56 protein-coding genes and 2 pseudogenes (2 of these 58 cut by a window edge) are annotated in these 56,235 nt (G+C 70.7%); 22 read left to right on the top strand and 36 right to left on the bottom strand.

The annotated features are described in order from the left end of the window. From GKE56_RS05965 to GKE56_RS05950, 4 genes are all read right to left on the bottom strand, one after another. On the bottom strand, positions 1-62 hold the 5' portion of the coding sequence (locus GKE56_RS05965) for a hypothetical protein (RefSeq protein ID WP_154683757.1). Its footprint begins 526 nt before the window's first position; only the first 62 of its 588 coding nucleotides appear in the window; the start codon lies at positions 60-62; its stop codon lies off the left edge, out of view. A 101-nt stretch (positions 63-163) separates the two neighbouring features. Continuing rightward, the gene (locus GKE56_RS05960; protein WP_195908258.1) at positions 164-925 is read right to left on the bottom strand and encodes a class I SAM-dependent methyltransferase; all 762 of its coding nucleotides are present in this window, start codon (positions 923-925) and stop codon (positions 164-166) included. A 259-nt stretch (positions 926-1,184) separates the two neighbouring features. Beyond that, positions 1,185-2,279: an MBL fold metallo-hydrolase gene (locus tag GKE56_RS05955; protein ID WP_154683755.1), complete on the bottom strand. Its 1,095-nt coding sequence runs from the start codon at positions 2,277-2,279 to the stop codon at positions 1,185-1,187. Positions 2,280-2,315: 36 nt separating this feature from the next. Continuing rightward, positions 2,316-2,915, bottom strand: a complete 600-nt coding sequence (locus tag GKE56_RS05950) for a MarR family winged helix-turn-helix transcriptional regulator (protein WP_195908257.1) — start codon at positions 2,913-2,915, stop codon at positions 2,316-2,318. Positions 2,916-3,267: 352 nt separating this feature from the next. On the opposite strand from GKE56_RS05950, the gene GKE56_RS05945 reads away from it, so the two are divergent. The 3 genes from GKE56_RS05945 to GKE56_RS05935 all read left to right on the top strand — a co-directional run bounded on the left by GKE56_RS05945 (position 3,268) and on the right by GKE56_RS05935 (position 6,186). Then, on the top strand, positions 3,268-4,614 hold the full coding sequence (locus GKE56_RS05945) for an NAD(P)/FAD-dependent oxidoreductase (RefSeq protein ID WP_154683753.1): 1,347 nt from the start codon (positions 3,268-3,270) through the stop codon (positions 4,612-4,614). Between the two features lie 112 nt (positions 4,615-4,726). After that, positions 4,727-5,311: a carboxymuconolactone decarboxylase family protein gene (locus tag GKE56_RS05940; protein WP_154683752.1), complete on the top strand. Its 585-nt coding sequence runs from the start codon at positions 4,727-4,729 to the stop codon at positions 5,309-5,311. Beyond that, entirely contained in the window at positions 5,308-6,186 is an 879-nt protein-coding gene (locus GKE56_RS05935) for an RNA polymerase sigma-70 factor (RefSeq protein WP_154683751.1), read from the top strand. The genes GKE56_RS05940 and GKE56_RS05935 overlap by 4 nt, the downstream gene beginning before the upstream one ends. Positions 6,187-6,217: 31 nt before the next feature. Here GKE56_RS05935 and GKE56_RS05930 read toward each other — a convergent pair whose 3' ends face one another. The 3 genes from GKE56_RS05930 to GKE56_RS05920 form a co-directional block, all read right to left on the bottom strand. Next, complete coding sequence (locus GKE56_RS05930; RefSeq protein WP_230209225.1) at positions 6,218-6,982, bottom strand: MerR family transcriptional regulator; 765 nt, start codon at positions 6,980-6,982, stop codon at positions 6,218-6,220. Positions 6,983-7,049: 67 nt separating this feature from the next. Further along, positions 7,050-7,811, bottom strand: coding sequence for an ABC transporter permease (locus GKE56_RS05925; protein ID WP_154683749.1), 762 nt, complete (start codon positions 7,809-7,811; stop codon positions 7,050-7,052). Continuing rightward, the gene (locus GKE56_RS05920) at positions 7,808-8,632 is read right to left on the bottom strand and encodes an ABC transporter ATP-binding protein (protein ID WP_154683748.1); all 825 of its coding nucleotides are present in this window, start codon (positions 8,630-8,632) and stop codon (positions 7,808-7,810) included. Before GKE56_RS05920 ends, GKE56_RS05925 begins: the two co-directional genes overlap by 4 nt. Before the next feature lie 129 nt (positions 8,633-8,761). Here GKE56_RS05920 and GKE56_RS05915 point away from each other — a divergent pair, with 129 nt between their 5' ends. From GKE56_RS05915 to GKE56_RS05890, 6 genes are all read left to right on the top strand, one after another. After that, on the top strand, positions 8,762-9,250 hold the full coding sequence (locus GKE56_RS05915; RefSeq protein WP_230209224.1) for a thioesterase family protein: 489 nt from the start codon (positions 8,762-8,764) through the stop codon (positions 9,248-9,250). A gap of 2 nt (positions 9,251-9,252) precedes the next feature. Next, positions 9,253-10,383: a zinc-binding dehydrogenase gene (locus tag GKE56_RS05910; protein WP_154683747.1), complete on the top strand. Its 1,131-nt coding sequence runs from the start codon at positions 9,253-9,255 to the stop codon at positions 10,381-10,383. Positions 10,384-10,511: 128 nt separating this feature from the next. Next, complete coding sequence (locus tag GKE56_RS05905; protein ID WP_154683746.1) at positions 10,512-10,748, top strand: hypothetical protein; 237 nt, start codon at positions 10,512-10,514, stop codon at positions 10,746-10,748. A 143-nt stretch (positions 10,749-10,891) separates the two neighbouring features. After that, complete coding sequence (locus GKE56_RS05900; protein WP_154683745.1) at positions 10,892-11,887, top strand: DUF1353 domain-containing protein; 996 nt, start codon at positions 10,892-10,894, stop codon at positions 11,885-11,887. A gap of 44 nt (positions 11,888-11,931) precedes the next feature. Then, positions 11,932-13,164 (top strand): RNA polymerase sigma factor, encoded by a 1,233-nt coding sequence (locus GKE56_RS05895; protein WP_370518464.1) that lies wholly within the window; start codon positions 11,932-11,934, stop codon positions 13,162-13,164. Between the two features lie 244 nt (positions 13,165-13,408). Beyond that, a complete protein-coding gene (locus GKE56_RS05890; RefSeq protein WP_154683744.1) occupies positions 13,409-15,571 on the top strand; it encodes a DEAD/DEAH box helicase in 2,163 nt (720 codons plus the stop codon). A gap of 9 nt (positions 15,572-15,580) precedes the next feature. On the opposite strand, the gene GKE56_RS05885 is transcribed toward GKE56_RS05890, so the two are convergent. Beyond that, complete coding sequence (locus GKE56_RS05885) at positions 15,581-16,018, bottom strand: SRPBCC family protein (RefSeq protein ID WP_154683743.1); 438 nt, start codon at positions 16,016-16,018, stop codon at positions 15,581-15,583. A gap of 63 nt (positions 16,019-16,081) precedes the next feature. Continuing rightward, positions 16,082-17,026: a S1C family serine protease gene (locus GKE56_RS05880; protein ID WP_154683742.1), complete on the bottom strand. Its 945-nt coding sequence runs from the start codon at positions 17,024-17,026 to the stop codon at positions 16,082-16,084. Between the two features lie 150 nt (positions 17,027-17,176). Here GKE56_RS05880 and GKE56_RS05875 point away from each other — a divergent pair, with 150 nt between their 5' ends. After that, positions 17,177-18,442, top strand: coding sequence for a low temperature requirement protein A (locus tag GKE56_RS05875; protein ID WP_154683741.1), 1,266 nt, complete (start codon positions 17,177-17,179; stop codon positions 18,440-18,442). 41 nt (positions 18,443-18,483) lie between these two features. On the opposite strand, the gene GKE56_RS05870 is transcribed toward GKE56_RS05875, so the two are convergent. The 4 genes from GKE56_RS05870 to GKE56_RS05855 all read right to left on the bottom strand — a co-directional run bounded on the left by GKE56_RS05870 (position 18,484) and on the right by GKE56_RS05855 (position 20,759). Beyond that, positions 18,484-18,663, bottom strand: coding sequence for a hypothetical protein (locus tag GKE56_RS05870; RefSeq protein ID WP_154683740.1), 180 nt, complete (start codon positions 18,661-18,663; stop codon positions 18,484-18,486). Between the two features lie 164 nt (positions 18,664-18,827). Continuing rightward, positions 18,828-19,001: a Flp family type IVb pilin gene (locus GKE56_RS05865; protein ID WP_154683739.1), complete on the bottom strand. Its 174-nt coding sequence runs from the start codon at positions 18,999-19,001 to the stop codon at positions 18,828-18,830. A 301-nt stretch (positions 19,002-19,302) separates the two neighbouring features. Further along, positions 19,303-19,980 (bottom strand): mechanosensitive ion channel family protein, encoded by a 678-nt coding sequence (locus GKE56_RS05860; protein ID WP_154683738.1) that lies wholly within the window; start codon positions 19,978-19,980, stop codon positions 19,303-19,305. After that, positions 19,977-20,759, bottom strand: a complete 783-nt coding sequence (locus GKE56_RS05855) for a hypothetical protein (protein ID WP_230209223.1) — start codon at positions 20,757-20,759, stop codon at positions 19,977-19,979. Before GKE56_RS05855 ends, GKE56_RS05860 begins: the two co-directional genes overlap by 4 nt. Before the next feature lie 153 nt (positions 20,760-20,912). On the opposite strand from GKE56_RS05855, the gene GKE56_RS05850 reads away from it, so the two are divergent. The 3 genes from GKE56_RS05850 (at position 20,913) to GKE56_RS05840 (ending at position 23,181) form a co-directional block, all read left to right on the top strand. Continuing rightward, positions 20,913-21,842, top strand: a complete 930-nt coding sequence (locus GKE56_RS05850) for an oxidoreductase (protein WP_230209222.1) — start codon at positions 20,913-20,915, stop codon at positions 21,840-21,842. 245 nt (positions 21,843-22,087) lie between these two features. Next, positions 22,088-22,477 carry a VOC family protein gene (locus GKE56_RS05845; RefSeq protein WP_154683737.1) on the top strand — a complete coding sequence of 130 codons (390 nt, stop codon included), beginning with the start codon at positions 22,088-22,090 and terminating at the stop codon, positions 22,475-22,477. Between the two features lie 56 nt (positions 22,478-22,533). Further along, positions 22,534-23,181, top strand: a complete 648-nt coding sequence (locus tag GKE56_RS05840; RefSeq protein WP_154683736.1) for a hypothetical protein — start codon at positions 22,534-22,536, stop codon at positions 23,179-23,181. A gap of 13 nt (positions 23,182-23,194) precedes the next feature. On the opposite strand, the gene GKE56_RS05835 is transcribed toward GKE56_RS05840, so the two are convergent. After that, positions 23,195-23,755, bottom strand: coding sequence for an isochorismatase family protein (locus GKE56_RS05835; protein ID WP_154683735.1), 561 nt, complete (start codon positions 23,753-23,755; stop codon positions 23,195-23,197). 76 nt (positions 23,756-23,831) lie between these two features. After that, positions 23,832-25,244, bottom strand: a complete 1,413-nt coding sequence (locus GKE56_RS05830) for a sialidase family protein (RefSeq protein ID WP_154683734.1) — start codon at positions 25,242-25,244, stop codon at positions 23,832-23,834. A gap of 199 nt (positions 25,245-25,443) precedes the next feature. Here GKE56_RS05830 and GKE56_RS05825 point away from each other — a divergent pair, with 199 nt between their 5' ends. Then, positions 25,444-26,325 (top strand): ZIP family metal transporter, encoded by an 882-nt coding sequence (locus GKE56_RS05825; RefSeq protein ID WP_230209221.1) that lies wholly within the window; start codon positions 25,444-25,446, stop codon positions 26,323-26,325. Positions 26,326-26,362: 37 nt separating this feature from the next. On the opposite strand, the gene GKE56_RS05820 is transcribed toward GKE56_RS05825, so the two are convergent. Together GKE56_RS05820 and GKE56_RS05815 are read right to left on the bottom strand one after the other, a co-directional pair. Continuing rightward, positions 26,363-26,767: a DUF1003 domain-containing protein gene (locus tag GKE56_RS05820; protein ID WP_154683732.1), complete on the bottom strand. Its 405-nt coding sequence runs from the start codon at positions 26,765-26,767 to the stop codon at positions 26,363-26,365. 35 nt (positions 26,768-26,802) lie between these two features. Continuing rightward, positions 26,803-27,024: a hypothetical protein gene (locus tag GKE56_RS05815; RefSeq protein WP_154683731.1), complete on the bottom strand. Its 222-nt coding sequence runs from the start codon at positions 27,022-27,024 to the stop codon at positions 26,803-26,805. A 257-nt stretch (positions 27,025-27,281) separates the two neighbouring features. Here GKE56_RS05815 and GKE56_RS05810 point away from each other — a divergent pair. The 5 genes and pseudogenes from GKE56_RS05810 to GKE56_RS05795 form a co-directional block, all read left to right on the top strand. Next, positions 27,282-28,499: pseudogene (locus tag GKE56_RS05810) on the top strand (HD domain-containing phosphohydrolase); the annotation flags it as partial. 94 nt (positions 28,500-28,593) lie between these two features. After that, a complete protein-coding gene (locus tag GKE56_RS18165) occupies positions 28,594-28,839 on the top strand; it encodes a response regulator transcription factor (protein WP_370518487.1) in 246 nt (81 codons plus the stop codon). 382 nt (positions 28,840-29,221) lie between these two features. Next, the gene (locus GKE56_RS05805) at positions 29,222-30,907 is read left to right on the top strand and encodes an APC family permease (RefSeq protein ID WP_230209219.1); all 1,686 of its coding nucleotides are present in this window, start codon (positions 29,222-29,224) and stop codon (positions 30,905-30,907) included. Continuing rightward, on the top strand, positions 30,904-31,722 hold the full coding sequence (locus GKE56_RS05800; RefSeq protein WP_154683730.1) for an MBL fold metallo-hydrolase: 819 nt from the start codon (positions 30,904-30,906) through the stop codon (positions 31,720-31,722). Before GKE56_RS05805 ends, GKE56_RS05800 begins: the two co-directional genes overlap by 4 nt. 69 nt (positions 31,723-31,791) lie before the next feature. Next, positions 31,792-32,832, top strand: a complete 1,041-nt coding sequence (locus GKE56_RS05795) for a magnesium transporter CorA family protein (protein ID WP_154683729.1) — start codon at positions 31,792-31,794, stop codon at positions 32,830-32,832. Here the strand turns inward: GKE56_RS05795 and bioD are convergent. The 10 genes and pseudogenes from bioD to GKE56_RS05745 form a co-directional block, all read right to left on the bottom strand. Then, a complete protein-coding gene (gene bioD, locus GKE56_RS05790) occupies positions 32,829-33,587 on the bottom strand; it encodes a dethiobiotin synthase (protein ID WP_230209218.1) in 759 nt (252 codons plus the stop codon). The genes GKE56_RS05795 and bioD overlap by 4 nt on opposite strands. Before the next feature lie 28 nt (positions 33,588-33,615). Continuing rightward, on the bottom strand, positions 33,616-34,740 hold the full coding sequence (locus GKE56_RS05785) for an 8-amino-7-oxononanoate synthase (RefSeq protein ID WP_154683728.1): 1,125 nt from the start codon (positions 34,738-34,740) through the stop codon (positions 33,616-33,618). Positions 34,741-34,752: 12 nt separating this feature from the next. Then, positions 34,753-36,066, bottom strand: coding sequence for an adenosylmethionine--8-amino-7-oxononanoate transaminase (locus GKE56_RS05780; protein WP_154683727.1), 1,314 nt, complete (start codon positions 36,064-36,066; stop codon positions 34,753-34,755). Positions 36,067-36,263: 197 nt separating this feature from the next. Further along, positions 36,264-37,280 (bottom strand): biotin synthase BioB, encoded by a 1,017-nt coding sequence (bioB, locus tag GKE56_RS05770; protein WP_154683725.1) that lies wholly within the window; start codon positions 37,278-37,280, stop codon positions 36,264-36,266. Between the two features lie 149 nt (positions 37,281-37,429). After that, on the bottom strand, positions 37,430-38,671 hold the full coding sequence (locus GKE56_RS05765) for a family 1 glycosylhydrolase (protein ID WP_154683724.1): 1,242 nt from the start codon (positions 38,669-38,671) through the stop codon (positions 37,430-37,432). Next, positions 38,664-39,584, bottom strand: a complete 921-nt coding sequence (locus GKE56_RS05760) for a hypothetical protein (protein ID WP_230209217.1) — start codon at positions 39,582-39,584, stop codon at positions 38,664-38,666. The genes GKE56_RS05765 and GKE56_RS05760 overlap by 8 nt, the downstream gene beginning before the upstream one ends. 43 nt (positions 39,585-39,627) lie before the next feature. After that, positions 39,628-40,047: pseudogene (locus GKE56_RS18160) on the bottom strand (FAD-dependent oxidoreductase); the annotation flags it as partial. Next, on the bottom strand, positions 40,044-40,814 hold the full coding sequence (locus GKE56_RS05755) for an SDR family NAD(P)-dependent oxidoreductase (RefSeq protein ID WP_154683723.1): 771 nt from the start codon (positions 40,812-40,814) through the stop codon (positions 40,044-40,046). The gene GKE56_RS05755 and the pseudogene GKE56_RS18160, both read right to left, overlap by 4 nt. Positions 40,815-40,929: 115 nt before the next feature. Then, positions 40,930-41,838 carry a flavodoxin family protein gene (locus GKE56_RS05750; protein ID WP_154683722.1) on the bottom strand — a complete coding sequence of 303 codons (909 nt, stop codon included), beginning with the start codon at positions 41,836-41,838 and terminating at the stop codon, positions 40,930-40,932. Next, complete coding sequence (locus tag GKE56_RS05745) at positions 41,835-42,035, bottom strand: hypothetical protein (RefSeq protein ID WP_154683721.1); 201 nt, start codon at positions 42,033-42,035, stop codon at positions 41,835-41,837. The genes GKE56_RS05750 and GKE56_RS05745 overlap by 4 nt, the downstream gene beginning before the upstream one ends. A gap of 128 nt (positions 42,036-42,163) precedes the next feature. On the opposite strand from GKE56_RS05745, the gene GKE56_RS05740 reads away from it, so the two are divergent. After that, a complete protein-coding gene (locus tag GKE56_RS05740; RefSeq protein WP_154683720.1) occupies positions 42,164-42,790 on the top strand; it encodes an MBL fold metallo-hydrolase in 627 nt (208 codons plus the stop codon). Here the strand turns inward: GKE56_RS05740 and GKE56_RS05735 are convergent. The 9 genes from GKE56_RS05735 to GKE56_RS05690 form a co-directional block, all read right to left on the bottom strand. Then, positions 42,787-44,139, bottom strand: coding sequence for an ammonium transporter (locus GKE56_RS05735; protein WP_230209216.1), 1,353 nt, complete (start codon positions 44,137-44,139; stop codon positions 42,787-42,789). The two genes, GKE56_RS05740 and GKE56_RS05735, sit on opposite strands and share 4 nt — an antisense overlap. Positions 44,140-44,220: 81 nt before the next feature. Further along, positions 44,221-45,354 (bottom strand): hypothetical protein, encoded by a 1,134-nt coding sequence (locus GKE56_RS05730; protein WP_154683719.1) that lies wholly within the window; start codon positions 45,352-45,354, stop codon positions 44,221-44,223. Positions 45,355-45,440: 86 nt separating this feature from the next. Further along, complete coding sequence (locus tag GKE56_RS05725; protein WP_230209215.1) at positions 45,441-48,125, bottom strand: family 78 glycoside hydrolase catalytic domain; 2,685 nt, start codon at positions 48,123-48,125, stop codon at positions 45,441-45,443. A 16-nt stretch (positions 48,126-48,141) separates the two neighbouring features. Continuing rightward, on the bottom strand, positions 48,142-48,957 hold the full coding sequence (locus tag GKE56_RS05720) for an ATP-binding cassette domain-containing protein (protein WP_154683718.1): 816 nt from the start codon (positions 48,955-48,957) through the stop codon (positions 48,142-48,144). Positions 48,958-48,960: 3 nt separating this feature from the next. Continuing rightward, positions 48,961-50,076, bottom strand: a complete 1,116-nt coding sequence (locus GKE56_RS05715; RefSeq protein ID WP_154683717.1) for an ABC transporter permease — start codon at positions 50,074-50,076, stop codon at positions 48,961-48,963. A 10-nt stretch (positions 50,077-50,086) separates the two neighbouring features. Then, positions 50,087-51,109, bottom strand: a complete 1,023-nt coding sequence (locus GKE56_RS05710; protein ID WP_195908256.1) for a sugar ABC transporter substrate-binding protein — start codon at positions 51,107-51,109, stop codon at positions 50,087-50,089. A gap of 140 nt (positions 51,110-51,249) precedes the next feature. Further along, positions 51,250-52,215, bottom strand: coding sequence for a ketopantoate reductase family protein (locus tag GKE56_RS05705; RefSeq protein WP_195908255.1), 966 nt, complete (start codon positions 52,213-52,215; stop codon positions 51,250-51,252). After that, positions 52,212-53,990 carry an SDR family NAD(P)-dependent oxidoreductase gene (locus GKE56_RS17255; protein ID WP_230209214.1) on the bottom strand — a complete coding sequence of 593 codons (1,779 nt, stop codon included), beginning with the start codon at positions 53,988-53,990 and terminating at the stop codon, positions 52,212-52,214. Before GKE56_RS17255 ends, GKE56_RS05705 begins: the two co-directional genes overlap by 4 nt. Positions 53,991-54,057: 67 nt before the next feature. Next, entirely contained in the window at positions 54,058-54,714 is a 657-nt protein-coding gene (locus GKE56_RS05690) for an SDR family NAD(P)-dependent oxidoreductase (protein ID WP_230209213.1), read from the bottom strand. Positions 54,715-54,975: 261 nt separating this feature from the next. Between GKE56_RS05690 and GKE56_RS05685 the strand changes: the two genes are divergently transcribed. Together GKE56_RS05685 and GKE56_RS05680 are read left to right on the top strand one after the other, a co-directional pair. Then, positions 54,976-55,839 carry an IclR family transcriptional regulator gene (locus tag GKE56_RS05685; RefSeq protein ID WP_154683713.1) on the top strand — a complete coding sequence of 288 codons (864 nt, stop codon included), beginning with the start codon at positions 54,976-54,978 and terminating at the stop codon, positions 55,837-55,839. A gap of 37 nt (positions 55,840-55,876) precedes the next feature. Further along, on the top strand, positions 55,877-56,235 hold the 5' portion of the coding sequence (locus GKE56_RS05680) for a carboxymuconolactone decarboxylase family protein (RefSeq protein ID WP_154683712.1). It continues 202 nt past the right edge of the window; only the first 359 of its 561 coding nucleotides appear in the window; it begins with the start codon at positions 55,877-55,879; its stop codon lies beyond the right edge, outside the window.

Genomic DNA, 56,235 nt, shown 5'->3' with positions numbered 1-56,235 from the left:
AGATAGTCCCGCAGCGCCCATTGGTCGGACTCGGTGGCGAAGTAGTGAACGGCGGCAACCACGCGTGCAGTGTGTCAGCCGAGCCGCCGTGACGCTGGCGGTTCGTCAGGGTGAGCGCTCATCGGCAGGATCGAGCGCGGAACGCGGCATGTGCGGATATCGGTCAGGTGGCGACGACGTAGACGGCCGTGGTGGAGAGTCTCAATATCCCCTCAGGGGCTAGGGCCGTGGCCGCCTCACGAAACTCGCGCTCGGCTGACGCTTGCACCTCGGGCATCTGCGCGAGAAACGTTTGACCGACCGTCGCTACTCCTCCGGCGATTCCACCCCAAAGTGCGTCGACGCTGATGTCCCAATCCCATTTCAGTTCTGTGGCCGTGATTGCTTCCAGCCCGGCTGCCTCGGCAAGCCCACGCAGCCCGGCCACCGAGCGTTCGAAGTCCAGATCAGCGCTCAGACGCTGGCCGGGGATCGGAATGACGCCAGCGGCGCTGAAGGCCCCTGCGACCAGCACCGCCCACTCGGCGGGCTGGCTGGGCCAGATCGTCGCGGCAACACGCCCTCCGGGGCGAACGACCCGGGCGAGCTCGCGCATACCTGCTCGCGGGTCGGGAACGTGGTTGATCACGAAGTTCGCCGTCACGGCATCGAAGGCGTTGTCATCGAACGGTAGGTCCGGCAGCGAGCCCTCAACCACGCGTCCGCCAGCGACGGCCGTCGACACTGCGACCATCTCCGGGTCAGCATCGATCGCGATGACCTTCCGGCCGAGGGCGTCGGCGCGGGCAGCAAGAGCCCCCGTGCCCGACCCGACATCGAGATGCCTCTCGCCTGACGTATCAGCGAGCAGCCGCTCTATGGCGCCCGCGCACAGCGTGGCGAACGACTCCCGGTATGCGTCGGCGACGCCGCTCCAAGTGCCCACGGCACCATCCAATCTGATGCGCCCATAACGCGTCACGCGACATCCGCCCACCGGCATGAGAGTGCGTTTGGACACACCCGGTCAGATGCTCAGCTTTACGTTCTTCGATGCGACGAGGGCTCGGCGTCCGAGCCATCTGGATTCGGGGGGCCTTTCCGGTTCCGCCGGACGCCTACGACCCGAGGCGGACATTCCAGGAGACGTCCACCCCGACCGCTGGCACTGACCGGGGCCTCGGCCCGCGGCGCGACCCCTCGATCTAAGGCCTGATCCCGAACGGTCCGAGTGTGCCGGTGTCAACGCGCAGCGACTCGAAGAGCGCGAAGGCGTTGTCGATGGTGAAGACGTCAGCCCCGCCCAGCTTGCCGAGGTACTTGTCGACCACCGGTGCGGCGGCTTGTCCCGCTGCCGCGTCGAGGTAGGTCTTGAAGATCGCCCAGGCGTTGCCCGACGGGCCGTACTTCTGGAAGAACGGGGTCGGGTCGAGGCTGGCCATGGTCTGCTGCACGCTGGTCTGCAGATCGCGCAGGTACTGGCGCTGCAGCTCGCCGTCAGCGCGAACGCCGAGGCGACCGAGGTGGCCGCCCACCAAGGATGTCCACGGGTAGCTCATGGCGATGTCGTGCGCCTCGATCCAACCGGGGACGTTCTGCGAGATGGCGACGTTCTTGAACGGCACCCAGCCGGGGAAGAGCACGTCGACGACCATCAGGGTGTGATGCCTCGGCGCGAAGATGAAGATGTTGTCGGGCGTGTGGTTCGGCCCGTGGAATGCGAGCTCGAGCCGATCCGCGCCGAGCTCGAGCACGTGCCGCTTGGTGAACGTCACGGTCGGCGGTGGCCGGTGCGGGTCGCCGGCCGCACGAAGGAGCGAGCGGGTCTCGACGTGTCCGACGCGGATCACGTCGTCGCCGAAGATCGAGGACGCACCGATGTGGTCGGCATGGAAGTGCGAGTACACCAGGTGAGTCACCGTGGACGGCGTGCCTGCTTTGGCGGTGGCGGCTGTGATCGCCCGGAGCAGGTTGTGACCGATGGTCGGAGGGGCGTCGACCACGACGACCCCCTCGGCCGTGGCCAGGAACATCGACTGGTAGAACCCGTCGGTCACCCAGTACAGGTTGTCGTTGATCTGACCGACGAAGTAGCCGTCAGCATTCAGTCCCGGGCCGAATGCGCTTGCCGGAACCGGCGCGAAGGTCGGCAGGCCTCCGCCCGTGTCCGCTGCCGCGGCGGCCTGCGGGACCAGCGTCGGGAGGATGGCTGCTGCGGGGGCTGCTGCCGCGACCAGGGCGGCGCGCCCAAGGAACCCACGCCTGCTGGGAAACCCCACGCATTGCTGGATGTCTGTCATGGAACTCTCCTTTGCTGTTGACGGATGGCTTGACCGTCAAGACGTGCGTGCCCCCCGCGTGGCCTTGCGGGGCGCCTTGCGTGGCTTGGCTGCGGCGGTGATCGCGTCCACGTCGAGTGTGGTGATGTGCGCGGCAAGCCGGGCGAGCAGAGTGCTCAGCTGCTCCCTCTCCTCGGAGCTGAAGATCGCGAACTCGGCCGCGTGCAGAGCGGTCACCTCGGCGAGGTAGGCATCGATCACGGGTCTGGCGGCGTCGGTCAGCTCGATCAGGACCACGCGGCGGTCGCTGACGGACCGCACCCGCCGGACCAGGCCGCGGCGCTCCAGGGTGTCGACCAACGAGGTGATGCTCGCGCCTGTGACGAGCAGTCGTTCGGCGAGCACCGTCGCAGGAAGTGGCTCACCGGCACCTTCGAGCGTGGCCAGCGTGATGCGCGCGGCGATCGACAGGCCGTGCCGGCGCAGACCGCGGCTGTCGGCTTCGGTGAACCTGCTCGAGGCGAGGATCAAGTTCTGGGCGCACTCGGTGGCCGACGGGTCGCCGGACGGAAACTCGCGGGCAAAGGCGAGATGGTCCACCCGGCGTGCGGCTGCGTCGCGCCCGTCGTCCACGGCTGGCGCAGTGCGATCGTCCACCCGGACGGTGTGTCGCGCGGTCACTGATGCCTCCCGAGGGAAACTCCTTAGATCACTGATAGTTAGAGATCTAAGTAACACTTAGATGGATACTCCTCGCGCTCGGCATTCGTCAAGGGGGCGTCGGGTTGCCTCGCCTACGCACCGATGGACGCTGTCGCCGGCTGTTGGGCACCGCTCTGAGGGAGGAAGGCGCCTCCATTCGGATGGAGGCTAGACCGGGTGGGCCAGGACGGAGGACGGTTGGCGGTGTATGGGAACGATCCTTTGCGGGTCAACCTCTATGGGAAGACCATCGGTGGGAGGCAGAGATGAGTGATCGACAGGGGCGACGCCGCGAGGAGCTGCCGACATGAACGAGCAGTACGACGTGATCGTCGTGGGCGGGGGATCTCCGGGCGAGCACTGTGCCGGGGCGTTGGCCGAGGGCGGTCTGAAAGTGGCTGTGGTCGAGCGGGAGCTCGTGGGCGGCGAGTGCTCATATTGGGCGTGCATCCCCTCCAAGACCTTGCTTCGTCCCGGTGAGGCTGTGCATGCCGCCCGCGATGCTGCTGGCACGGCCGAGGTCGACGTGTCCGCCGCCCTGGCGTGGCGGGACTTCATGGTCTCCGACCACAGTGATGCCGGGCAGGAGGCCTGGTTGGCCGATCACGGCATCGACCTGCTGCGCGGCACCGGAAGGCTTGCGGGCACCGGGGTCGTCGAGGTCGACGGTCGACCTCACGCAGCCCAGGACGTCGTCATCGCCACCGGCTCCGAGCCCTCGATACCGCCCATCCCCGGTCTGCGCGAGCTCGACGGCATATGGACCAACCGCGAGGTGACCGCCATGACCTCAGTGCCGGAGCGCCTCCTGGTCCTGGGTGGAGGCGCCGTCGGTTCCGAGATGGCCCAGGCCGTGCGCCGGTTGGGCGGCGAGGTCGTCCTGGTCAGCGATCGCATCTTGAGCCGCGAGCCAGCACCCTTGGGGGACGCGGTCGCCGAGGTGCTGCGGCGCGACGGCATCGACGTGGTCCTCGACACCACGGCCACCGCGGCACGACGTGACGGTTCGGAGTTCGTTCTGACCTTGGAGGGCGGGCGAGAGCTGCGCGGGGACCGCCTGCTCGTCGCGACGGGCCGTCGGCCCCGTACCGAGGGCATCGGCCTGGAAACCGTTGGTATCGTGTCTGATCCGCGCGGCATACCGGTCGACGCCTCGATGCGGGCAGGCGAGCGGCTGTGGGCCATCGGCGACGTCACCGGCCAGTTCCTGTTCACCCATGCCGGGAAGTACCAGGCCCGCGTAGTCGCAGCCAACCTCCTCGGCGAGCCACGCGAAGCCAACTATGACGCCATGCCGCGGGTCGTCTACACCGATCCGCCGGCCGCCGCCGTCGGCGCGAGCGACGGGCCATTTAGCGCGACGGCAGCAGTCTCCGACGTGGCCCGGACTGCGACCTACACCCGGGCGTATGCCGAGTCGAACGGCTTCCTGACGCTGGTCTCCGACGGCGACCGGCTCACGGGCGCCTACGCCTTGGGGCCGGAGGCGGGTGAGTGGCTCCAACAGGCCACTCTTGCGATCCGAGCCCGGGTGCCACTCGAGATCCTCATCGACACGATCCAGCCGTTCCCCTCGTTCTCGGAGATCTACCTCACGGCGCTGAAGACGCTGCGGTCCGAGATCGCAGGCTCGCAAGCCACGGCGGGAGCCTGACCACCCCCGGGCCTCCCGGATCCCATACGACCGTCTTGCGCGGTGGTGTCACACCGAAGACACGGACGGTGTCTTCATGTCGACACAACCCCGAACTCCCCGAGGAGGAGAGATGGCCACAAGGATCCCGCCGAAGGAGATCACCGGTCTGTACGGCGCGATGGTGAAAACGCTCAGCGTCAGGATGTTCGGGCAGGTGCCCGAGTCGCTCGGGGTGATGTGGCACCACCTCCCCGCCCTGAAGGCGAGCATGCGCTTTGGCCAGAGGCTGCAGAAGTGGGACCGGTGCGACGAGGGACTCAAGTCGTTCGCCCACCTGGCGGTGGCGTCGCTCATCGGCTGCTCGTGGTGCCTGGACTTCACCTACTTCATGGCCAGGAACCAAGGGCTCGACCTGGACAAGGCGCGCGACATCCCGCGATGGCGCGCGTCGCACCTGTTCACGCCGCTGGAGCGGGAGGTGCTCGAGTATGCCGAGGCGATGAGCCAGACCCCACCCACGGTCACCGAGGAGCTGGTCGCGAGCTTGCTCTCGCAGCTCGGTGAGGCTGGGCTCCTTGAGCTGACGAGCGTGATCGGCTTCGCCAACCTGACCACCCGCTCCAACGTCGCGTTGGGCATCGAGTCGGAGGGCTTTGCCGCCGCGTGTGGGCTGAAGCCGATGGCCGAGCGCGCGGCCGTACCCTCGACGGCATGAGCCGGGACCCGTTTCTCACTCATCGCAGCCTGCTGTTCACCGTCGCCTACGAGATGCTCGGCTCCGCCGCGGACGCCGAGGACGTCGTGCAGGAGACGTGGCTGCGATGGGCGAACCTCGCCGATGACGGGCAGGCGGAGGTGCGCAACCCGCGTGCGTACCTGGTGCGCATGGTCACCCGGCAGGCGCTCAACCGGTTGCGCACCCTGGCTCGCCGTCGGGAGGACTACGTCGGTGAGTGGCTGCCCGAGCCGCTGCTCACCAGCCCGGATGTCGCCGAGGACGTGGAGTTCGCCGAGAGCGTCTCAATCGCCATGCTGACCGTGCTCGAGACCCTGACCCCGACCGAGCGGGCGGTGTTCGTGCTGCGCGAGGTCTTCGACGTGCCGTACGAGGAGATCGCCCAGGCTGTGGGCAAGGGGACGGCGAACGTTCGCCAGGTGGCTCACCGCGCGCGTGAGCACGTGGCGGCTCGGCGCCCTCGCATGCAGGTCGGCCGGGTGGAGCAGGATCAGGTGTTCGAGCGGTTCATGACCGCGGTGACGACCGGCGATGTGCAGGGCCTGATGGACGTGCTTGCCCCCGACGTGGTGCTCGTCGCGGACGGCGGTGGGGTGGCGCAGGCCGTCCGGCATCCGGTCGAGGGTGCTGGCCGCGTGACGGCTTTCCTGTCGGTCTTCCCCCGCGTCGTCACCGAGGCACAGATAGGCACCATCTGGCTCAACGGCGCGCTGGCAGTCCGCATCGACACCCCGAAGTTCGGGACCACCGTGGTGAGTGTGGTCGTCGAGAACGGCCTGATCACCCGCGTCTACGCGATGCGGAACCCCACCAAGCTGACCCGGCTGGACGAGGCAGCAGAGCTCACCCATTGATCCGACTAGCCGCTCACAGTGGGCGACCTCGTCAGTGGCGTGGTGGTTCGCGGTCGACGTCGGACGGTTTTCGCTTCTCGATCCGAGTCCATCCGGTCCAGCCACGCTCTTCGATCAGCTCCCGCAGCCGGCCGACGGCGGGGTGGGAACCATCGGCGAACGAGTCCATCAGGCGGATGAATGCCGCGTCTTGTGTGTACTCGTCCTGGCGGTCCAGCTCCCCGCTGGCTGCCGCCTGCTCGAGGAGCTCGCTCATCAGGTCGGCGGTCTCATGGAGCAACTTCTCGTCCTGCCAGTCTTGCGCGATCCGGCCGATGAGCTGGTAGAGGCGGATGACCTTCGGGTTGGCCAGCTGCGCGACCTTCTCGGCCATGAGCGCCGGGAGCGCCTCCGGGAGTCGGGCCGCCATCAGGATCCAGGCATCCCGCTCGGGCGCGATGATCGCCTCCGGGACTCCGGTGGCGCGCAGGCGGTCCAGGTAGTCGACCACCTCCTGTGGGAGCGCCAACGAATCGCCCGAGCCCAGCTGCGCGATTCGTCTGCGGTGCTCCTGCAACGCGCGGATCTGCTGGCGTAGCTGTCGGTCGATCTCGGCGGTCGCCGTGACGAAGGTCTCCGGGTCAGCGTCGAGCAGCTCGCGGACCCGCGCCAGCGGGACGCCGGCTTCGGCCAGAGTCCGGATCCGGATCAGTCGCACCACCGCGTCAGCGTCGTATGTGCGGTAGCCGGAGGCGTCGCGGTCCGGCTCGGGCAGCAGGCCGATCTGGTGGTAGTGCCGCACGGCGCGGATGGTCACTCCGGCGTAGGACGCCAGGGGGTCCGATCGTCAGCATGCCCTCATGCTGCCTGATGCAGACACCGCGTCAGGTGCTCTTGCGCCGGTAGATGGCCATCGCACAGGTGTACGCGACGACCAGGATGGCGACGCACCAGGCAAGGGCCATCCAGATGTCACTGCCCACCGGCTGCTGCGTGAACAGGTCGCGGATGGCGTTGACGATGGACGTCACCGGTTGGTGTTCGGCGAACGCGCGTACCGGACCCGGCATGGTGGCGGTGGGTACGAAGGCCGAGCTCACGAAGGGCAGGAAGATCAGCGGGTAGGAGAACGCGCTCGCGCCGTCGGCAGACTTCGCTGACAAACCGGGGATGACGGCCAGCCAGGTCAGCGCCAGGGTGAACAGGACCAGGATGCCGGTGACTGCGAGCCAGGCCAGCATGCCCGCCCCAGACCGGAAACCCATGATGAGGGCGACGAGGACGACGACGACGAGCGAAACCAGGTTGGCGACCAGCGAGGTCAACACATGCGCCCAGAGCACGGACGATCGAGCGATGGGCAGGGACTGGAAGCGCTCGACGATGCCGGTGGTCATGTCCAGGAAGAGCCGGAAGGCGGTGTAGGCGATGCCTGACGCAATCGTGATCAGGAGTATGCCGGGCAGCAGGTAGCTCACGTACGAGTCCGACCCTGACTTGATCGCGCCGCCGAAGACGTAGACGAACAGCAGCATGAAGGCGATCGGCATGATCGTGGTGGTGATGATGGTGTCCAGGCTGCGCGTGATGTGCCGCAGGGACCGGCCCAGCAGCACGGCAGTATCACCAACGAAGTGCGTGGTCATCGTTGGTCACCCACGATCGGTTGGTCGCCGACCATCGGTTGGTCGCCGACGATCGCCAGGAAGACATCCTCGAGGGTCGGCTGCTTCTCGACGTACTCGACGCGTGCGGGTGGCAGGAGCGCCTTGAGCTCGGCGAGCGTGCCGTTCACGATGATTCGACCGTGGTGGAGGATCGCGATCCGGTCGGCGAGCTGTTCGGCTTCGTCGAGGTACTGCGTCGTGAGGAGGACGGTCGTGCCATGCGCGGCGAGCTCCTTGACGCTGTTCCACACCTCGAGGCGCGCCTGGGGGTCGAGCCCGGTGGTCGGTTCGTCCAGGACGATGACCGGAGGGTTCCCGATCAGGCTCATGGCGAGGTCGAGGCGGCGGCGCATCCCTCCGGAGTAGGTCGCCACCCTCCTGTGGGCCGCGTCGGTGAGCCCGAAGCGGCCCAGGAGGTCGTCCGCGACGCGCCCGGCATCGTGCACGCGGCGTAGCCGGGCGATCAGGACCAGGTTCTCGCGCCCGCTGAGGATCTCGTCCACGGCGGCGAACTGCCCTGTGAGGCTGATGGACTGTCGGACGTTGGGCGCCTGCGTCGCGACGTCGAAGCCGGCGACCGTGGCCGTCCCGGCATCCGACTTCAACAGCGTGGACAGGATCCTCACGACCGTGGTCTTTCCTGCGCCGTTGGAGCCGAGCAGGGCGAAGATGCTGCCCGGCGCGACGTCGAAGTCGACACCACGCAGCACGTGCAGCTCGTCGTAGGACTTCATCAGGCCGCGCACCTGGATCGCGGCCACACCGAGCTGGTCGGTTGTCAGCTGGTCGGTAATGGACATGACTACAGCGTGAAGGGTTGACGCAGCGTCAAGGTCAAGCCCGCGAACCAGACCCGGATCAGCTCACTCCTGGGCCTGCGGAGACGGAGGCCACACCGGCCAGCTCGTGCCGTGGCCACACGAGCCTGCTTGACTGACCCGGTCACGGGCGTCGCCCGGGAACATGCGATCGACGTGCTTCGGCTGGAGGTGGATGTGCGAGACGAGTATGCGCACTGGGCGAGGGTCGCAACCCGGTGGAACGACAACGACGTGTACGGCCACGTGAACAACACCGTGCACTACGCGGCGATGGACACGGTCATCAACGGCTGGATGATCGAGCGCGGCGTTCTGGACATCCACGGCGGCGACTCGATCGGCCTGTGTGTCGAGTCAGGGTGCCGGTACCTGGCGGCGGTGGAGTACCCGGACGCGTTGGCCGTGGGACTGCGGATCGCCAAGCTCGGGACGTCGAGCGTGACCTGGGAAGCCGGCCTGGTTCGCGACCGCGACGACCTCCCCGTGGCCGAGGGGCGGTTCGTGCACGTGTTCGTCGATCGGGTGAGCCGCCGCCCGCGGCCCATCGACGACGCGATGCGTGCGGCCATGGCTGAGCTCGTGGTCGGGACGAGCTGACCATGCGCGTGACTGCGGCTGTGCTCGGCCGGACGAGCGCCAAGGCCCCCTTCGCCTCCTCGCGACCCTTGGAGCTGGAGGAGCTGACCCTCGAACGGCCGGGCCCCGGCGAGGTCTTGGTCCGGGTTGGGGCGGCGGGGGTGTGTCACTCCGACCTGTCCGTCGTGGACGGAGTCCGGCCCAGGCCCGTGCCCATGGTGCTGGGGCACGAGGCGGCCGGGATCGTGGAAGAGGTCGGCCCGGGGGTCCACCACGTGCGCCCGGGTGACCATGTCGTGTTCGCGTTCGTGCCGTCCTGTGGCGACTGCGTGCCGTGCCTGTCCGGTCGGCCCGCCCTGTGCGAGCGCGGCGCCGCGGCGAACACGGCAGGCACCCTGTTGTCCGGGCGGCGGCCGTTCGCGCGCCCCGACGGCTCGCCGGTCAACCAGCACCTCGGGGTGTCGGCGTTCGCCGAGCGGACAGTGGCGGCGGCGGCGTCCGTGGTGCCGGTTCCCGCAGAGCTCCCGTTCGAGCAGGCCGCCCTCTTCGGGTGCGCCCTGTTGACCGGCGTGGGTGCGGTGCTCAACACCGCGAAGGTCGAACCGGGGTCGTCGGCGCTGGTGGTCGGTCTTGGCGGGGTGGGCCTCGCGGCGGTGATGGGTGCCCGGCTCGCGGGGTGCGAGACCATCGTCGCCGTGGACCTCGACCCAGCCAAGTTCGAGCTCGCCCGAGCGCTGGGTGCCTCCGACGCCGTCCTGGTGGGGGAGGAGGCAGCCGGAGCCGTCCACGAGCTCACCCGTGGTGGTGCCGACTACGCGTTCGAGGCGGCAGGCCACCCGGATGCGTTGGCATTTGCGTATGCCGCGACCAGGCGTGGTGGGACGACGGTGGGCATCGGCCTGCCACACCCGGACCAGCGCTACGCGTTGCCGGCGCTGAGCCTGGTCACGGAGGAACGCCGGCTCGTCGGTTCGTACATGGGGTCGTCGGTGCCCAGGCGCGACATTCCGCGCTACGTGCGGCTGTTCCAGCAGGGCAGGCTGCCCGTCGACCTGCTCGCAGGGGGCACTTTCGAGCTGGCCGCGGTGAACGAGGCCATGGACGCTCTCGCGGCTGGCGCCGTCGCGCGCCAGGTGCTGGTGATGTCCGGCTGAGGGTCCGAGCCGGCATCCCCGCAGCGCCGTACCTGAGGAAGCTGCGTGCAAGCACGCTACTGTTGGAGCAGCCTCAGTTCGGGGCGCATGCCCTCTCGCCCGCGAGGGGAGTTAGCTGGCTTCCTTCGATGGACCCTCACTCACCGTCCACGAGAGACCTTGGCCCCACCGCCGACAACGCATCCGAGGTCCACAACCCGTCCATCGACGAAACCGCGGCGGCCCAGGGTGCGTGCGCGCAGGTGTACCTGCCCACGGGCGCGATGTGCACGCTGCGACACGGCCATGACGGGTCGTGCGAGTTCAGCCCAGCCGTCGGAGCTGACGCCGTGCTTGCCAAGCACAAGGCCGACGAACACTGGTGATCCGAGTCGTGCCGGCATAGCCGCCGGCGCACCTTCCGCAGGAGTCGGTCTGACGGCTTTTGTCACCGTTGCTCGTCCGGGGACCATCGCGGGACCATGATTGCTCGAGCGTGTGGACCGTGCGGTGCCACGAGGAGGACACCATGCCGTTCTTCGACCACGTCGGGCCGGAACCGGACGACTACGACACCAGCCCCAAGCAGGACGTGCGGCTCACCCAGCTGGGGTCCGCCTCGACCAAGACGTCCTTCACCTGTGGGGACGCCTTCGGCTGGGCGAACCGCACCCCGGGCGTCCCCGACCTGGACTCACGCGTCGCCCTCGACACCTCCACCGACCTCGCATCCATCCCCCCGTTCCTCTGGGGGTTGATCGCCAGCTACGGGCGGCACACCATGCCCGCGATCCTCCACGACGTCCGCTGCGATGCGTCCAAGGCGGCCGCCGGGAACGGCGGACGGGCGCGCACGGCATACCTGCGACGGCATGCCGACCACCAGTTCCGGCACACCCTCAAGGCGCACGCCGACCAGGGCGTCGTGACGCGGTACATCATGTGGTGCGCGGTGCGGCTGTTCGGTTTCCGGCCTCTCGGCGTCGCCGTCCTCGCCGGGATCATCGTGAGCATGCTGCACCAGTCCAGCAATGTCTTCGTGTCGGTGTCGGACCTGCTCAACAAGGTCACCATCTGGCCGTGGCTGTCCTGGCTCGACTGGGTCCCCCAAGGAATCGCGTGGGGGTTGGCGCAGCTGGCGACCGCTCTTCGTCCGAACCAGCCCTACACCGGCATCATGATCGCCGTGGCGACGATCTCGCTCGTGGCGCTCGTCTACCGCAGCTTCGAACGCCCAGCCGCTGGCGGGCCGGTGAGGTTCTCGCTGCCGGCGCTGCTGAGCCTGGTCGGCGCCGGCGTGGTGGGTGTTCTCACCGCGCCCCCGGTGCTGCCCCTGGTCGTGGTGACCATGGTGACGCGGTTCGTCCTGTGGTTGCTGGACTTCGTCATGCACTGGCTGGACCTGGCCTGGACCAAGGTGCTTCGGCTCATCGACGGGGCCACACCCAGCAACGTCACCGTCCCCGAAGGCGCGATGCTCCCCGCCGCCGTACCCCCCTTCCCCGGCTTCTTCCCCACGCCGTGAGCCCGGCGGCGTCGGATCGGAGCACCGTTGTTCGTAGAACTGGTGTGAGCATCGGCGACATCCAGGACGCGATCACCCGTGCGCACCACGAGGAGTGGGCGTGCGTGGTCGCCGCCCTGGCCAGACGGTTCGGCGACCTCGACATCGCCGAGGAGGCGTCGGCCGAGGCGTTCGCCACCGCTGTCGAGCGCTGGCCGGTCGACGGCATACCGCCGAACCCTGGCGCGTGGCTGACCACCACCGCGAAGCGCAAGGCCATCGACCGGATCCGGCGTGAGAACAAGCGTGACGACAAGCAGAAGCAGGCCCAGATGGGGTACGACAACGAGCCGCCCGAGCCTCTCGGCGCCATCGACGACGAACGGCTCCGACTGATCTTCACCTGCTGCCACCCCGCACTCGCCCTGGAGTCCCGCGTGGCCCTGACGCTGCGCATGGTGGGCGGTCTGACCGTGCCCGAGATCGCCCACGCGTTCCTCGTGCAGGAGGCGACCATGGGGCAGCGCATCACACGCGCGAAGGCCAAGATCAAGGCGGCGCACATCCCGTACCGGGTGCCGTCCGCCGAGGACCTGCCGGCGCGCGTCTCCGGCGTGCTGGCGGTCCTCTTCCTCGTCTTCAACGAGGGCTATCTTGCGACCGGCCCGGACAGCGACCCCGTGCGCCAGGACCTGACCTCCGAGGCGATCCGGCTGACTCGCCTGATCCGTAGCCTCCTGCCGGACGATGGTGAGGTGACCGGGCTGCTGGCCCTGATGCTGCTCACCGAGGCCCGCCGCACTGCCCGCGTCTCGGCTCGTGGCGAGCTGGTCAGGCTCGACGAGCAGGACCGCGGGGCCTGGGACGCGGCGCTGGTGGCCGAGGGACATCGGCTGGTGCGGGAGCGGCTGGCAGCCGGGGTAGCTCCTGGCCGATACCAGATCCTCGCGGCGATCAACGCCGTCCACACCTCCGCCCGCGACGCCCGTGATACCGACTGGTCGCAGGTCGTCGTCCTCTATGACCAGCTCGTCCGCATCGATCCGTCGCCGATCGTCGCCCTCAACCGGGCCATCGCCGTCGCCGAGCTCGACGGGCCGGAGGTGGCGCTCGCGGCGGTGGACCGTCTCGAAGGCCCGTTGGCCGGCTACCACGCCTTCCACGCGACGCGCGCCGACCTGCTGCGCCGGCTGGGCCGCAGCGGGCAGTCCCGCGCGGCCTACGACAGGGCGATCGAGCTCGCGGGCAACACGGCCGAGATCGCCTACCTGACCCGGCGCCGCGATCAGCTCGGGTAGCGCCCGGGTGAGGAAACCCGCGAGGCAGTACCCGTCTGCGCGGTGGACCACGTAGGCTTGCCCCTGTGTCCCGTCGTTCGACGTGGACGCATCAGCGACACGGGGGCCGGGGTCTGGTCCCTGGCGCGAGGCCGCACTTGATCCGGTATGCCGCGGCCGGGCGCAGCCTGCGCGTCGCCTCACGTTCGGTGCACCCCGCACCGACACGGCTCCGCGCCGTGTCCGACTCAGGAGAAGGAACCGCTTGGCACAGCGAGCTCCGCGCCGTTCCGGCGCGCCGCGCACCACGCCCCGCGACCAGCATCGCGGCCGCGCGCGCGACGATGAGGGCATCATCCCGGTCCTGGCCAAGGCGGTCCGGCAGGTCGAGGCCGCCGCGCAGCGGGGCAAGGTCCGGCCGGGCGGCCGCACGGCATACCAGGTCGTCGCCCTGCTCATGCGCGAGGAGCGCGCCCGGGTCAAGGCCGACACGTCCACGCCCGAGGCGGAGCGGACCGGGGTGCTGACGCGACTCGACGGCATTGCCACGATCCTGGCGAAGACGGCCGCTCGGGACACCTCACTGCTGGCCCTGCTGGCCGATGACGCTGTCGTCTCGTCCGATGCCGTGAGCCTCAAGAACGACATGCTCCGTGCGGCTGGGCGCGAGCCCGAGCCGGAACCCGAGCCGGTGCCCGAGGTCCGCCCCGGGTCGACCGCACCCACGCGCCGCGTGGTCCCGCAGACGGTGATCGCCCGACAGCTGGCCAACCCGTTCCTCGCGCCCGACTTCTCGGCGGTGCCCGCACGTCGGGCGACGACCAACCGGCTCGGCGGCTGGGAGCTGTTGACGCCCTTGTTCCGCGCCTTCGAGTACGGCGGCGATGCCACGTGCATGCCGCTGCCCGAGTCCGCGGACCTGCTCCACGGCATCCGTGGGCTGGAGCTCATGCCGCACCAGGCCCAGGTCGTGGCCGCCGCCGCAGCCGGCCATCGCACGTTCCTGCTCGCCGACGAGCCGGGCCTCGGCAAGACCGCGCAGGCGCTCCTGGCCGCCGAGGCCGCCGACGCGTTCCCCCTGCTGGTGGCCGTCCCGAACGTCGTCAAGGCGAACTGGGCGCACGAAGCCGAGCTCTGGACGCCGCGCCGCGCATCGACCGTGATCCATGGCGACGGCGAGACGATCGACGGCTTCGCCGACATCGTGATCGTCAACTACGAGCTCCTCGACCGCCACGTGGGGTGGCTGGGGAGCCACGGCTTCCGCGGCATGGTCGTCGACGAGGCGCACCTCATCAAGAACAAGTCGTCGCAGCGCTCGCAGCACGTCCTCGAGCTGTCAGAGCGCATCCGGGCGCGAAGCGCGAACCCGCTCCTGATGGCCCTCACCGGAACTCCACTCATCAACGACATCGAGGACTTCAAGGCGATCTGGCAGTTCCTCGGCTGGATCGACGACACCAAGCCCCGGCGCGCCCTCCTGGCGGCTCTCGAGGAGACCGGGCTGACGCCGGCCGACTCCGGGTTCTACACCGCTGCGCGCGCCAGTGTCATCGACCTCGGCATCGTCCGACGACGCAAGGTCGACGTCGCCGCCGACATCCCCGCTCGCCGCGTCGCGGACCTCCCGGTCGAGCTGGACGACGTGGCCGGGCGCTCGATCCGTGCGGCCGAGCAGGAGCTGGCGCGTCGTCTGGTCGCCCGCTACGAGTCGGCCCTGGCCACCCGCAAGGTGGCCACGGTCATCGACGGCATCGACCACGACCTGGTCCGCCGGGTCGCCAAGTGGGAGCGCGACGGCGACGGCTCCGGCAAGACCGGCGACAACGTGTTCACGGTGATGCGCCAGATCGGGCAGGCCAAGGCCGGCCTCGCCGCGGACTATGCCGCCCAGCTGGCTCGCAACGTCGGCAAGGTCGTCTTCTTCGCCAAGCACATCGACGTCATGGATGTGGCCGAGCAGACCTTCGCCAAGCGGGGGATCGGCTACGCGTCGATCCGCGGGGACCAGACCCCGAAGGCGCGTCAGGCCAACATCCAGGCGTTCCTCACCGACCCCGCCATCGCCGTCGTCGTGTGCTCACTCACCGCGGCCGGCGTGGGGCTCAACCTCCAGGTCGCGTCGAACGTCGTGCTCGCCGAGCTGTCCTGGACCTCGGCGGAACAGACTCAGGCCATCGACCGGGTCCACCGGATCGGCCAGACCGAGCCAGTGACCGCATGGCGGATCATCGCCGCCCAGACCATCGACCCGAAGATCGCCCAGCTCATCGACGCCAAGGCCGGGCTCGCAGCCCGGGCCCTGGATGGTTCGGACGAGGAGGTCGGGTCCTCGGCCGACGTCCAGCTGGAGGCCCTCGTCACCCTGCTGACCGAGGCCCTCGCGGGCGACCCGGCGACCGGCGACGGGCCGTCCGGGACGCAGTGATGCTCGCGCTCAGCGACTCTCGGCCTTGCGGAGCACAGCCTGGAACTGCCTGCCCAGCGCGCGTGGTCCCACGATGGGGATCAAGGCTGCGACGAGCCTGCCCCTGAACGAGTTCGGCCGCCGGGTGAGCGAGACGCGCAGGTCGGTGCCCTCGGCGGCGGGCACGAGCTCGTACCTCCACCCGCTGCCGGGGCCCCACAGGTTCGACTCGAGGGTGTCGATCGTGACGATGCCCGAGGCGGCATCCCACGAGTAGCGCTCCCGTTCCCAGCCCATGGTGGTGCCCTCGGTCACCTCGGCCCAGCCCGGACCCTGCGCGTGGACGCTGAAGTGCGCGTCGTCGACGTTCGGCCACCAGCGAGACCGCTGCGGACCGAAGTCGGTGATCACGGCCATGACCTCGCTCGGGGACAAGCTCGTGTGGACGGTGAACCTCGTCGTCGCCATGCGGGTGCCCTTCAGTCGGGAAGCTCGGTCGGGAAGCTCGGTCGGGAAGCTCGGTCGGGAAGCTCAGTCGGGAAGTTCGGTCGGCAGCACTACCGCGTCCACCAGCGCGCCGTTGCGGATCACGGTGACTTCCATCCGCTGCCCGATCGCCTCGGCGAACAGGCGCTTCTGCAGTGACTGGGCATCGCCGAGCGGGGCGCCGTCGATGGCGAGGACGAGATCGCCAGCGCGCAGGCCACTCGTGGCGGCGGGGCTGTCCTCGACAACCTCGACGACTCGCAGCCCGCCGCGCTGACCGTACCGGTCAGCCTGGGCAGGGGTCAGCCGGGCCGGGGTGCTCACCAAGCCAAGGTACGCGCGCCGCACCCGCCCGTCATGCATCAGCGCGTAGATGATCCGGTGGGTCGTGGCATTGATCGGCACCGCCATGCCGAGGCCCACTCCGGCGACGGCCGTGTTGATCCCGACGACGCGACCGCGGCTGTCGGCCAGCGCCCCACCGGAGTTGCCCGGGTTGAGCGCGGCGTCGGTCTGGATGACGTCCTCGATCAGCCGCGCCGCCGTACGGGTTCGCACCGGCATGCTGCGGCCGAGAGCGCTCACGACGCCGGCTGTCACCGTGCCGGAGAGGCCCAACGGGTTGCCGACCGCCACGACCAGCGATCCGACGAGCAGGGAGCTCGCGTCGCCGTACTCGGGTGGGGGCGGCACTGCACGGTCGGCGCGGACGATGGCAAGGTCGGACAACGGGTCACGGCCCACGACCTCGAAGCGGGCGATCGTGCCGTCCGCGAACTCCGCCGTGCCCTCGCCCGCGTCACCGACCACGTGGGCATTGGTGATCAGGTGGGACTCGCCCGTCAGGACGACTGCCGACCCGGCCGACTCTCCACGACGCGACAGGATGCGCAGCGCGGCAACCTTCGGCGTCAGCTGCGCCGCAACGGAGGTCACGACCGCTGAGTAGGCGTCCAACGCGGCCGACTCCGCCGCCGGGTCGATGGTCATGGCGATGCAACGAGCGGCGGGGCCGGCCGGATTCCACGGTTCACCGAGGGCGAAATCGTGGGCACTGCCGACCCGTGTCGCCGCCACCTCGGATGGTCCATCATCGGGGTAACGATCTCCTTGACCGGGAGGCGAGGGGGAGGAGCACGTATGCCGGCCAGACAGGCGAGCACCCGCCTCACCTGGGAGTCCGCGGCGGCGTTCCGGCGCCATTTCTGGAAGCCGCCTCGGGCGCACGGCGAGGTCATCGAGGGACGCGAGGTGAGCTTCCTCGAGCTCTTCTACGACCTGGTCTACGTCGTCGTCGTCTCGCAGGCCGCTCACCACCTGGCGGGCGACGTGACCTGGGCTGGGGCGGGCCGGTTCGCCATCGTCTTCGGGCTGATCTGGCTCGCCTGGATCAACGGGGCCGTCTATCACGACCTGCACGGCCGTGCCGAGGGGCGGACCCGGAGCTACGTGTTCCTGCAGATGGGCATCCTGGCGCTCCTCGCCGTGTTCACCGGCGCCGCGACGGCGGGCGACGGTCCGGCCTTCGCCGTCATCTACAGCGCGTTCCTGTTCCTCCTCGGCTGGCTCTGGTTCTCGGTACGCCTGCGTGACGACCCGTCGTTCCGCTCCACGACGACGCCGTACATCGTCGGGGTCGTGGCCTCGGCCGCGATCATCGGCCTGAGCGCGCTCCTGCCGGGTGGCACGCGCCTGACCGTGTGGGCGCTCGTGGTCCTCGGTTGGCTCGTCGGCTTGGTCGTCCTGGACTGGCGCAGCGGGGCGACGAGGGACACCAGCAGCAATGCGAGCGAGTCGATGATCGAGCGGTTCGACCTCTTCACGATCATTGTCCTCGGCGAGGTGGTCGTCGGCGTCGTGAACGGCATCGCGGAAGATGGACGTTCCCCGATCGCGGTGGCCACCGGGATCCTCGGGCTGGGGATCGGGTTCGCGTACTGGTGGAGCTACTTCGACCTCATCGGTGCGCGCCGGGTGCGCTCGGAGCGCGGAGCGCTGTCGCGCTGGCTCGTCGGCCACCTGCCGGTGACGATGACGATCGCAGCGACCGGCGCGGTGATGGTGAGCATGGTCCAGCACGCGTCAGCCGGCCACGCGCCGGCACCGGCGCCCATGGTGCTCTCGGTGTCCGTGGCGGTGGGCGTCCTGGCGCTGGTGGTGGTGGCGACCTCGCTGGCCGACTGGCGCGAGCTCGCGCCGGTCTACCGCTCGGCCTCCACGGCGCTGGTCGCGGCGGCGGCGGTTGCCCTCCTCATCGGCGGGCTGGCGCCGCCGCCGTGGCTGCACATCCTCCTGCTGACGCTGGTGCTTGGCGCTGCGTGGCTCTTCGGGATCCTCACGTGGTTCGCGTTCACCCACCCCGACGGTGCGCCTCCCACGGAGGCAGGACACGGCATACGGCACTGAGGTGCGCGCGGACCGCGTGACGGTGCCGCACAGCGGGCAGGTCAGTCGGGCGCGTCCGTGGCCGAGTCGCCGTCGGCGTCACCCTCGGCGTCACCCTCGGGTGCGACGATCGTCGGGTCGGGCACCTCGGGGATGACCATGTCGGGTGTCTGCGGGGTGTCGCGCGTGACCGGCGGGAACGTGGTCCCGTCCTCCTGCAGGTGCGACTGATGGGTGTCCATGTCGGCTCCTTTGCCTCGGCTCCCCAGTCCCTTGCCCACTCACGTCCGGGGCAAACAACGCTACGCCGCTGAGCGTCCGTCGAGAGGGCAAGGGACCTCAGGTGTGTCGCGGCACAAAAGCGAAGCGCCCCCTCGTGTGAGGGGGCGCTTCGTCGTGGTCGAGCTCAGACGCTCGTGGCCACCTTGTTGAAGAGGTTGTTGAGGTTGCCACCGAGGAGGGTGACAGCGGCGATGATGACGATCGCGATGAGGGCGACCATGAGGCCGTACTCGACTGCGGTCGCGCCCTGCTCGCGCGTGGCGAGGCGGGCCTGGAACTTGGCGACGAACTTGGTCATTGCGGAGAGCCTTTCGGGACAGGGCACGGGAACTTGCCTGAGGGCTCAATCCTCGTGGTCCGCGGCACCCGGACGAATCCACCGTCGGTCCAGACCCGACTAGCACTTTGGTCGGCCCGCCTCGGCAGAACGAACGAGGGCGCGGGCCCCGAACCGGCGGCGACCAGGGCCCCATCCGCCGGTCTAGGCTTGGTGACATGAGCCGGCGCGCGCGAATGATCGTCGGGGTGGTCGTGGCCCTGGTGGGCCTGGTCTGGGCGCTACAGGGCTTCGACGTCCTTGGTGGCAGCGCGATGAGCGGTCACCCGATCTGGGCCGTGGTCGGGTCGTTCGTCGTGGTCATCGGGGCTGTCGTCGCCTGGAGCGGGCGCCGCGCCTGACGGGGGCCGACCGCGGCGGCGAGGACGCCTGCGTTCGGCAGGGAGTAGGGCCCGTCCTCGGTGAGGATCTCGGTGTAGGCCAGACCGATCCCGATGACGCGCCCGGAGTACTCGCCGCCCAGCGCGCCCGAGCGCAGGACGATCGACTGGCCGATCTGGAAGGGCCGCGAGGTCAGCAGCACGAGGCCTGCGAACAGGTTGGCGAGGGCCTGTTGGGCCGCGATGCCGATGACGACTCCCGTGATGGCACCGGACAGCAGCAGCTTCTCGATCGGGACGCGCAGCACCGTCAGCGCCACGACCCCGGTGAGCAGGTAGCCGACCACCGTCAGGCCCAACCGCAGACCACTGGCGGTCCCGGGGCCGGCCCGCACGGCCGCGACGCGAGCGACCTCGTTGGCGGCGCTGCGGACACTGATCGCCATGGCGACGACGAAACCCAGCGCGCCGCCGAACGCGAGCAGCTTCTGGGTGAGGTTGGCGGACTGCGGGGAGCCGAACGCCGCCAGCAGCACCAGCAGGACTGCGGCGACACCAGCCGCCGCTGCCGCCCGTCGCAGGTCAGGGCGGATGAGCGGGTTTCCGTTGAGGTTGATCACGATGCGGTGGCTTCCGTCGTGCGCGACAGGTATCCGACCAGGACCGCGATGACCACGGCCAGGGCCAGCGTGACCGGCCCGGTGCCGAGGTCCAGCCCCCGTCGGCTCGCGGGCACGCCCAGCCAGTCCGCGAACGAGGCTCCGAGCGGTCGGGTGACGATGTACGCGAACCAGAACGCCACGATGGCGTTGAGCCCGAGGCTGCGGTGGGCGATCGCCGGCACCGCGATCACGACGGCGAACAGGACACCTGAGGCGAAGTAGCCGAGCCGCATGGTCGAGGCCGTGAGGTCTCCGGCGGCTGTGCCGAGCGCGAAGGTCGTCAGCACCGTCAGCCAGTAGAAGAGCTCGCGCCGGACCGTGGTGATGCTGTGGATCGACAGCGTGCGCTCGGTGGCGTACCAGACGCCGAACACCGCTGCCAGGGCGACGGCGAAGAAGACGGTGCTCACGGCATACGGCACGCCGAAGCCGATGTGCACGACGTCCGCAGCCATGGTGCCGAACACGCTGACCATCGACACCGCCAGCCAGTAGACCCACGGCACGTAACGGCGCACCCGGAACTGCAGGCTCAGGGCGACCGCGAAGGCCACCGCCCCGAGGGCGACGGCGACGAAGGGGTTGATCCGTCGCACGAGGAAGTCGGAGGCCGTCTCGCCCATGCCGGTGGTGAGCACCTTGGTCACCCAGAAGATCGCCGTGACCTCGGGCACCTTGCTCAGCGCGGTGGTCAGACCTGGTCGGGCTGTGTCGAGGAGCTGTTCGGATCTGGTCACGGGGCAGCAGTCTTGCAGGGGTTCCTGAACGTCAGCAAAGGACGGGGTGGGCACGCGGTGGGCCCCGGGGTGGGCGCGCGGCCGGCACACCAGGGCACGGCAGGGGCGGCCGATTCCGGGTCGAGGCGTCGTGCTTAGGTGGGGGAGGCTCGGGTGGCTGAGCCAGCGACGCACGAGGAGTGGACCATGGCCTGGAAGCCTGCCGAGATCGGTGACCTCACCGGCACGACCGCGATCGTCACCGGGGCCAACTCGGGCATCGGGTTCGTCGAGGCGCAGACACTGGCCGAGCACGGCGCGCACGTCATCCTTGCGGTGCGCAACGTCGCAGCGGGGCAGGTCGCCGCAGCCCGGATCGCCGGCAGCACCGCGGTGGAGGCCCTCGACCTGGCCTCGCTCGACTCCGTGCGCGACTTCGCCGAGCGGGTCAGCGGCCGGGTCGACCTGCTCGTCAACAATGCCGGCGTGATGGCGCCCCCGGCTCGGCGCACGACCGTCGACGGGCACGAGCTGCAGTTCGGGACCAACCACCTCGGCCACTTCGCCCTCACCGCGCGGTTGCTCCCTGCCCTCCTGGCCGCCCCCTCGCCGCGGGTCACGACCGTTGCCTCGATCGCCCACAACCAGGGCGACGCGCGAGTCGTCGAGGCGAACGACGTCGCCGACTACGACCCCCGTGCCTCCTACGGCCGGTCCAAGCTGGCCAACCTCCTCTTCGCGCTCGAGCTGCACCGGCGCGCGACCGCTGCGGGCTCGCGGCTGACCTCGACGGCCGCCCATCCCGGTGTCGCCGTCACCAACCTCGTGGCCAGCACCGACGGCATGGGTGCCCGCTGGGTCGTCCGCACGTTCGCTCCGCCGCTCATGCGCCTGGTGCTGCCGGGCTCGCGGGGCGGCGCCGAGTCGGTGCTGTATGCCGCGACCGTGGCCGAACCGGGGTCGTACACCGGGCCGCAGGGGCGCGGCGAGGTCCGCGGCGGCGTGGGCACCGCGAGGCTCAGCCCGCTGGCGGCCGACGAGGACCTGGCCGGGCGACTGTGGACCGTCAGCGAAGAGCTCACGGGCGTGCGGTTCGAGCTCTGACCCCTCCCTCGCCCGGCCACCGCGCCACGGGTCACAGGTGGGCGGCGTCGGCCTCCGACCACGGCGGTGCGCGTTTCATCGCTGTCTACGACGAGTCCCGACACCGGGCCGAGGAGCCCCGGCTCGTCGTTCACCATGCGGCTGCCCCGCCAGGACCGCACCGCGAGCGCGTGAGCCGGCCGGGCCGATGAGTTGGGGGCCGCAGCGGGGTCTGTCCTCACAAGCGAAGGAAAGGGAGCATGACCATGTCTGACACGACAGCGGCACGAATCACCTCGGTGCACACCGTCGGAGTGCCGGTCACCGACCAGGACCGCGCCCTCGAGTTCTACGTCGGGACGCTGGGGCTGGACAAGCTCGCGGACGCACCGGTGGAGCAGCTGGGCGGGCGGTGGATCGTCGTCGGCCCCCCGGGGTCAGGGACGACCTTGGCGCTGGTGCCTGCGACCCCGGGCGTGCCGGCCGGGGTCGCGACTGGAATCCGGCTGGGTACCGACGACGCCGCCGCGCTGCATGCGGCCCTCGCCGACCGCGGCGTCGAGGTCGGCGAGCTGTTGACCTGGCCGGGAGTGCCGCCGATGTTCGCGGTCAAGGACCCGGACGGCAACGGCCTGTCGGTGACCGAGACGCGCTGAGCCCTCACGGGCCGAGCACGCCTTGCCGGGCGGGTGCGACGGGGGAGGCTGGACCCATGGTCACGACGTTGCGGCTGGGGCGCGTCGGTGGCCTGCGGGTCACCGTGGCCGTCACGCGGTCGCTCGACCAGTCGCCGCACGACGTGTATCTCATCGACCTCGACCTCGCCCTGCCGGACGACGGCGGACCCGGTGGCGCACGGTTCGACGAGGTGCCGTGGCTCGCGGACCTCGAGCCGGTCCTGGCGGCCTCCGACGCCCTGCCCGAGTGGGTCGTCGACGTCACCCGAAGCCATCGCAGTGACGGCGGCGGCGGACGAGCGCAGATCGCCGTGCTGCTGGCCCGGGGGAGCGACCCGGCAGCGCCGTGGCCCGAGCCTGACCTGACCGGGCCGGTGCGGGCTGCGTTCACCCGCATGGTCGCGCACGCGGCACCGTCGGCCCCGGTCGTCGCCCTGCCACACGGGGCGGCGCTCGCGGCGGCGAGGGCAGCCGTCGCCGAGCTCTTCCGCGATGTTGACAGCGGGTTGCTGTCGCTCACCGACGAGGAGCACCATGCGGCGGAAGGGAGCTGGTCCCTCGGGTGGGCGCTGCCCGGTGTCGCCCGGTTTCGCGTGCAGGTCGGGCTCGTGCGGGCGAGTCCCACGTCGGTTCACGTGCGGCGGATGCCGGTGGCCGAGGTGGTCGACTCGGTCGGCACCTGAGCAGGCAAGCGCCTCACCCGGTGGCGAAGTCGACCTCGGCGCTCGGGGTCACCGTGCCCTTGCGGCCCGGCGCGGAGGCCCAGCTCCAGTAGGTGTTGGTGTAGGCGATGGACTGCTCGGGCGTCACGGGAAAGCCCCATTGCCGCATGTCCTCGGTGGTGTGCGCGTCGGAGACCAGGGTGGCGTCGTACCCGCGGACCAGCGCGCCGTGCAGGGTGCAGCGGATGCACTCCTCGGTCTGTGCGCCGGTGACCACGAGGTGCCCGACCCGGCGCTGCGCCAGCTGCTCCTCGAGGTCGGTGGCCTCGAACGCGTCGCCGTAGCTCTTGTGGACCACCGGCTCGGAGTCGAGGCGGGTGAGTTCCGGGACGTACTCCCACTCCTGGGAGCCCTTGGCGAGCTGCTCGTCGGAATGCTGCACCCACACCACGGGGACCTGCTCCGCACGGGCCTTGTCGACGAGGGTCGCGATGGTGGCGACGACCCGGTCGCGCTCGTAGGCGCTGCCCACGACGCCGTTCTGCACATCGATGACGACCAGGGCGGTCGCGGGTCGGTTCTCCAGGGATGTCATGGGTACCTCCGTCGGCTCCAGCGGGTGCCGATCAGCCTAGGGCGGCCCACCGACACCCGCTGGGTGCGCTGACGGCTCAGTTCGGGGCACCCACCGGCGTGCCGCTGGTCTGGACGGCGTAGCCGGTGTAGCTGCCGCTGCCACCCAGGTCGGGCGAGTCGTGCGAGTAGGCGATGTGCGCCCACCCCGACTGGTCCGTGTCGATCCCGAAGTCGTCGAGCAGCTGGCGGCCACCCGTGCAGCTGATGCCTCCCTCGCACACCGGGCCGGTGTGGACGGGCATGAGCTTCGTGGTGTTCCAGCCGCTGACCGACTGGGTGCGGTTCTGCGCGAAGTAGACGTTCCACGTCTGGTTCGCGCCCGTGCCCGTCGCACCGTAGTACGCGAGGTCCTCGCCTGCGCTCGTGGCGACGATCCAGGGGAAGATCGCCTGGGACGCCGAGCTGACCGGCCCCGAGCAGGTCCACGAGCTCCCGTGGTCGCTGGACGACGCGACATACACGGAGGTGTCGTTGCTGACGGCATAGAACAGCGTGCCGTTCGGCGCGACGGAGACGTTCGGGAAGTTGTGGTTGAGGCCCGCCGCCCCGAACGACGTCGAGCACGGGATCGGCTTGTCGGCCCAGGTGTGCCCACCGTCGGGTGAGACGGCCAGGAACGCCTCGTTGTAGGGCGAGCTGCCGGTCGGTCCGGGGTCCGCGGAGGGGGCGACGAACGACTGGTAGGCCCAGAACCCGCCCGGCGTGGGGTTGTTGTGGTCGACCACCAGGTTGCCGAGCTCGTTGTTGGTCGCCTTGTAGTCCGTGGCCGGGATCGCCTGCGAGATCTGGGCGTAGGGGCCGCCACCGGTGTCGGAACGCAGCACGTCGATGTTGTTCGTGGTGATGTCGTGGAACGTCAGCAAGCTGGTGTCCGCCCCGTATGCCGCGATCCACTCGCGGTCGTCCACCGGGAGGCCGGCCTGGACGGGGACCTGCGAGAAGGTCTTGCCGTCGTCGACCGAGGTGGCCACGTTGATCGACCCGAGGTTGAGGCTCGCGACGTAGATGCGGTGCGTCCCGACGGCCGAGGTCGCCGGGGCGAAGGCCGTGTCGATGTCGCCGCCGGAGGCGCCGACCCCACTCACGGCGTTGGGCTGGCCGCTGTAGGTGAGGGCACAGGCGGAGGCGTTCGACGTGCCGCCGACCTGCGTGCCGCGCCAGAACTCGCTGCCCCCGCCGAGTCCGTCCTCCGACCCGAGGCCGACGAGGTTCGTCCGCGAGACGTGGATGGAGGGCTCGCCCGCGATGTTCGTCCCGCACCCGCTCGCACCGACGGTCTGGGCCTGGAGCTGGCCGAAGGCGAACCCGTTCGTGGTGGCGATGGGTTTGGTCGCAGGCGTGTGGTGCGGCCCGGCGAGGGTGGACGCCGCAGCGGGAGCCGCAATCGCGGCTCCGACCATCGCGGCGCCGGCACAGGTACGCAAGAGCTTGGTCGAAACGACGAGCACGGACGGCCTCCCTGAGGACGGATGTGGGTGTCATGAGTCACAACGAGCCGCCGGGCCCTGCGTTACGGGGCAATTCGGTCATCGAGGCGCATAACGGCTCCGATGTGCATCGGGCCGACCCTCCGTGGCATGGTTAGATAGGTAAGGCTCGCCTAACCGTGTCGGGTTTGTCCTCGCTCCAGGAGTACTGATGTCAGCCATGCAGATTGCCCTTCTGGGCATGATCGCCGGTTTCACGATCTTTCTCGGCCTGCCCATCGGGCGGCTGCGCCAGCCCGCGCCGCGGCTGAAGGCCGCGCTCAACGGTGTCGCCATCGGCGTGCTGGTGTTCCTCGTGTGGGACATCCTCTCCCACGCCTGGGAGCCCACCGACAGCGCGCTCGCCGCACACAAGTGGGGTCAGGCAACCACGGGCGGCATCGTCCTCGCGCTCGGGCTGGTCGTGGGTATGGCCGGACTCGTCTACTACGACAAGGCGATGGCTGCGCGACGGGCTCGCTCCCGCGCCGTCCCGACGCCGGCCGCAGTGCCTGTGGGTGTGCCGAGCGCGGGCTCGGTGGGTGGTGACCCGTCGACCCCGTCCCTGGCTGCCGGGGAGGTTCCCGTGTCCACCGCGGCTCGCACGGCTGCCGCCGACCTCGCGCTGATGATCGCGGTGGGCATCGGCCTGCACAACTTCGCCGAGGGCCTGGCCATCGGCAACTCCGCGGCCGGCGGAGAGCTCTCGCTCGCCCTGCTGCTGGTGATCGGTTTCGCGTTGCACAACGCCACCGAGGGGTTCGGCATCGTCGCGCCGCTGGCCGGCGACACCGAGCGCCCGAGCTGGGGTCGGCTGGCCCTGCTCGGCCTCATCGGTGGCGGTCCGACCTTCGTGGGCACCCTCGTGGGTCAGAGCGTCGTCAACGACACCCTCGCCATCGCGTTCCTCAGGCTGGCCGCCGGCTCGGTGCTCTACGTCGTGATCGAGCTGCTGGCCGTCGCCCGACGGACGGGTCTGAAGGAGCTCACGACCTGGTGCATCCTCGGCGGTCTCGCGTTGGGCTTCCTCACCGACGGCATCCTCGTGGCGGCCGGCGCCTGACGCCGAGGGGCGCCGAGGAGCATCGTCGCGCTCGCGCTCAGCTGCTGCCCGGCGCGACGATGCGGCTGTGCAGCTCGGTCGTGAGCGCGTGGATCTGGCGGGTCAGCTCGGTGTTGGTCTTGAGCTCGAGCTCGGACTCGACGAAGTCGTGGTCGGCCTTGGCCTGCTGGAACGCGGCCTGACGGTTCTGCCCGATCATGACGAACGTCGACAGGAAGATCGCCTCGAGCGAGACGATGAGCGTCAGGGTGGGCCAGGGGCTCGACTCGATGAAGAGCATCCAGATCGCGAAGCCCACGGCGTGCAGGTACACGAAGGTCATCGAGCCAGCGAACGCCGTGATGCCGTCGGCGATCTTCAGCTGAACGTCCTGGGCGCGCTGGGCCATCATCGCGCGGGTGACGGGGTGGATCTGAGGCGCACTGGGTGCCGGAGAGTTCATGGCATCAATATGCACTGCCGGATGCCGCGTCGGGGTCAGTGACGCTCCCACCCGAAGGTCACGTGCACCCAGCGCGGGACCTCCTCGCCATCGGCCAGCTGCGGGCTCGCAGTGATCGAGGGCTCGTCGGTGAGCTGTTCGGCCGTGGCGAGGCCCAGGTCGATCAGCCTCCGACGGGCCTCCTCGACGAGCCGTGCGCGAAGCGCGGCATCGTCGACGACTGTCCTGTTGACGGTGACGCTGGTCTCCACGTGCATGGCCCCTCGGCCCTTCCTTCGCGACGGCACCAGCATCGACGACCGGAGGTGCGTCGTTGGAGGGGAGCCCGCGCCCACCATCCCCCGATGTGCCCCTACCGGCGCGAGCATTCCCTCCGCCTCCGAGACTGCCCGTGACCGCGGCCTGCCGACCATGGCTCATCGGGGTCATTTCCCACCCCGTCGTGACTGGCCAGCGGATCGCGCCGGATGCGGCATACTCGCCGCGCGTGGTCAGCCGGTGACAGGATCTGGACATGGCCGCTGGAGCGCGCCGCGCGGCGCTGACGCCAACCCGGGCCGAGCTGCTCGCCGCGCTCTCCCTGGCCATCGACCTCGGCCTCGGGCTTCCCGCGGAGCACGTGTTGCGCAGTGCGCTGATGGCTGGCCGGCTCGCGCGGCTGCTCGGCTGCGACGAACAGGCCCAGGAGGTCGCGCACTCCGTGACCCTCGTCATGTGGGTGGGCTGTCATGCCGAGTCGCACGAGTACGCGCGCTGGTTCGGCGACGACATCGCCGTCCGCCGGGACTCCTACGACGTCGACTGGGCCGGCGTGCCCTACGCGATCTTCCTGCTGCAGAACCTCGGTCGGGGGCGGGCGCTGCCGCAGCGCCTCAAGGTCGCAGGGGCGCTCCTGCGCGACCCACGGGCCAACCTCGCCACGATGACGAGGTCCCACTGTTCCTCGGCGGCGCTGCTGGCTCGCCGGATCGGGCTCGGCGAGGACGTGCAGCACTCGCTCGGGTTCGGCTTCGAGCGGTGGGACGGGGGCGGGCTCCCCAACGGCGCCCGAGGCACCGGCATACCGCTGTCCATGCGGATCGCCCAGGTCGTCGACGTGGCGGACGTGGTCCGCACCCGGCGCGGGGTCGAGGCGGCCCTGGAGGTCCTCGCCGCCCGCAGCGGCGGCCAGTTCGACCCGGGCGTGGTGTCGTGCTTCGCCCGGCACCACGCCGAGCTGTTCACCCTGCCCGCCGACGTCTGGAGCGCGGCGGTCACGCAGGCGCCCGGTGCGCAGGCCCAGACGATCGGGAGCGACCCCGAGGACCTCATCGCCGCGCTCGGTGACTTCGTCGACCTCAAGAGCCCCTACACCGTCGGGCACTCGCGGTCGGTCGCCGGACTGGCCGCAGCCGCGGGGCGCCACCTCGGCCTCGCCGACCAGAGCATCGCCCGGCTCCGCAGGGCCGGGCACCTGCACGACCTCGGGCGGATCGGCATCTCCAACCTCATCTGGGAGAAGGCCACGCCGCTGTCAGTGGCCGAACGCGAGCGGGTCGAGCTGCACCCGTTCCTCACCGGCCGGATTCTCGCTCGGCTGCCCGGGCTGGCGGCCGAGGCCCGGTTGGCCGTCAACCACCACGAGCGCCTCGACGGGTCCGGGTACCCGGGCCGGCTCCGGGCGGGCGAGCTGTCCCTGCTGGACCAGGTCCTGGCGGCCGCCGACCTGTTCCAGTGCGCGGTGGAGGAGGGGCCGGGCCGGGCCGGGTCGAGTCCGGCGGAGGCTGCCCGGATGCTTCGCGAGGAGGCACGCGGGGGGGCGCCTGCAGGCCGAGGCCGTCGATGCGGTGCTCCAGGCGGCCGGTCGGTCCACGGCGAAGCCGGCCTGGCCGGCGGGGCTGACCACTCGCGAGGTCGAGGTGCTGCGACTGGTCGCACGCGCCACGCCGACGCCCGAGGTGGCCCGTCGCCTCGAGATCGCGGAGAAGACGGTGCGCAACCACCTCGAGCACATCTACGCCAAGACCGGTGCCTCGAGCCGGGTCGCGCTCAGCCTGTTCGCGACCGACCACGGCCTCGCGTCGTCGGACTGAGCCGAGCCGGGCCGACGGCGTCGTCAAGAAGTCGTCAAGATTCGCCCTCGCCGCGTGAAGAAGGCGTCAAGGGACGGCCCAGGCCGGCACCCCGGCAGCAGGCTGGCGCCGTGAACAACCCACCACGCCGGACCGGCCCCGATGTCCACGACCGCTGCTGACGCTCTGAAGCGACTGGTCATCGGCCGGGCCCTGGCCAGCCACCGCCTCGGCGAGACCCTGCTGCCCAAGAAGCTTGCCCTCCCTGTCTTCTGCTCGGACCCGATCTCGTCCGTCGCGTATGCGACCGAGCAGATCGTGCTCGTGCTCGGCGCCGCCGGCGCCGCCTCGTTCCCTCGGGCTCGCGGCCCCCATCGCCGCCGCGGTCGCACTCCTCCTCGTCGTGGTCGTCGCGTCCTACCGGCAGACGTGTTACGCCTACCCGAGCGGTGGTGGGGCCTACGTCGTGAGCAAGGAGAACCTGGGGGAGAAGGCCGCCCTGACCGCGGCGGCCGCCCTGCTCGTGGACTACGTGATGACCGTCGCCGTCTCGGTCGTGTCCGGCGTCGTGGCGATCATCTCCGCCCTGCCCGTGCTCGCGCCGTATGCCGTGGAGCTGTCCGCCGGCTTCGTCGTCCTGCTGGCGGTGGTCAACCTCCGCGGGGTCAAGGAGTCCGGTACCGCCTTCGCCTTCCCCACGTACGCCTTCGTGGGGCTCACCCTGCTGCTGCTGGCGAGCGGCGTCTACCGCGCCCTGCACGGCGGCATACCGGAGGCCGTCAGTGCCCACCTCGCCCTGACGCGCACCGCCCAGGTGGGGGGAGTCTTCACCCTTCTGCTCTGCTTGCGGGCCTTCGCGTCCGGCTGCACCGCGCTCACCGGAGTCGAGGCCATCAGCAACGGGGTGCCCGCGTTCCAGAAGCCGAAGAGCAAGAACGCCGCGACCACCCTCGTCATCATGGGTGCCCTCGCCATCACGATGTTCTCGGGGATCACGGCTCTGGCCCTCGCGACCCATGCGCGCGCCTACGGCAACGGGAACCCGTCGGTGATCAGCCAGATCGCCGAGAGCGTGTGGGGCCGGGGCGTGTTGTTCTACGGCTTCCAGGCGGCCACTGCCGGCATCCTCGTGCTCGCTGCCAACACGGCCTTCAACGGGTTCCCGACCCTCGCCTCGATCCTCGCGCGCGACCGCTACCTGCCCCACCAGCTGCACAACCGCGGGGACCGGCTCGCGTTCAGCAACGGGATCATCCTGCTCGCGGGGGTCTCCGCTGCGCTCATCATCGGGTTCGACGCCAACATCGAGAAGCTCATCCAGCTCTACATCGTCGGCGTCTTCACCTCCTTCACGCTGTCGCAGTTCGGCATGGTCCGGCACTGGCGCGACGAGCTGGGCCGCGCCGACGGCGGGCGACGCCGCTCCATCCGGCGCTCGCAGCTCATCAACGGCACCGGGGCTGCGGTCACGGCCCTCGTCCTCGTGATCGTGGTCCGCTACAAGTTCCTCGCTGGCGCCTACCTCGCGATCGCCGCGATGGTCGTCATCTTCTTCCTCATGCGGGGCATCCGTCGGCACTACGAGTCGGTGGCACGCGAGCTCGAGCCGGGGCCCGGCGGGGTGCTGCTCCCGAGCCGAAACCACGCGGTGGTGCTCGTCTCGAAGCTGCACGCCCCCACGCTGCTCGCGCTGGCCTATGCGAAGGCGACGCGGGCCTCGCACCTGGTCGCCCTCACCGTCGCCGTCAACCCGGAGGAGGAACGCCAGCTGCGCCGGGACTGGGATCAGCGCGGGCTCGACATCCCCCTCACCATCGTCGCCTCGCCGTACCGGGAGATCACCCGCCCGGTGCTGGAGTACCTCGCCACCATCCGGCGCGACAGCCCTCGAGACGTCATCACCGTCTTCATCCCCGAATACGTCGTCGGTCACTGGTGGGAGCATCTGCTGCACAACCAGAGTGCGTTGCGGCTCAAGGGAAGGCTGCTCTACCAACCGGGTGTGATGGTCACCTCCGTGCCGTACCACCTCAGCTCGTCGCGCAGGTCCCCACTCGAGGAGCGGGTGACGGATACCGTCGGCTCATGACCGGGTGGGCAGAGGTGGGCGATGGGGTGTTCCAGCGCAGGTACGACCCGCTGGACATCAGCATCTGCGTGGTCCGCGGCAGGGGTGGCCTGCTCGTGGTGGACACCCGCTCGTCGCCACGCCAGGGCGAGGAGATCCGCGAGCACCTGCGTGAGCTGACGGCGGACCCGGTCGTGGCGGTGGTGAACACCCACGCGCACTTCGACCACAGCTTCGGCAACCAGGTCTTCGCGGACGTGCCGATCTACGGTCATGACCTCGTGCCCGCACACCTGGAGGCCTACGAGACGCCGATGTTGGCCGCGTGGGTGGCCGAGGGCATCGAGCCCGTGGAGGAGTGGGCCGCGGTGCGGATCACCGCGCCCACGGTGCTGGTGGGCGCCGAGCACCGCCTCACCATCGGCGACCGGGTCGTCGAGCTGCGCCACCTGGGCCGGGGGCACACCGACAACGACCTCGTCCTGCACCTCGCCGACGCCGGCACCTGGATCGTCGGCGACCTCGTCGAGGAGTCCGGCCCACCGATGTACGGGTCCGGATGCTTTCCGCTGGAGTGGCCGGCGACGGTCGCCGCGCTCGCGCGCCTGGTGGGGCCGGACGATGTCGTCGTCCCGGGCCACGGCTCGCCGGTGAACCGGTTGTTCGTCGAGGCCCAGCAGACCCAGCTCGCAGGGGTGGCCGACCTGCTGCGGGAGCTCCACGCCGCGGGGGTGCCCGTCGAGCGTGCGTGTGAGGCCGGAGCGGGCCGATGGGCGCTGCCCCAGGAAGGGCTGGAACCGGCCATCAGCGCGGCATACGAGGCGCTTTCGACCTGACCTGCGCTGGATTCTCAGGTGGCCGCCATAGACTCGGGGACGCTTCCCGAGCGGACAGAGAGGTGTGTCGTGGACGTCTACCTGATCGATGAGTCGGGGATCTCGCAACGGACCGCCGACGAGCTGCCCGAGATGGTGCGCAGCGCGAACGACAACGGCACCGGCTTCGTCTGGGTGGACATCCCGCAGTGCCGACTGCAGGAGTCCGAGATGCTCGGCGACGTCTTCGGGTTCAGCGAGATCGCCTTGCACGACTGCGTGATCCGCAACCACGTGTCGAAGATCCAGGCCTACGACGACCACGTGTTCACGGTGCTGCACGCCCCCCAGATCGGCGCGCACGGGCACGTCCACTACATCGAGCTCGACCAGTTCCTCGGCGCGAACTACCTCATCACCATCCACGGGCCGCTCAACCCCAAGGTGGAGCCCGCCGTCGCGTTCGTCGACACCGGGGCCGTCCTCGACCGCATGAAGAGCGGGAAGTTCCTGCCTCGCACGGCGTTCGAGCTGTCCTCGGCGATCATCTCGACGATGACGCGACGCGAGATCGACATGATTGCGACCTTGGCCGAGCAGTCCGGCAAGCTCGAGCAGCGCGTCATGTCGGGCGAGGTGATGAAGGACTCCGAGGGCTTCCTCACCGACCTCTTCCAGGTCTGGTACGAGCTCCTGGCGATCCGCACGATCGCGGTGCACAGTACGGCGACCTACGACCGCATGGCGCGGCTGGCGCGGTTCCTCCCGGCCGACCACGAGCCGCTCGTCGCCGACCTCGCCGACCGCTTCGAGATGGTGTCGAGCATGGCGGACGGGCAGCGCGAGTCCCTGCACGGCGTCATCGAGTTCTTCCAGACCCGGGTGAGCACCCACCTGACGATCGCCTCTGACGACCTCGCGCAGATCTCGGTGCGCCAGAACGACGACATGCGCAAGATCTCGGCCTGGGTGGCGATCATCGCCGTCCCCACTGCGGTGACCGGTTTCATGGGCCAGAACGTGCCGTATCCAGGGTTCGGCACGGCGGCGGGCTTCTACGCCTCGACGACGGTGATGCTCGTCATGGCGATCGTGCTCTACGTGTTCTTCCGCCACAAGGAATGGCTCTAGCCCGCTCCCGCCGACTTATTGCCCTGAATCCACGGTTTGGGGGCCACCGGTGGCCCAGATCGGTCGACTGCGGGCAATAAGTCGGGGTGCCACCAGCTTGGCGCGGCGTCACGGAAGTCCGATGGTGACAGCGCCGCGGCTCCAGCGGGCAGGCGACCCACCAGGGGAGCCTGCGCGACGGCGGGCAGGTCGACGAGGTTCTGTTCCTCGGCCAGCCCTGGCTGCTGCGGCCATGAGCCGATGACCACGCCCAGCAGCGGCAACCCGCGGCTCGCCAGCGCCTCGGCCGTCAGCGCGGTGTGGTTGAGGGTGCCGAGCTCCGCGGCGGCGACGACGAGGTAGCCCACCGTCACGCCGGCCTCATGCAAGCACGTCCCGAGGTCCGCCAACGTGCCCCCTGCGCCGTCGAGTCGCACGAGCAGACCCCCCGCGCCTTCGACCAGCAGGACGTCCACGTCCCGGGCGAGATCCTTGACCGACTCAGCCACGGCCTCGACGCGCGGCAAGTCGACCCCCTCGAGTCGAGCGGCGGTGTCGGGCGCGAGCGGGTCCCGCAGCCGCACCAGCTCATGGGTGCGCACCGCCGCGTCGTCGCCGATCAGCCGGCGGATCTCCTCGACGTCACCAGGTTCGCCCTCGGCAACGCCGGTCTGGGTCGGCTTCACGACCCCGACGGTGAGTCCCCGCCCGTGCAGCGCCGCCGCGAGGGCGGCCGTGGTCACCGTCTTGCCGACGCCCGTACCGGTCCCGGTCACGAGAACCACCCTGGGCAGCGCCACCGCCTCAGGCACGTGGCACCAGGGACTCCAGGACGGCTGCCGCCCGGTCGAGGTCGTGCCGCGTGTGGTTGGCGTGGGCGGTCAGTCGCAGCCGGGACGTGCCGTCCGGGGTGGACGGCGGCCGGAAACAGCCGATGCGTATGCCGCGTGCCTCGGCTTCCGCGACCGCGGCCAGCGCGTGCGCCGGGCCGGGCATCGCGACCGAGAGGACTGCTCCCGCCGGCGCAGCGACGCCACACGCCGCCGCAAGTGCTGCCGCGTTGGCCCGGGCTCGCTCTGGCAGACGGGGGTCTGCGCCCAGGACCTCGAGGGCACCCAACGCCGCGCCGGCCGCTGCTGGCGCCAAGCCGGTGTCGTAGATGAACGGCCTCGAGGTGTTGACCAGGTGTTGGCGCACTGACCGGTGGCCCAGGACGACTCCGCCTTGTGCGGCAAGGGATTTCGAGAGGGTTGCAGTCACGACGACGTGGTCGCACGTGGTGATGCCGGCGTGTGCGGGGCCGCCCTCGCCGCGCGCACCCAGGACCCCGAGCCCGTGGGCGTCGTCCACCAGCAGCACCGCGTCGAACTCCAGTGCCAGGCTCGACAGCTCGGCCAGGGGTGCGGCATCACCGAAGACCGAGTAGATCGACTCGACCACGACGACGGCTCGGCGCTGCGTGCGGTGGGCGAGCAGCTCGCGCACGTGGCCGAGGTCGTTGTGGCGGCTCACGACGACGGTGCCACGGCTGAGCCGGGCGCCGTCGATGAGGGAGGCGTGGGCGTGGGCATCGGACACGATGAGGGTGTCGGCGTCGGCCAGCGCGGTCAGGGCGCCGAGATTGGCGTGGTACCCGGTGGAGAACACCAGCGCCGACGGCGCAGCTGTGAGGTCGCAGAGTGCCTGTTCGAGGTGCTCGTGGATCGGCAGGGTGCCGGTCACCAGCCGCGATGCGCCGGCCCCGCCACCGTAGGTCTCGGCGGCGGCCACGGCACCGGCCACGACCGCAGGGTGTCGACGAAGTCCCAGGTAGTCGTTGCCTGCAAGATCGAGGACCTCGTCAGCCTTGAACGGCGTGGTCGCGCGGCGGAGCCCGGCGCGGTCGCGGGACTGCGCCTGGGCGGCCAGCCAGTCGAGGAACTCGCTCACCGGGGCATCCTCTCAGCCGTGCACGTCGGCGACGGCGGCGACCATCGCGTCGCAGATCGTGGCCAGGTCGTCGGCGGCGGTGACGTAGGGCGGCATGGTGTAGACGAGGTCGCGGAACGGCCGCACCCAGACCCCGCGGGCCAGGGCCGCCGCCGTCACCTCGGCCGCGCGAACCGGCTCGCCCAGCTGGACCACGCCGACGCCGCCGAGCACCCGGACGTCGACGACCGACTCGAGGCCGTCCGCCGCTGCGAGTCCGGTCGTGAGACCCGCCTCGAGCGTCGCCACCTGGCGGGCGAAATCGTTGGCCCGCAACAGGTCCAGGCTGGCCAGCGCCACCGCGCACGCAAGCGGGTTGGCCATGAAGGTCGGCCCGTGCATCAGCGCTCCGCCCGCGGCCTGACTGCTCACGCCCCGGGCGACCTCGCTCGTGCACAGGACAGCCGCGAGGGTGAGGTAGCCGCCGGTCAGCGCCTTGCCGAGGCAGAGGATGTCGGGCACCACCTCGGCGCGCTCCAGGGCGAACAGCGTGCCCGTCCGGCCGAACCCGGTGGCGATCTCGTCGAAGATGACGAGCGCGCCGTGCTCCCGCGCGAGCGACGCGAGGACCCGCACGGCATACGGGCTGTGGAACCGCATGCCGCCGGCGCCCTGGAGGACCGGCTCCAGGATCACGGCGGCGACCTCGTGGGCGTGGGCGGCGTAGAGGCTCCTGGTCTCGCGCTCCCACGCGACCATGGCCGGGTCGTCGTCGGGCACGTCGACCCCCGCGGGCGGGACGGGTGCGAACACGTGCTGGGGGAGTATGCCGCTGAACAACGAGTGCATGCCACCCACCGGATCGGTCACGGACATCGGCGAGAAGGTGTCGCCGTGGTAGCCGCCGCGGATGGTGAAGAAGCGGGTGCGCGTCGAGCCGGTGCCCACCTGGAGCTGCAGGGCCATCTTCATGGCCACCTCGACCGACACCGAACCGGAGTCGGCGAAGAACACGTGCTGCAGCGGGTCCGGCGTGAGGGACACGAGCCGCTCGGCGAGGGCGATCGCGGGCTCGTGGGTGAGCCCACCGAACATGACGTGGCTCATCTGGTCGAGCTGGCGGTGCGCCGCCGCGTCGAGCTCGGGCACCGCGTAGCCGTGGATGGCGCACCACCACGACGACATGGCGTCGATGACGTCCTGCGACGACCCGTCCGCGTGGCGCAGGCGGAGCCGCACGCCCGACGCGGAGTCCACGAGGAAGCGCGGGTCGTGGACCAGCGCCGAGGAGTAGGGGTGCCAGACGTGGTCCTGGTCGAACGCGAGCAGCCGGTCGAGGTCACCCATCGTGGCTCTCCCCGTGCTCGACGCACACCGCCGACCACCCCCGTGGGAGCACCTGCACCTTCATCCGGCGGCGACAGGCTGGGCAGAACCGGGGCGGCTCCAGAGCCAGGGCACGGTCGCAGGCGGCATGGTCGCCCGCTGCCCGCGCCTCACCGCAGCGGGCGCACCACGGCGCAGTGTCCGGCATACCTCAGGGCTCAGAAGGTCTGCCCGAGCGCCTTGATCGGCATCTCGAGGTCGGCCAGCAAGGCGAGGTCCTCACGGGGGTCGCGGCCGAGGGTGGTCAGGTAGTTGCCGACGATCACGGCGTTGATACCGCCGAGCAGGCCGTCGCGCGTGCCCAGGTCGCCGAGCGTCAGCTCACGACCCCCGGCGTAGCGCAGGATGGTGTGGGGGAGCGCGAGGCGGAAGGCGGCGATCGTGCGCAGCGCCTCACCGCTGTCCATCACCGGCAGGTCGCCGAAGGGGGTGCCGGGTCGCGGGTTGAGGAAGTTGAGGGGTACCTCGTGCGGCGCGAGCTCGCCCAGCTGGGCCGCGAGCTCGGCCCGCTGCTCGAGCGTCTCTCCCATGCCCACGAGCCCGCCGCAGCAGAGCTCCATGCCGGAGTCCTTGACCATGAGGCAGGTGTCCCAGCGCTCCTCGAAGGAGTGCGTCGTGACGACCTGCGGGAAGAAGGAGCGACCGGCCTCGAGATTGTGGTTGTAACGATGCACCCCCATCGCGACGAGGTCGTCCACCTGGTCCTGCGTGAGCATGCCCAGCGAGGCAGCCACCTGGATGTCGACCTCGGCCCGGATCGCGGCGACGCCCTCGCGCATCTGGTCCATGAGGCGCGCGTCCGGCCCACGAACGGCAGCGACGATGCAGAACTCGCTGGCGCCCGTCTCACGGGTCTGCTTGGCTGCGCGGACCAGCTCGGGGATGTCGAGCCACACCGACCGCACCGGCGAGGTGAACTGCCCCGACTGGCTGCAGAAGTGGCAGTCCTCGGGGCACCCGCCAGTCTTGATGGACACGATGCCCTCGACCTCGACCTCGGGGCCGTTGTAGGTCATCCGCACCTCGTGGGCGAGGGCCAGCAGCTCCTCGAGCTGGTCGTCGGCGGTGTTCATGACCGCCAGGATCTGCTCGTACGCCAGTGGCTCACCGCGTCCGAGGACCTGCTCCCGGGCGGTGCTGAGGATGTCTTCGTCGACTCTCGGCTGTGCAGTCATAGGGGGAATGGTGGCCCACTGGAGGGGGCTGGTGCCACACGTCTCATCCAGTGGCGTGTGGCGTCATGACGGTGGCGAGGCGCGCCCCGGCGGCGGCGAGGTCGGCCACGGACAGGCCGACGTGGTCCAGCCGGGCCACCATCGGGCCCTCAGCCACTGGTCGCCGAGCGGACGTAGTCGGCGTACACCCCCGCGCTGGGCTTGGCGGTGCGGACAAAGGTCGTGCGGTCGACCTCGTGCAGGCCCAGGTGCATGTCGTAGCCGAAGATCCACTCGAAGTTGTCGAGCAGGGTCCAGTGGAGGTACCCGAGGACGGGCACACCGCCGTCGATGACCGCCCGCAGCTCGTCGAGCGACGGCCCGATGAACGCGGCGCGCACGCTGTCGTCAGCGGTGGCCATGCCGTGCTCGGTGACGAGCACCGGGACCCCGGTCTGGTCGTGGGCGTAGCGCACGGCGCCGGCCAGTGACTTCGGCTCGACGGCCGAGCCCATCTGGTTGAGGACGGCGCCGTCCGGTGCAGCCTGTTCGCCCTGGCCGTCGTAGCTGCGTCGCTCGTAGTTCTGCACCCCGATGAAGTCGTCGGCGCGGGCCAGCTCCAGCCAGCGCTGGTAGACCTCGGCGCGCTTGCGGTCGCGCACCGTCGCGTCGTCACCCGCCACGACGTCGTCGATGATGGCGAGCGACAACCCGACGGGCAGGTCAGGCCGGCGGGACTTGATGGCCGCCTTGGCCGCCACGTGGCCGGCCGCCATCCCGTCGCCGATGGCGTCCATCTCCTCCGGGAGCATGACGTTGCCGGCGCGGTAGCGCTCGACGCCCGCCTCGCGCGACGCGGCGTCGAGGGTGGCGCGCTCGAGGTCGCGGACGAACGGGGGCAGGTCGACCCAGGTCAGCATCCGGGGCAGGTCGGGCTCGTTGAGGGTGACGGCCACCGCGATGCGGTCGCCGAAGCGGTCCATGACGACGCCGCAGTACCGCGCGAAGAGGTCTGGCGCCGCCGCGTCGAGCCACGCACCCTTGGCCGCGAACCAGTGCGGGGAGGTGAAGTGGTTGAAGGTGACGACGGGTGCGATACCGAGCTCGTGGCACCGGTCGACGACGGCCTCGTAGTGGTCGAGCGCAGCGTCGGAGAACGACCCCTCCCGCGGCTCGACCCGAGCCCACTCGACGGAGAACCGGTAGGCGTTCAACCCCATCCCTGCGACGAGGTCGAGGTCCTCGCGCCACAGCTCCCAGCCGTTGCACGCCTTGCCCGAGGGCGCCCGGAAGATGGTGGGCGAGACGTGCTCGAGGAACCAGGTGTCGCTCCCGGTGTTGTCGCCCTCGTTCTGGTGGCCGGCGGTGGCGACTCCCCAGAGGAAGTCTTGGGGAAAGCGGTCGTCAGTCATGGCGGTTGAGCCCTTCGGGGTCGGCGGTGAGGTACGAGGCGAAACGTCGGTCGGGGTCGCGGTGGGCGCGAATCTCATTGAGCCGCACCCAGTTCTCGTCAGACAGGAATCGATCCTGCCGCTGGGTGAAGTCGGTGTCGCCGAGGTAGACCCCGACGCCGCCGTGCCGGGCGATCGAGGCGGTGCGCTCGTGCACCCAGGTGCGGTACCTCTCGTCGTCCGCGGCGTCGGCATAGATCGCATAGGTGGCGACATAGACGTTCCCCTCGACGGAGAAGGCCATGTCGGGTAGCTGGCGGTTGGGCGCCCACCCGTACCAGATCGAGAAGGAGTGCTCGGTGTCGAGCTCGCCCCACAGCCGGGTGAGGACTGGGGCGAGGACGTCGGCCGACGCGTCCGTCCAGGTGCAGTCGACGGCATACCGGTAGCCCTCGGGGTTCTGCGCGGTCTGGGCGAGGTTCTCCTCGAGGATGGTCGTCGGACCCTGGACGTGGCCCAGGGCGCGGCCCGCGAGAGGTCCGTTTGACAGGGGCGTGAGCAGGGCGCGGACCTCCGCTTCGGTGTCGCCCATCACGGTCGTGTGCAGCAGGAGCAGCGTGCCGTCGGGGCGGACGAGGCCCTCATCCAGCGGGACGTCACGCAGCCGGGTTGCCGCGACGACCGGTTCGACCCGTCGGTCCAGGCTGGGCAGCACGTCGTGCAGCCAGTGCAGCAGCTCGGCGCCGTCCTCGAGGGCGAAGGTCCAGGTGTCCTGCCACATCACCGGTGGTGCCGGATAGGTCTGCAGGTGGAAGCGCACGACGATGCCCGGGAAGCCAGGGCCGGCGCCACGGGCGGCCCAGTAGAGGTCGGAGTTCTGGGTCGCGTCGGCTCGGACGAGCTCGCCCGCGGCGGTGACCACATCGACCGCCACGACGCTTTCGCAGGCCCACCCGCGCGAGCGGCTTGTTCCAGCCCTGACCGCCCTGGAGGAGGAATCCGCCGATGCCGACCGACGCGCAGTGGCCGCCGGGGAACGCGCGGCCGTGGTCGGCGAGGAACGGTGCGAGCTCGAGGCCGCCCATGGTCGCCGGACCCGCGGTGACAATGCCGGTCGCGGGGTCGTACGCCATCGCCCTGAGCGCGCCGAGGTCGATGAGCAGAGCGTCCGCGCGCAGGCTCCAGGCGGCCCACGAGTGGCCGCCGGACCGCACCGAGACAGTCCAGCCGCGCTCGGCCGCGAGCCGCACACCAGCCACGACCTCCTCGATGTCCGCAGCCTCGAGCACCGCGGCGGGCAGCCGGTCGGGCTTGCGGGCGTTGAAGATCCGGCCAACCCTGGCCGGCTCGTAACCCTCCTCGCCGCGGAGGAACAGGTGGGCCGTGGTCGTGCTCATCCGACCGCCGCCGTGCCACCGTCGACCGGTAGGTTGGCGCCGCTGATGTGCCGTGCCTCGTCGCTGGCGAGGAACAGGATCGCGTGGGCGACGTCCTCGGGCTGGCCCCAGCGCCGCAACGGGATTCGCTCCCGGATGGCCGCTGCAGGTCCATCCGGGTCGCGCAGCATCGGGCTGGTGTGCGGGGTCTCGGTCATCGCCGGGCTCACGGCGTTGACCCGGATCCCGTGCGGTCCGCCCTCGACGCAGAGCTGGGCGGTGAGCGCCAGGACGCCGCCCTTGGCGGCACCATGGGCGTTCTGCGGCATGAAGAACGCGCCGCGCGATCCCGAGATCGAGCCGACGTTGACGATCGAGCCACCGCCGCGGGCACGCAGGTGCGGCCACGCGGCACGGGTCACGAGGAAGACGATGTCGAGCTCGTGGCGGATCGTGAACGACCAGTCCTCCCACGACAGCTCGTCGATCGTGCCGAACCGGATCGCGGACGCGTTGTTGACGAGCACGTCGACCCCACCGGCGACCGCGGCCGCCTCGTCGACCCAGCTGCGGGCACCCTCGACCGTGGACAGGTCCACGGGAGCCATCGCGTCCATCCGGCCACCGGCGGCGCGCACCAGGTCGACGGTCTCCGCGGACGCGGCCTCGTTGAGGTCGCAGCCGACGACGTGGGCACCCTCGCGGGCGCAGACTACGGCGGTCGCACGGCCGATGCCGCCGCCAGTGCCCGTCACGAGCACCGCCAGGCCGTCGAGGCGCCCGGTCACGGGGTGCGCCCCTCGTCGCCCGGCTCGGCACCGGTGCGCGCGAGGCTGTGGGCCAGGCCGGACAGGCCGCCGCCGGCGACGAGGACGTGGAGCGGGCGGGGTTCGGTCATGGCAGTCACCTCTGGTCCGGGCGGATGGTGGGATCGAAGTCGTCGTATGCCGTGGCGCGTTCCTCGATCTCGGGGCGTCGCGCCGCGTGCCGGCCCGCGGTCTCGAGGATCTCGCGGTAGTGCTCGCGCTTCTCGGCCAGCGTGATCACCGAGGTCGTCAGGTCGGTCCACGAGACGCCCGCGTCCGCGCGCAGCTCCCCGGTGGCCCCGCACGTCGCGCATTGGACCGCGGTGCCGCGCAGGACGACCACGTCGAGGTGGCACAGGGGGCACAGGCCCGGCTCACCGGCATACGTCGCGTCGTCGAAGGCGCGCCCCAGCTGGCTCGCGACATGGGCGCCCAGCTGCGCGGCACGCGCGACCGCGGGCTCGTTCAGGACGACGGACTTCGGCGTGCCCGCACCGCCGACCGCGAACTGGTCGACGACCGCGGTCTGCATGGAGAACGTGAGGACGTGCATCGCCGGCAGGGTCAATGTGTGCCACCGGTCGACGAGCGAGCCGCCCACCGCGATGAAGCCGGCCACCCGAGGCTTGAGGACCCGCTCGTCCACCCGGAACGCCATCGCCGGCTCCTCGCCCCGGCTGCGCAGGTCGAGCAGTGTCGCGATGATCGCTGCGTCGGCGTTGGGGCCGAGCAGCCGGTCGGCAAGGACCTTGAGCCGGCCTGGAACCGTGCGGCTGAACATGGGGGAGGAGACGATCAGGCCGTCCGCGTCCATCAGCCGCTCCCAGAACCACCAGGCGTCGTCGCGGTCGGTGGGGTCCGGTCCGCTGGGCAGGTGGAGCTCCTCGAGCCGGACCAGCTGTACCTGCGCCCCGGCGGCCTGCGCCGACCTCAGGGCCTCCTTGAGCAGGATCTCGGCGCTACCCCCGGGTGCGCCGCAGCTCAGGCCCAGCATGGTGGTGGTCATCTCGTCTCCTGCGCGGTCGGGTCGGAGGAGGGCGCCATCGGGCGAAGGGCGTCGGTGCCGTCCCAGCCGTCGGCCAGGGCACTGAGCCGGGCGCGCTCGGCGGCCAGGTCGGGCACGACCCAGCTGACGTGGCCAGGGCCGCCGTTCGCCTCGTCGAGGTCGTCGACCCCGTAGCCGAAGTGGTGGACTGCGACCACGCACGGCCTCCCCACGTCAGAGAGCGCCTTCGCTCTATGGAAGTGATATTCTCAGAGTGAGAGTACGTCATCGTGGCCCGCAAGGGAAGAGGCCCGGTTCAGATCAGCCAGCGAGGAGTCCACCGACCATGCAGCTCACCCACCTCGGGCACGCGTGCCTGCTCGCCGAGACCGCGACGGCCCGGCTGCTGTTCGACCCGGGCACGCTGTCGCAGTTCGACGAGGTGCGCGACCTCGACGCCGTCCTCGTCACCCACGGGCACGCCGACCACATCGACCCGGCTCGCATCAACGCGCTCCTCGCAGCCAACCCCGGGGCAGTCCTGGTCGTCGACCCGGACACGCCCGATGTGGTGCTCGGCCTACCCGAGCACCGGGTGGCGCGACCGGGGGACCGGTTGAGCCTCGGTGGGGCCAGCGTCGTCGTGCTCGGCGGGTGGCACGCGGCGGTGTGGCGCGAGATCCCCGGCTGCACCAACTCGGCCTACCTCGTGGACGACGGGGCGTTGCTGCACCCGGGGGACTCGTTCCTCGTTCCGGATCAGGACGTCGACGTGCTCGCCGTGGCGGTGGACGGTCCCTGGCTCAAGCTCGCCGAGGCGGTCGAGAACGTCCACGCCGTCGACCCGCGCGTGGCTATCCCGATCCACGCTGGTGAGACGACCGACCCCGGCAAGTACGCCGGCATGCTGAGCGCCTTCAGCCCCGAGCGCGTCGTGCGCCCGCTGGTCCCCGGTGTGGCGACGGTTCTCTAGCCCGCTCGCTCTGGGGGTTGGCTGGCCGGGTGGGTGAGGCCGTGGTGGAACGACGGGCGACCACTGGACAGGTGGTGCAGGTCGTATGCCGTCTCTGCGTGGAGGACGAGGTCGATGCCGCTGACCTCGTCGTCGACGTGGATGCGGAAGCCCAAGAGCCGTTCGACGGCCAGACCGAGGACCCCGGACACCACGAAGGCGTAGACCATCACCACGAGGCACCCGAGCGCTTGGCGCCCGAGCTGCCCGACCCCACCGCCGTAGAGCAGGCCGTTCACACCCGTGGGTGCGCTCGCCGTCGCGAGGAACCCGATGCCAAGGGTGCCGACGAGGCCTCCCACCAGGTGCACCCCGACGACATCGAGCGAGTCGTCGTAGCCGAACCGGTGCTTGAGCCCGACAGCGAAGGCGCACACCATGCCGGCCAGGGCACCCATGGCGATCGAGCCGAGCGGTGACAGCGAGGCGCACGACGGGGTGATCGCGACGAGGCCCGCCACCATGCCCGACGCGGCGCCGAGGGAGGTCGCGTGCCCGTCGCGGTAGCGCTCCACGGCCAACCACCCGAGGGTGCCGGCGGCACCGGCCAGCAGGGTGGTGGTGAAGATGACGGCGGCCTTCTGGTTGGCGGCGAGAGCGGAACCGGCGTTGAAGCCGAACCAGCCGAACCACAGCAGGCCGGCGCCCATCATCACCAGCGTGAGGTTGTGGGGGCGCATCGGGTCCTTGCCGAAGCCGTGTCGGCGGCCGAGGACGAGGGCAAGGGCGAGCCCCGAGGCGCCGGAACAGATCTCGACCGCGGTTCCGCCTGCGAAGTCGACGAGGTGCACCTGGTTGGCGAGCCACCCGCCGACGTGGCTGCCCGAGCTGGCGTCGAAGACCCAGTGGGCGACCGGCGCGTAGACGACCACGGTCCACACGCTGACGAACGCCATCCATGCGCCGAACCGGGCCCGGTCGGCGATGGCGCCCGAGACGAGTGCCCCCGTGATCACGCAGAAGAGCCCCTGGAAGACCGCGAAGAGGATGACGGGGATCGGGGACACGCCGTTGCTGGATGCCGCCATCAGGCCATGCAGCCCCACGTGTTGCAGCGGGCTGCCGAGCAGCCCCCCGCCCACGTCGTCACCGAAGGCGAAGGAGTAGCCGACGACGGTCCAGACGATGATGGCTGCGGCCAGCGCGCCGAAGGTCATCATCATCATGTTGAGCACGCTCTTGGCCCGGACCATGCCGCCGTAGAACAGCGCCAGGCCCGGGGCCATGAGCAGCACCAGGGCGCAGGAGACCAGCAGCCAGGCCGTGTCGCCGGTGTCCAGGGCAGACGGTGTCCCGGTGAGTAGGGGCACGCGCGATCACCTCGCGGGGGTGGGCGGCGTGCTGCTGGGCACGCCGGTGGACGGGACCGCCACCGTAGCGAGGCGGCTCGTTCAGCTCACCGTCGAGTGGGACACCTCACAGCCGCCCGAGCCGCCGTTGAAGTCGTTCGCCCAGGTCGACTGGACGGGGTAGCTGCCCGTGCTCAGGGTGATGTTCTGGGACGCGCCCTGCCCGGAGGAGATCCATGCGCACTTGTCGCCGTTCTCGTAGCCGGTGAGGTCGGTCCACCCGCCGGCCGGGAACTGGTCGGTGATCGTCTCGGCATACTCGTGGCCCTCGACGATCGTCACGCCGTCGGTGACACCGGACGGGCCGGGGTTGACGAAGTTCGACCCGCAGCTCGACCCGGCGTCGGTGACGTAGGGCTCGTTCGTGAACGCCAACGGGCCGTAGGGCGAGGTCGGCGCACCGCCGGAGAGGCTGGTGTCACCGGTGTAGTCGTGCCACGCGCAGAACTGGCTGGTGGTCGTGTTGAAGCCGTCCGGGTGGGTGCCCGTGGGGGAGAGGACGACGTACTGGACGTTGCGGTTGGCGGCGGCCGTGGTGTTGCCGAAGTGCCCGGCTGCCTTGACTGCCTCGGCGCCGATCTGGTTACCCGTGGCCTGAGCCGGCGCGGGAGCCGACGGGTCCGCCCAGACGCCGGCGAGCGCACCGCCGGTCGGGTAGCCGACATGGGCCGACCCGGACGGGCAGGAGGTCGCGCCACTGGCGACACCCTCGCAGTACTGGGTCATCACCCCGGACCAGCTGTCACCGTTGGTGCCGAGTCCCTTGAAGAAGCCCTGGAGGATCGGCGCCGTTCCCTGCGGGTCGCCGGTCAGGGTGGTGTTGCCCTTGGCGTCCGTGCCCGCCGTGCCCCACTGGGAGCCCCAGAACACCAGGTAGACCTTCGGGGCGCCCGTGGTCACGCCGACCCCGCTCGTGCCCCCGCCGTACCGCAGGTTGTTCAGACCGAGGTTGGGCAGGCCCGCCCCGAGGGTCTGGACGAGCCCGTGCCGGTAGGGGTGTCCGGCCAGGTCGCCAGCGCCGCCGGGAACGGTCACCGACGGATCCGTGGGGCCCACGGGCGCGGCCTGCGCAGCGAGCGCCGGCGCCATCGCGCTGGCGAGGGCCGCGACACCGAGGGCGGCGAGGACGCGTGCGCGGACGCGGCGGTTACCGGTGCGGTCGGGGTTCGGGTTCACAAGAGGCCTTTCGTCGACGGCAGGCAGGCCACGGGTGTGGCCGATCTGGACAACGAGGACCTGCCGGGTGGGTCACACCCTCGGGCTTAAAGAGTTGGCAAAGACTCGCTCCAGGTGTGCCGGCCCGGGCCGACGCGGTGCGTGCCACCCTGGGGCAGGACGACCTCGGCGGTGGCGGCCCCGGGCACGGCGACGTCGAGGGTGAACACACCCGCGTCGAGCCGCCAGGCGGTCTCGATCCGGCCGTACGGCGACTCGAGGGTCGCGTGCGCCGAGGTGAGGCCGCCACCGGGTCGGGGTCGTACCTCGAACGAGCGGTAGCCCGGTGAGGCCGGCCGCAGCCCGGCGACGTAGCGGTGCAGGAACGACACGACGGCGCCCTTGCTGTAGTGGTTGAGCGACTCGTGGGCGACCCCCGCAGCGTCGACCCCGTTCCAGCGCTCCCACACGGTGGTCGCCCCGCGGTCGAGCATGGTCAGCCACGACGGCTCGGAGTCCTGCAGCAGCAGGGCGTAGGCGGTCTCGAGGTGGCCGTGGTCCGCGAGGACCGGCAGGAGCATGGGTGTCGAGAGGAAGCCGGTGCCGAGGTGCGTCCCGGCCGCCTCGATCAGCCGGACCAGCTCGTCCGCGACGGCCTGGCGGTGCTCGTCCGCGACCAGCCCGAAGGCGAGCGCCCGGACGTGCGCGGCCTGCGTGGCCGTGCGCAGGGACCCGTCGGGACGCACGAACTCCGCCTGCCAAGCCGCTCGAGCACGCTCGGCCGTGGTCGCGTAGTGCTCGACCTGCGCAGCGTCGGCGCCGATCAGCCCACCGATCCGCGCGGCGGTCGCCGCAGACCGATGGAGGTATGCCGTGGCCACCTCGCCCTGGTCCTGAGCAGCGAAGGCGCCGAAGTCACTCAGGTCGGCATCGGGCTCGAGCCACTCACCCCAGTGGAACCCGGCATCCCAGAGGTACTGCTCATGGTCCGCTGCCTCAGGTCGCGTCGCGGCGCGGAAGGGGTGGCGCTGGTCCCGGGCGGCGCGGGCGGCGTAGTCGACCCACGCCGTGAGCGGACCCCACAGCTCGCGCAGCAGTGACGCGTCGGCATACGCCTCGTGGAGGTCCCACGGGGCGCTGACGACGACGTCTCCCCACCCGGCCGAGCCGTTCACGTGGCCCACTGGACCGCTGAACCCCTCGATCGGTGGGCACGGTGAGATGTTGGCGACGCAGCCGTCGGCCCGCTGGTCGAGCGCGACGTCCCGCAACCACTTGCGGGTGAACCCGAGCACGTCGAACAGGTACGCGGCCGTCGGCGCGAAGATCTGCCAGTCACCGGTCCACCCCGACCGCTCGCGCTGGGGACAGTCGGTCGGGATGTCGCAGATGTTGTCGCGCAGCGACCAGACCACGGCCTCGTGCAGCGCGTTCACGCGCTCGTCGCTGCACTCGAACCACCCTGTGCGGCGCAGGTCGGAGTGGACCACGACTCCGGTGACGTCCTCGGGGGTGAGCTCGTCAGGGTGACCTTCGACCCGGACGTAGCGAAAGCCGTGGGTCGTGAACCGCGGCTCGAAGACGTCGCCGGGCCGGCCTGCGGAGGTCACCTCGTCGACCTGGCCGACCGGCAGCGCCTCGGGGAAGATCGGCACGTCCACGTCGAGGTGGGTCGTGGTGAGGTCTCCGTCGGGACCGAGGTGCTCACCGTGACGCAGGACGAGCCGCGTGCCCTCCGGCCCCAGGCGCGACAGCCGCGCCCAGCCGTTGATGTTCTGGCCGAGGTCGACGACCTGGTGGTCGCCGCCCTCGCCCACGCGCGCCACGGAGACCGGTCGCAGCTCCTCGATGCGGCGCACCGGCGGTGCGACCGGGCGGACGACCGCCGCGGTGACTTCCCGAGGGACCACAGGCAGCCATGATGAGTCGTCGTATGCGGGGGTGTGCAGGCTCGGGTCGACCAGCCGTCGGTCCTCGCGCTGGCCCCCGATGAGGTCGGCCACGGTGATGTGGGAGGTGGACCACCGCCAGTCCGGCCCGGTCGCGACCACGCTCAGCCAGGCGGGATCCGCCGGGCCGGCGATGGGCGCGTCCGGTACGTCGATCTGCAGGCGGAGCGCGAGGTCCGTGCCGTACTGGTCGGCCGCCCGGGGGAGTCCCACCTGGCCCCGGTACCAGCCGTCGGACACGAGCACCGCCACGACGTTCTCGCCCGCGAGCACCAGGTCGGAGACGTCGTGGCTCTGGGCCTGCACGCGTCGGGCGTACTGCGTGTAGCCGGGTGCGAGCTCCTCGTCGCCCACCCGCTGACCGTTGAGGTGGACCTCGTAGAGCCCGAGCGCGGTCGCCTCAAGGCGAGCCCCATCGGCGGCCTGCTCCGCGGTCAGCTCGAACCTCGCCCGCAGCCAGTACGCAGGGCGCAGGCCCTTCTCCGGGCGCTGGTCCTCGGCGACCCCGACCCACTGCGCGCTCCAGTCGCTCTCGTCGAGCAGACCGCTGTCCAGCTCGACCGGGTCGCTCCACGTGCTCGCGCCGAGCTCGGTCCACACCATCACCCGGGCGGCGGTGGCCCGCCGCGAGCGGTCGAACACCGAAACGCCGACGCGGACCTGGTCAGCGGACTCGACCCGGCCGGTGTCGTAGCCGTCGTCGGTGACGATCCGGTAGGCGTGCTGCGTGACGGCTCCCGGCGGCAGCCACCACGACAGGCGTGGCTGGTCGCCGCGACCGAACGGGTCGCCGCCGCCGACGTCGGCGCGCACCGACTGGGGGGCGGGGCTGGACGAGCTCACCGGCGCGGCATACCGATCAGAGGAACATCGAGGGCCGGGCCCCGGTGATCCAGCCGACGAGCTGGTCGTTGTCGGTCTCCGCGGTCGGCAGGTCGGCGACCTTCTGCCCCCGGTTGAGGACCGCGATCCGGTCGCAGACCTCGACGGCGAGCGGCAGGTTGTGCGTCACCAGGACGACGGCGATGCCGGTGTCGGACATGCGCCGGATGAGGGTGTGGACCTGCTGGGTCTGCTCGTAGCCCAGTGCCGCTGTGGGCTCGTCGAGCAGGAGCACACCGTTGCGGTCGCCGGTCACCCTCGTCGCGCTGCGCGCGAGGGCCACCACCTGGCGCTGTCCGCCGGAGAGCATCTCGACGGGGCGGGTCATCGCGGCGGTGCGCACGCCGAGGCGGTCCAGCTCGGCCTCGGCGCGGCGCCGCTGCGCCTTGTGGTCGACGAAGCCCAGCCAGCCGAGCGGGCCCTTGTGCAGGATCTCGCGGCCGAGGTTGAGGTTGGTCGAGATGTCCGCGGCGTCGACGAGGGCGAGGTCCTGGTAGACCATCTGGATGCCCGCCGACGTCGAGTCGCTGGGGGAGTGGAAGTCCACCTCGCTGCCGTGCACGCGGATGGTCCCGCCGGTCGGCCGATGGGCACCCGACATGATCTTCAGGAGGGTCGACTTGCCCGCTCCGTTGTCGCCGAGCAGGCCGACGACCTCGCCCTGGCCGACGTGGAAGTCGATGGACGCCAGGGCACGCACGAAGCCGTAGTGCATGTCGACCCCCTCGAGCTCGAGAGCCGGGACGTCGGTCGCGGTGGTCGCCCGGGTGGTGGGTGCGGTCGGGGTCGTCATCGGTCAGCTCCTGCCTGAGTGGACGGACGCCGAGGCCGTGGCCACGAGCCGGCGGGAGACCGCGGTCGACACCCACTTCTCGAGGCCGAGCGAGGCCAGCAGGAGGAAGCCGGTGACCCCGGTGGCCCAGTAGGGCTGGACGCCCTTGACGGTCAGGCCGTTCGTGATGGTGCCGAGGACGAGCGCGCCGACGAGGACGCGCGGCAGGCTGCCACGCCCGCCCGCGAGCGAGACACCGGCGAGGGCCACGGCCGTGAGGGCGTCGAAGATGATGCCGGGGCTCGCCGAGGGGCTGGCCTCGGTGACGACAGCGGTGGTGACCAGACCTCCGAGGGCGGCGCAGATCGAGCTGATGACGAATCCCGCCACCTTGTAGCGGTCGCTGTGGATGCCCGAGCGGCGCACGGCTTCGGCGTTGCCGCCGACCGCCATCATCCGTATGCCGTCGCGCGTGCGGGTGAGGAACACGGTGAGGACCACGAAGAGCACCGCCACGATCCAGACCGGGGCGGGCACCCCGAGGTAGCGCTGGGTGCCCATGAAGGTCAGGTTGGTCAGGCCCGGGAAGGTGTAGCCGCCGGCGATGAGCGCCGCGGCCGCGGTGGTGATCGACAACGTGCCGATCGTGACGATGATGGGGTTGAAGCCCCGCAGGGAGATCAGACCGTTCGCGAGCCCGACCAGCGCACCCACCGCGATACCAGCGGCGATGGACACGACGACGAGCTGACCGTGCGTCATCAGCCAGCCGGTCGTGCAGCTGGCGATGGCGGCCACCCCCGGGATCGACAGGTCGAGCGCTCCACAGATGATGCCGACCGCGACGCCCGCGGCGAAGATCGCCGTCAGGGCGGCGCCGTTGGCGATGAGGACGCTGTTGTCGAGGGTGGCGAAGTAGGGGCTCGCCCAGAGCGAGAAGATCACGATGATCAGGGCCCAGAGGACGAAGATGCCGCGCTCGCGCACGAAGATCAGGGCGCGGATCGCGAGCGGGTCACTCGTCCCGGCGGGGGCCACCGCAGTGGCCGCTGCAGTGCCCGCCGCGGCAGGCCCCGGCGTCCCGGCCGCCCCCTCCGGAGAGGGGACGGCCGCGCGCGGCGTGGTGGGAGTGGCGTTCATGAGGGTCATCTCAGCCGTTCTGGGTGACGATCTTCTGCGGCACGACCAGCACCTGGCCGACCGCCTTGGGGTCAGCCTGCATCTTGACCAGGGTGTCGAAGGACTGGGCCATGTCGGCCTGGAACTGCAGCGCGACGGAGGCGAAGATCTTGCCCGACTTCACGAGGCCGAGGACCTCGTCGTTGCCGCCGAAGTCGACGTTGCACCCGAGGGTCTTGCCAGCGGACTGAAACGCGGTGATGGCGGCCAGCGTGCCCTCGTCACCGGTGGACATGATGGCGTTGAGGTTCGGGTGTCCCTGCAGCGAGCTGGCGATCGTCGTCACGCCCTTGGTGCGGTCGACGATGATCTGCTCGTCGACGATCTTGGCCTGCGGAGCCGCCGCGGCCAGGGCCTTCTTCGCCGCGGCCTCCATCTCCTGCTTGCCGGCCGTCCCCGCGGCCGAGGTGGAGAACAGGACGTTGGCCTTGCCGCCGAGCTTGCTGTTGACGCACTTGCCGAGCTGGTCACCGATCGCGGTGCCGGCCTGCGAGTAGTCGATGTAGTCGAACGTGATCCCGGGCTGGGGGCCCGAGAGGCCGTACTCGTCCGGCTTGCCGTTGACGAGGATCGGGACGCCCTTCGACTGGGCCTTCTTGAGCATGTCGCCGAAGCCCTTGGGGGCGATCGCGAGCACCCACGCGGCGCCGACCCGGCCCGAGTCGATGACGGCGCTGAGGTCCTGGGTCTGCTTGGTGGGGTTGAAGTTGGGGTCCTGGACGACCACCTGCCAGCCCTTGGACCCGGCGTAGCCCTGGACGCCCTTGGACAGCCCCTGCAGGGCGGGCGGAGCGAGCGACAGCGGAGAGAAGACGAGGCTCTTCGGGAGCGCCCCGCCGCTGGCGGCCGAGGTCGAGGAGCTCGACGAGCTCGAGGACGACGAGGTGGTCGTGGCGGAGCCGGTCCCGGAGGCGCAGGCGGCGAGCAGTGCCGTCGCCGAGCCGATCGCCAGGACTGACAGGGATGTCGTGCGACGCCGACGAAGGGTGCTCACGATCGGTCTCCTCTTTGAGATGGGACTCTCACTACGTGAAAGTCACTTTCGATTTGTGAATACTGTAGGCGCACCCACCCCCGATGTCCACGGTTTTGCCGAAAGTCGCGGCGCGGACGCGGGCGGTGCTCAGGGTTTCTTCAGGCGGTTTCTTCGGGCGCCGAGCTGGCGTTGCCCGAGCGGGCCAGCTCGAGGCCTCGGACCAGGGCAACCATGAGGTCGTGTCGCGGCGTCGGCACTCCGACGCGCTGTCCCTCCGCCGCGATGCCGCAGTTGAGGACGTCGACCTCGCTGCGTCGCCCGGCGAGGACGTCCTGGAGCATGGAAGGCTTGTGCCAGTAGGCCTCTCGAATCGCTTCCTCGACCGACTCGTGGGGTGAGCGGGTGAGCGTGATCCCCGCGACGTCGCACACGGCAAGCGCCTCGGCGATCAGCCCGTCGACCTCGTGGCGCAGGGCCGGGTCGGTGCACACCTGACCCACGGTGAGCCCGGTCAGGGCGGACAGGGGGCTCGTCGCGGCGTTGAAGACAACCTTGGTCCACTGCGGGCCGCGGGCGTCGTCGAGCGCATGGGTCGGCAGCCCGCCCTGGGTCAGCAGCTCGGCGAGCCGGGCGATCGAGCCCGCCGGGGCGGGGCTGGGCTCGAACGGGCCGAACCAGGACTCCCCGGGTGCGTCGAACCGGACCACCCCGGGCTCCGGGACGGCCCCTGCGGGCACGATGCTGCCGCGGATGACGAACGGCACGACCTCGGCGATCGCCTCCTCGTTGCCGATGCCGTTCTGGACGCTGACGGCCGCGGCGGACGCGATGGCCCCGCGCGCGGCCTCGACGGCCGCGCGCGTGTGGGCCGACTTGGTCGCCACGATCGCGAACTCGCAGGATGGCAGGTGGCGCGCGTCGGTGACCGCATGGACCCGGGCGACGAACTCGGCCGCACCGACGACCCGCAGGCCGCGCGCCGAGATGGCTTCGACGTGCTCGGTCCACGGGTCGACGCCCCAGACCTCGACGCCGTCGACGCGGGCGAGGTGCGCGGCATACAGGCTGCCGATGGCACCGCACCCGAGCACGGCGACCCGAACCGGCGAGGAGGTGGTGGTCATGCCTCGACCACGCTGCGCAGCAGGTCGGCGCATGTCGCGGGGTCGGCGCCGCCCACCCCGACCCCACCGACGAGGCGGCCCTCCTCGGTGAGGGGGAGTCCACCCGGCAGGGCGAGGAAGGGGGCCGGGTGGAGCGCCGCGACGGCGGCCAGGGACGGTCCGTAGTCGGTCGCGAGCCGCTCGCTCGGCGCGCCGAACCGGGCGGACGAGGTGGCCACCGCGAGGGCCACCTCGACGCCCGCGGCGGCTGCGCCGTCCATGCGGTCCTGCTGCACCGGGTCGCCGCCGCGGTCCACGACGGCGACAGACACGCGAAGGTCACGGTCGGTGGCGGCCGCCATGAGTCGGTCGCACAGCGCGATGGCCCAGTTGAGCTCGTGCTGGCGGGAGGCGGCCGGTGCAGTCGCCATCCCGCGGCTCGCCGCCGGCTCGACCCGCAGCTCACCGAACCGCGCCGACCACCGGCCCTGGTCGTCGCCGTGCTGCGAGACGTAGGGGAGGTCGAGGGCGTAGGCGATGAGCAGGTCTTCGGGGTTGGCCGGCTGCCCGTCGACGCTGAGGTCCTCGGCCGCGAGCCCGGCGGGGAAGAACGGGCTCACGGTGGCGCCGGATGCCGCGATGCCGCCGACCACGACGCCGTCGTCGTCGACGATGGGCAGTCCACCGCCGCCGGGAAAGGCTGCCTGTGGGGAGACGGCGACGAAGCCTGCCGCGATCGGCTGGGGGAGCGAGGTCATCCGGTGGAGGTGCTCGACGCTCGGGATCTGCTGCGTGGCGGAGATCCACGCCTTGGAGGCGGCGCGCCCCATACCGCCGAGTCCGCCGTGGTCGAGCCGCGAGGCGGTGACCAGGGCCCCGCTCGCCCCGACGACCGCGATCCCGCCGTGCAGGCCGAGCTGCTCGGCCTTGTCCACGGCCCTTCGGACCACGGCGCGGGCCTGGGCCAGGGAGATGTCGCGCGGGTGGGTCGCGGCCATGGTCAGGCGCCGACCATGTTGTAGCCGCCGTCGGCGACCAGGTACCCGCCCGTCATGTGGTGCGCGTCGTCGGTGGCGAGGAACAAGCGCCGCCCCGGCCAGCTCGGCCGGCCCGGGGATGCGGCCCATCGGGGTCAGCTTGCGCAGCTGGTCGCCGCGTCCGGACTTCCAGTCGTCGCGTCCCAGCGTGGCCTCGGTCTCGATGAAGCCCGGCGCGAAGATGTTGACGCGCACCGTGGGCGCGAAGGCGTGGGCGTAGGACTTGGTGGCGCCGAGCAGGCCGTACTTCGCGGCGGCATACTGCGGTGCGCGGGCGCTGCCACGGACGATCACGGTCGAGCCGATGTTGACGATCGCACCATGACCCTGGTCGAGCATGCGCTGGCCGAACTCGTGGATGCAGGCCATGGTGCCCTTGATGTCGACGGCCAGGACGTGGTCGATCGACTCCTGCGTGATGTCGCGCCAGGACATCTGCTCGCGCGCGACGTCCCCGACGTTGTTGACCAGCACGTCGACGGAGCCGAGCTGTTCGAACGCCGCGTCAGCCATCGCGGCGACCTGCGCCCAGTCGACGATGTCGGCCTGGAGCAGCACGGCGTCCGCGCCCTCGGCGCGCACCCGCGCGGCGGTGCGTTCGGCCCCCTCCTTCGAGCTGCGGTAGTGGATCCCGATGACGCGGGCGCCCTCCTGGGCGGCCCGGACCGCGATCTCGGCACCGAAGCCCGTGCCAGCGCCGGTGACGACGACGGATCGGCCCTCGAAACGGCGGGGGATGGGCAGCGGGGGGAGTGACATGGACAGCCTTTCTGCGGTGGGGTCGGGTGGGGGAGCGGCTCAGGCGAGAACGCCCAGGACGAGCTCGTCAGACGAGCACGCGGCCCCCGTCGATGTAGAGGACCTGACCGGTGATGAACGCGGCGCGGTCCGAGGCGAGGAAGGTGACGGCGTCGGCGACCTCGTGGGGTCGGCCCAGCCGTCCGGCCGGCACGAGGGACTCCAGCTCGGCGCGGTGGCCGTCGCTGTCGAGGTAGGCGCGGGTGAGGTCGGTTTCGACGTAGCCGGGGGCGACGGCATTGACGGTGACGTTGTACGGCGCCCATTCCCGCGCCATGACCCGCATCAGCTGGTTGATGCCTCCCTTGCTGGCGGCGTAGGGCGCGTGGTTGGCGTGCGCCAGCAGGCCCGAGACCGAGGACACGAAGACCATCCGCCCGTAGCCGGCTGCCACCATGCGTCGCCCCATCTCCTGACCCAGCCACCACGCGGTGGACAGGTTGAGGGTGATCATGCCCTGCCAGTCGGCGTCGCTCAGGTCGAGGATCGGGCGGCGGTTGTTGCGGCCGACGGCGTGGAGGAAGACCTGGGGGGTGCCGACCACCTCGACCGCCTCGTCGAGCGCGGCGCGGCTCCCCTCGGGGGTGCTGACGTCCACGGTGCGGGTCTCGAGCGACACCCCGGTGTCCTTCGCGGTGCGGTTCACCGCGTCGAGGTTGGCCTCGTTGACGTCGAGGACGACCACACTGGCCCCCCTGTGCCGCGAGGCTGAGGGCGCTGGCCGCTCCGAGACCTCCGGCGCCGACGACGACGGCGGATCGTCCCGCCAAGCTGAGCCAGTCATCCATCGCGTGCATTCTCCCCGGAGTTCTCGTATTATGAAAGCGACTTTCTCAACAAGATAGTCGGTGGGCGCGTTGGTGTCCACAGAACCGCGCACCAGGGCCGGCTCTAGGCTGGCCGTCACACTGACGCCGGCACGGCGCCGGACAGGAAGGGTCGACACATGTCACCGAGGAAGAGCGCGCAGGACGGTGCCCCGGCCAAGTCCGGCGCCCCCGGGCACACCGGCTCGTCAGAGGCCGCGGTCGCTGACAAGCCGGAGTACCGGGTCGAGGCGCTGGCGAAGGGGTTGCGGCTGCTCACGCTCTTCGACGAGCAGCGACCGACCTGGCGGGTCACCGACCTGGCCGCCGAGGCGGGGCTGCCCATGCCCACCGTCTACCGCGTGGTCATGACGCTGACCGCCGAGGGCTACCTCGACCACCTGCCGAACGGCGACTACCGCCCGGGCGTGCGCACGCTCACGCTGGGCACGGCCGCCCTGCGCAGCCTGGACCTCGTCGGGCTGGCCACGCCGAAGCTCCAGCGGCTCGGTGAGGCCACCGGCGAGACCGTCAACCTCGCGGTCCTCACCGGCGACCGGGTGCTCTACCTCGTGCGGCTGCGCAACCGGGACCTCGTGACCGCCAACATCCAGGTCGGCTCGACGCTGCCTGCCGTGACGACGTCCATCGGCAAGCTCCTGCTGGCCCACCTCGACGAGGACGACCTGCGGTCCCGCATCACCCCGGAGTCGTTCGAGACACAGCACGGTCCGAACGCCAAGCGGTCGCTCGCGCAGCTGCGCGACGAGCTGCGCGCCATCCGGTCCCAGGGCTGGGCCGTGCAGGACGAGGAGCTCGCCTACGGCCTGCGCTCGGTGGCTGCCCCCGTCCTCGGGTCCGAGGGCAAGGTCGTCGCGGGGGTGAACCTTGCGGTGCAGGCGCGCGACTGGTCGACCGAGCGGCTCGTCGACGAGCTCAAGCCGGCGCTCCTCGCGACCTGCGGCGAGATCAGCACGCTGGTGTCCTCCGGCGTCGTCGCGTGACCTCGTCGCATGACCCACGTCGCATGACCCACGTCGCATGACCCACGTCGCCCGGATCGCCCGGCTCCACCCCCAGGACCTCGACGACGACCAGCGCGCCGTCTATGACGCGATCGCCGGTGGGCGCCGCGCCCAGGGGCCGCAGCTGTTCGCGCTCACCGACTCCGACGGCGGGCTCGAGGGCCCGTTCAACGCCTTCCTCCTGCAGCCCCGGCTCGGCGGAGCGCTCCAGGCCGTCGGGTCGGCCATCCGCTACGACACGGCCCTGACCGACCGCGCCCGTGAGGTCGCGATCCTCGTCGTCGCGGTGCGCTGGTCGTCCGCCTTCGAATGGCAGGCCCACGAGGCGGTCGGTCGCCACGTCGGTCTCTCGCAGCAGGAGCTCGACGGCATCCG

Origin of the sequence: Nostocoides sp. HKS02 (assembly GCF_009707485.1) — a bacterium.
GTDB lineage: Bacteria > Actinomycetota > Actinomycetes > Actinomycetales > Dermatophilaceae > Pedococcus.
Note: the sequence above shows the minus strand (reverse complement) of the source record. Positions and strands in the feature narration are given on the sequence as shown.

What these genes read in the sequence shown, in the direction of transcription:
- bioB (WP_154683725.1), bottom strand. Translation starts at nt 37,280, where the DNA reads ATGACTGCACAGCCGAGAGTCGACGAAGACATCCTCAGCACCGCCCGG.
- GKE56_RS05765 (WP_154683724.1), bottom strand. Translation starts at nt 38,671, where the DNA reads ATGACTGACGACCGCTTTCCCCAAGACTTCCTCTGGGGAGTCGCCACC.
- GKE56_RS05705 (WP_195908255.1), bottom strand. Translation starts at nt 52,215, where the DNA reads ATGACCACCACCTCCTCGCCGGTTCGGGTCGCCGTGCTCGGGTGCGGT.
- GKE56_RS17255 (WP_230209214.1), bottom strand. Translation starts at nt 53,990, where the DNA reads ATGTCACTCCCCCCGCTGCCCATCCCCCGCCGTTTCGAGGGCCGATCC.
- GKE56_RS05865 (WP_154683739.1), bottom strand. Translation starts at nt 19,001, where the DNA reads ATGACCAAGTTCGTCGCCAAGTTCCAGGCCCGCCTCGCCACGCGCGAG.
- GKE56_RS05750 (WP_154683722.1), bottom strand. Translation starts at nt 41,838, where the DNA reads ATGACCACCACCATGCTGGGCCTGAGCTGCGGCGCACCCGGGGGTAGC.
- GKE56_RS05740 (WP_154683720.1), top strand. Translation starts at nt 42,164, where the DNA reads ATGCAGCTCACCCACCTCGGGCACGCGTGCCTGCTCGCCGAGACCGCG.
- GKE56_RS05935 (WP_154683751.1), top strand. Translation starts at nt 5,308, where the DNA reads ATGAGCCGGGACCCGTTTCTCACTCATCGCAGCCTGCTGTTCACCGTC.
- GKE56_RS05685 (WP_154683713.1), top strand. Translation starts at nt 54,976, where the DNA reads ATGTCACCGAGGAAGAGCGCGCAGGACGGTGCCCCGGCCAAGTCCGGC.
- GKE56_RS05905 (WP_154683746.1), top strand. Translation starts at nt 10,512, where the DNA reads ATGGACCCTCACTCACCGTCCACGAGAGACCTTGGCCCCACCGCCGAC.
- GKE56_RS05815 (WP_154683731.1), bottom strand. Translation starts at nt 27,024, where the DNA reads ATGCACGTGGAGACCAGCGTCACCGTCAACAGGACAGTCGTCGACGAT.
- GKE56_RS05840 (WP_154683736.1), top strand. Translation starts at nt 22,534, where the DNA reads ATGGTCACGACGTTGCGGCTGGGGCGCGTCGGTGGCCTGCGGGTCACC.
- GKE56_RS05945 (WP_154683753.1), top strand. Translation starts at nt 3,268, where the DNA reads ATGAACGAGCAGTACGACGTGATCGTCGTGGGCGGGGGATCTCCGGGC.
- GKE56_RS05955 (WP_154683755.1), bottom strand. Translation starts at nt 2,279, where the DNA reads ATGACAGACATCCAGCAATGCGTGGGGTTTCCCAGCAGGCGTGGGTTC.
- GKE56_RS05940 (WP_154683752.1), top strand. Translation starts at nt 4,727, where the DNA reads ATGGCCACAAGGATCCCGCCGAAGGAGATCACCGGTCTGTACGGCGCG.
- GKE56_RS05925 (WP_154683749.1), bottom strand. Translation starts at nt 7,811, where the DNA reads ATGACCACGCACTTCGTTGGTGATACTGCCGTGCTGCTGGGCCGGTCC.
- GKE56_RS05780 (WP_154683727.1), bottom strand. Translation starts at nt 36,066, where the DNA reads ATGGGTGACCTCGACCGGCTGCTCGCGTTCGACCAGGACCACGTCTGG.
- GKE56_RS05920 (WP_154683748.1), bottom strand. Translation starts at nt 8,632, where the DNA reads ATGTCCATTACCGACCAGCTGACAACCGACCAGCTCGGTGTGGCCGCG.
- GKE56_RS05880 (WP_154683742.1), bottom strand. Translation starts at nt 17,026, where the DNA reads ATGACCATCGACCCGGCGGCGGAGTCGGCCGCGTTGGACGCCTACTCA.
- GKE56_RS05870 (WP_154683740.1), bottom strand. Translation starts at nt 18,663, where the DNA reads ATGGACACCCATCAGTCGCACCTGCAGGAGGACGGGACCACGTTCCCG.
- GKE56_RS05845 (WP_154683737.1), top strand. Translation starts at nt 22,088, where the DNA reads ATGTCTGACACGACAGCGGCACGAATCACCTCGGTGCACACCGTCGGA.
- GKE56_RS05800 (WP_154683730.1), top strand. Translation starts at nt 30,904, where the DNA reads ATGACCGGGTGGGCAGAGGTGGGCGATGGGGTGTTCCAGCGCAGGTAC.
- GKE56_RS05900 (WP_154683745.1), top strand. Translation starts at nt 10,892, where the DNA reads ATGCCGTTCTTCGACCACGTCGGGCCGGAACCGGACGACTACGACACC.
- GKE56_RS05720 (WP_154683718.1), bottom strand. Translation starts at nt 48,957, where the DNA reads ATGACGACCCCGACCGCACCCACCACCCGGGCGACCACCGCGACCGAC.
- GKE56_RS05885 (WP_154683743.1), bottom strand. Translation starts at nt 16,018, where the DNA reads ATGGCGACGACGAGGTTCACCGTCCACACGAGCTTGTCCCCGAGCGAG.
- GKE56_RS05835 (WP_154683735.1), bottom strand. Translation starts at nt 23,755, where the DNA reads ATGACATCCCTGGAGAACCGACCCGCGACCGCCCTGGTCGTCATCGAT.
- GKE56_RS05715 (WP_154683717.1), bottom strand. Translation starts at nt 50,076, where the DNA reads ATGAACGCCACTCCCACCACGCCGCGCGCGGCCGTCCCCTCTCCGGAG.
- GKE56_RS05825 (WP_230209221.1), top strand. Translation starts at nt 25,444, where the DNA reads ATGCAGATTGCCCTTCTGGGCATGATCGCCGGTTTCACGATCTTTCTC.
- GKE56_RS05910 (WP_154683747.1), top strand. Translation starts at nt 9,253, where the DNA reads ATGCGCGTGACTGCGGCTGTGCTCGGCCGGACGAGCGCCAAGGCCCCC.
- GKE56_RS05875 (WP_154683741.1), top strand. Translation starts at nt 17,177, where the DNA reads ATGCCGGCCAGACAGGCGAGCACCCGCCTCACCTGGGAGTCCGCGGCG.
- GKE56_RS05820 (WP_154683732.1), bottom strand. Translation starts at nt 26,767, where the DNA reads ATGAACTCTCCGGCACCCAGTGCGCCTCAGATCCACCCCGTCACCCGC.